The organism is Rhodanobacter sp. OK091 (assembly GCF_900142825.1).
Classification (GTDB): domain Bacteria; phylum Pseudomonadota; class Gammaproteobacteria; order Xanthomonadales; family Rhodanobacteraceae; genus Rhodanobacter.
The window spans coordinates 57,672-115,342 of record NZ_FRCH01000002.1 but is presented as its reverse complement, the minus strand read 5'-3'; the positions used below and the strand labels follow the sequence as shown (position 1 = coordinate 115,342).

General features: G+C 64.9%; 46 protein-coding genes (1 of these 46 only partly in view). 29 read left to right on the top strand and 17 right to left on the bottom strand.

Features of this window, described 5'->3' with window-relative positions; translation table 11 throughout:
* The first annotated feature begins 91 nt into the window (after positions 1-91).
* Positions 92-544, top strand: coding sequence for a DUF4442 domain-containing protein (locus tag BUA26_RS10045; protein WP_072760410.1), 453 nt, complete (start codon positions 92-94; stop codon positions 542-544).
* A gap of 93 nt (positions 545-637) precedes the next feature.
* On the opposite strand, the gene BUA26_RS10040 is transcribed toward BUA26_RS10045, so the two are convergent.
* A complete protein-coding gene (locus BUA26_RS10040; RefSeq protein WP_143154251.1) occupies positions 638-1,294 on the bottom strand; it encodes a serine/threonine protein kinase in 657 nt (218 codons plus the stop codon).
* Positions 1,291-1,818 (bottom strand): RNA polymerase sigma factor, encoded by a 528-nt coding sequence (locus BUA26_RS10035; protein WP_072760406.1) that lies wholly within the window; start codon positions 1,816-1,818, stop codon positions 1,291-1,293. The genes BUA26_RS10040 and BUA26_RS10035 overlap by 4 nt, the downstream gene beginning before the upstream one ends.
* A gap of 198 nt (positions 1,819-2,016) precedes the next feature.
* Between BUA26_RS10035 and BUA26_RS10030 the strand changes: the two genes are divergently transcribed.
* From BUA26_RS10030 to rapA, 6 genes are all read left to right on the top strand, one after another.
* Positions 2,017-2,694: a DUF502 domain-containing protein gene (locus BUA26_RS10030; RefSeq protein WP_072760404.1), complete on the top strand. Its 678-nt coding sequence runs from the start codon at positions 2,017-2,019 to the stop codon at positions 2,692-2,694.
* Between the two features lie 2 nt (positions 2,695-2,696).
* A complete protein-coding gene (locus tag BUA26_RS10025; RefSeq protein WP_143154289.1) occupies positions 2,697-4,526 on the top strand; it encodes a M14 family metallopeptidase in 1,830 nt (609 codons plus the stop codon).
* A 137-nt stretch (positions 4,527-4,663) separates the two neighbouring features.
* Positions 4,664-6,805 carry a M13 family metallopeptidase gene (locus tag BUA26_RS10020; RefSeq protein WP_072760400.1) on the top strand — a complete coding sequence of 714 codons (2,142 nt, stop codon included), beginning with the start codon at positions 4,664-4,666 and terminating at the stop codon, positions 6,803-6,805.
* A 319-nt stretch (positions 6,806-7,124) separates the two neighbouring features.
* Entirely contained in the window at positions 7,125-9,458 is a 2,334-nt protein-coding gene (locus BUA26_RS10015) for a catecholate siderophore receptor Fiu (RefSeq protein WP_072760398.1), read from the top strand.
* A gap of 62 nt (positions 9,459-9,520) precedes the next feature.
* Positions 9,521-10,201 carry a Fe2+-dependent dioxygenase gene (locus BUA26_RS10010; RefSeq protein WP_072760396.1) on the top strand — a complete coding sequence of 227 codons (681 nt, stop codon included), beginning with the start codon at positions 9,521-9,523 and terminating at the stop codon, positions 10,199-10,201.
* Between the two features lie 122 nt (positions 10,202-10,323).
* Positions 10,324-13,164 (top strand): RNA polymerase-associated protein RapA, encoded by a 2,841-nt coding sequence (rapA, locus tag BUA26_RS10005; RefSeq protein ID WP_072760394.1) that lies wholly within the window; start codon positions 10,324-10,326, stop codon positions 13,162-13,164.
* A gap of 60 nt (positions 13,165-13,224) precedes the next feature.
* On the opposite strand, the gene BUA26_RS10000 is transcribed toward rapA, so the two are convergent.
* The 5 genes from BUA26_RS10000 to BUA26_RS09980 all read right to left on the bottom strand — a co-directional run bounded on the left by BUA26_RS10000 (position 13,225) and on the right by BUA26_RS09980 (position 18,818).
* On the bottom strand, positions 13,225-14,592 hold the full coding sequence (locus BUA26_RS10000) for an amino acid permease (protein WP_072760392.1): 1,368 nt from the start codon (positions 14,590-14,592) through the stop codon (positions 13,225-13,227).
* Positions 14,593-14,627: 35 nt separating this feature from the next.
* On the bottom strand, positions 14,628-15,293 hold the full coding sequence (locus tag BUA26_RS09995; RefSeq protein ID WP_072760390.1) for a rhomboid family intramembrane serine protease: 666 nt from the start codon (positions 15,291-15,293) through the stop codon (positions 14,628-14,630).
* A gap of 191 nt (positions 15,294-15,484) precedes the next feature.
* A complete protein-coding gene (locus BUA26_RS09990; RefSeq protein ID WP_072761522.1) occupies positions 15,485-16,177 on the bottom strand; it encodes a C40 family peptidase in 693 nt (230 codons plus the stop codon).
* Between the two features lie 462 nt (positions 16,178-16,639).
* Positions 16,640-17,377, bottom strand: coding sequence for a YggS family pyridoxal phosphate-dependent enzyme (locus BUA26_RS09985; protein ID WP_072760388.1), 738 nt, complete (start codon positions 17,375-17,377; stop codon positions 16,640-16,642).
* Between the two features lie 16 nt (positions 17,378-17,393).
* Entirely contained in the window at positions 17,394-18,818 is a 1,425-nt protein-coding gene (locus BUA26_RS09980; RefSeq protein WP_072760386.1) for a M20 family metallopeptidase, read from the bottom strand.
* 205 nt (positions 18,819-19,023) lie between these two features.
* Between BUA26_RS09980 and BUA26_RS09975 the strand changes: the two genes are divergently transcribed.
* The 3 genes from BUA26_RS09975 to BUA26_RS09965 all read left to right on the top strand — a co-directional run bounded on the left by BUA26_RS09975 (position 19,024) and on the right by BUA26_RS09965 (position 20,505).
* Entirely contained in the window at positions 19,024-19,386 is a 363-nt protein-coding gene (locus tag BUA26_RS09975) for a ComEA family DNA-binding protein (RefSeq protein ID WP_072760384.1), read from the top strand.
* 99 nt (positions 19,387-19,485) lie between these two features.
* Positions 19,486-19,959, top strand: a complete 474-nt coding sequence (locus tag BUA26_RS09970) for an SET domain-containing protein-lysine N-methyltransferase (protein WP_072760383.1) — start codon at positions 19,486-19,488, stop codon at positions 19,957-19,959.
* Positions 19,960-19,965: 6 nt separating this feature from the next.
* Positions 19,966-20,505 carry a GNAT family N-acetyltransferase gene (locus tag BUA26_RS09965; RefSeq protein ID WP_072760382.1) on the top strand — a complete coding sequence of 180 codons (540 nt, stop codon included), beginning with the start codon at positions 19,966-19,968 and terminating at the stop codon, positions 20,503-20,505.
* A gap of 49 nt (positions 20,506-20,554) precedes the next feature.
* Here BUA26_RS09965 and BUA26_RS09960 read toward each other — a convergent pair whose 3' ends face one another.
* Entirely contained in the window at positions 20,555-21,475 is a 921-nt protein-coding gene (locus BUA26_RS09960; protein WP_072760381.1) for a hypothetical protein, read from the bottom strand.
* A complete protein-coding gene (locus tag BUA26_RS09955; protein WP_083572970.1) occupies positions 21,475-23,727 on the bottom strand; it encodes a M1 family metallopeptidase in 2,253 nt (750 codons plus the stop codon). The genes BUA26_RS09960 and BUA26_RS09955 overlap by 1 nt, the downstream gene beginning before the upstream one ends.
* A gap of 265 nt (positions 23,728-23,992) precedes the next feature.
* Between BUA26_RS09955 and BUA26_RS09950 the strand changes: the two genes are divergently transcribed.
* The 10 genes from BUA26_RS09950 to BUA26_RS09905 all read left to right on the top strand — a co-directional run bounded on the left by BUA26_RS09950 (position 23,993) and on the right by BUA26_RS09905 (position 33,504).
* Positions 23,993-24,682, top strand: coding sequence for a response regulator (locus tag BUA26_RS09950; protein ID WP_072760379.1), 690 nt, complete (start codon positions 23,993-23,995; stop codon positions 24,680-24,682).
* Positions 24,679-26,082, top strand: coding sequence for a sensor histidine kinase (locus BUA26_RS09945; RefSeq protein ID WP_072760378.1), 1,404 nt, complete (start codon positions 24,679-24,681; stop codon positions 26,080-26,082). Before BUA26_RS09950 ends, BUA26_RS09945 begins: the two co-directional genes overlap by 4 nt.
* Positions 26,083-26,260: 178 nt before the next feature.
* Positions 26,261-27,715 carry an efflux transporter outer membrane subunit gene (locus BUA26_RS09940; RefSeq protein ID WP_072761521.1) on the top strand — a complete coding sequence of 485 codons (1,455 nt, stop codon included), beginning with the start codon at positions 26,261-26,263 and terminating at the stop codon, positions 27,713-27,715.
* The gene (locus tag BUA26_RS09935; RefSeq protein ID WP_072760377.1) at positions 27,715-28,845 is read left to right on the top strand and encodes an ABC transporter permease; all 1,131 of its coding nucleotides are present in this window, start codon (positions 27,715-27,717) and stop codon (positions 28,843-28,845) included. The genes BUA26_RS09940 and BUA26_RS09935 overlap by 1 nt, the downstream gene beginning before the upstream one ends.
* A 2-nt stretch (positions 28,846-28,847) precedes the next feature.
* Positions 28,848-29,603 carry an ABC transporter ATP-binding protein gene (locus BUA26_RS09930; protein ID WP_072760376.1) on the top strand — a complete coding sequence of 252 codons (756 nt, stop codon included), beginning with the start codon at positions 28,848-28,850 and terminating at the stop codon, positions 29,601-29,603.
* Positions 29,600-30,583, top strand: coding sequence for an efflux RND transporter periplasmic adaptor subunit (locus BUA26_RS09925; protein ID WP_072760375.1), 984 nt, complete (start codon positions 29,600-29,602; stop codon positions 30,581-30,583). The genes BUA26_RS09930 and BUA26_RS09925 overlap by 4 nt, the downstream gene beginning before the upstream one ends.
* A gap of 80 nt (positions 30,584-30,663) precedes the next feature.
* Complete coding sequence (locus BUA26_RS09920) at positions 30,664-31,500, top strand: alpha/beta hydrolase (RefSeq protein WP_072760374.1); 837 nt, start codon at positions 30,664-30,666, stop codon at positions 31,498-31,500.
* Positions 31,500-31,880, top strand: coding sequence for an EamA family transporter (locus BUA26_RS09915; protein ID WP_072760371.1), 381 nt, complete (start codon positions 31,500-31,502; stop codon positions 31,878-31,880). The genes BUA26_RS09920 and BUA26_RS09915 overlap by 1 nt, the downstream gene beginning before the upstream one ends.
* On the top strand, positions 31,877-32,272 hold the full coding sequence (locus BUA26_RS09910; protein ID WP_072760369.1) for a DMT family transporter: 396 nt from the start codon (positions 31,877-31,879) through the stop codon (positions 32,270-32,272). The genes BUA26_RS09915 and BUA26_RS09910 overlap by 4 nt, the downstream gene beginning before the upstream one ends.
* Positions 32,273-32,292: 20 nt before the next feature.
* On the top strand, positions 32,293-33,504 hold the full coding sequence (locus BUA26_RS09905; RefSeq protein ID WP_072760367.1) for a DegT/DnrJ/EryC1/StrS family aminotransferase: 1,212 nt from the start codon (positions 32,293-32,295) through the stop codon (positions 33,502-33,504).
* Position 33,505: 1 nt separating this feature from the next.
* Here BUA26_RS09905 and BUA26_RS09900 read toward each other — a convergent pair whose 3' ends face one another.
* A complete protein-coding gene (locus BUA26_RS09900; protein WP_072760365.1) occupies positions 33,506-34,387 on the bottom strand; it encodes a hypothetical protein in 882 nt (293 codons plus the stop codon).
* Positions 34,380-35,450 (bottom strand): peptidogalycan biosysnthesis protein, encoded by a 1,071-nt coding sequence (locus tag BUA26_RS09895; protein WP_072760363.1) that lies wholly within the window; start codon positions 35,448-35,450, stop codon positions 34,380-34,382. The genes BUA26_RS09900 and BUA26_RS09895 overlap by 8 nt, the downstream gene beginning before the upstream one ends.
* 68 nt (positions 35,451-35,518) lie before the next feature.
* On the opposite strand from BUA26_RS09895, the gene BUA26_RS09890 reads away from it, so the two are divergent.
* Positions 35,519-35,791 carry an acyl carrier protein gene (locus tag BUA26_RS09890; RefSeq protein ID WP_072760362.1) on the top strand — a complete coding sequence of 91 codons (273 nt, stop codon included), beginning with the start codon at positions 35,519-35,521 and terminating at the stop codon, positions 35,789-35,791.
* Positions 35,791-37,026, top strand: a complete 1,236-nt coding sequence (locus BUA26_RS09885) for a beta-ketoacyl-[acyl-carrier-protein] synthase family protein (RefSeq protein ID WP_072760360.1) — start codon at positions 35,791-35,793, stop codon at positions 37,024-37,026. Before BUA26_RS09890 ends, BUA26_RS09885 begins: the two co-directional genes overlap by 1 nt.
* A gap of 98 nt (positions 37,027-37,124) precedes the next feature.
* On the opposite strand, the gene BUA26_RS09880 is transcribed toward BUA26_RS09885, so the two are convergent.
* Both BUA26_RS09880 and BUA26_RS09875 read right to left on the bottom strand, forming a co-directional pair.
* The gene (locus BUA26_RS09880) at positions 37,125-38,525 is read right to left on the bottom strand and encodes an aspartate aminotransferase family protein (protein WP_072760358.1); all 1,401 of its coding nucleotides are present in this window, start codon (positions 38,523-38,525) and stop codon (positions 37,125-37,127) included.
* Between the two features lie 63 nt (positions 38,526-38,588).
* The gene (locus BUA26_RS09875) at positions 38,589-39,290 is read right to left on the bottom strand and encodes an MtnX-like HAD-IB family phosphatase (RefSeq protein WP_072760357.1); all 702 of its coding nucleotides are present in this window, start codon (positions 39,288-39,290) and stop codon (positions 38,589-38,591) included.
* 191 nt (positions 39,291-39,481) lie between these two features.
* Between BUA26_RS09875 and BUA26_RS09870 the strand changes: the two genes are divergently transcribed.
* From BUA26_RS09870 to BUA26_RS09850, 5 genes are all read left to right on the top strand, one after another.
* Positions 39,482-40,105, top strand: coding sequence for a phosphatase PAP2 family protein (locus BUA26_RS09870; RefSeq protein WP_072760356.1), 624 nt, complete (start codon positions 39,482-39,484; stop codon positions 40,103-40,105).
* A gap of 165 nt (positions 40,106-40,270) precedes the next feature.
* Positions 40,271-41,629, top strand: coding sequence for a TolC family protein (locus BUA26_RS09865; RefSeq protein ID WP_255368372.1), 1,359 nt, complete (start codon positions 40,271-40,273; stop codon positions 41,627-41,629).
* On the top strand, positions 41,626-42,690 hold the full coding sequence (locus tag BUA26_RS09860) for an efflux RND transporter periplasmic adaptor subunit (protein ID WP_072760354.1): 1,065 nt from the start codon (positions 41,626-41,628) through the stop codon (positions 42,688-42,690). Before BUA26_RS09865 ends, BUA26_RS09860 begins: the two co-directional genes overlap by 4 nt.
* Positions 42,687-45,737: an efflux RND transporter permease subunit gene (locus BUA26_RS09855; protein WP_072760353.1), complete on the top strand. Its 3,051-nt coding sequence runs from the start codon at positions 42,687-42,689 to the stop codon at positions 45,735-45,737. The genes BUA26_RS09860 and BUA26_RS09855 overlap by 4 nt, the downstream gene beginning before the upstream one ends.
* Positions 45,738-45,809: 72 nt before the next feature.
* Positions 45,810-46,850: a YncE family protein gene (locus BUA26_RS09850; protein WP_072760352.1), complete on the top strand. Its 1,041-nt coding sequence runs from the start codon at positions 45,810-45,812 to the stop codon at positions 46,848-46,850.
* A gap of 37 nt (positions 46,851-46,887) precedes the next feature.
* On the opposite strand, the gene BUA26_RS09845 is transcribed toward BUA26_RS09850, so the two are convergent.
* The 4 genes from BUA26_RS09845 to BUA26_RS09830 form a co-directional block, all read right to left on the bottom strand.
* On the bottom strand, positions 46,888-48,282 hold the full coding sequence (locus BUA26_RS09845) for a sensor histidine kinase (RefSeq protein WP_072760351.1): 1,395 nt from the start codon (positions 48,280-48,282) through the stop codon (positions 46,888-46,890).
* Positions 48,279-48,944 (bottom strand): response regulator, encoded by a 666-nt coding sequence (locus BUA26_RS09840; protein WP_072760350.1) that lies wholly within the window; start codon positions 48,942-48,944, stop codon positions 48,279-48,281. Before BUA26_RS09840 ends, BUA26_RS09845 begins: the two co-directional genes overlap by 4 nt.
* A 108-nt stretch (positions 48,945-49,052) precedes the next feature.
* On the bottom strand, positions 49,053-52,310 hold the full coding sequence (locus BUA26_RS09835) for a WD40/YVTN/BNR-like repeat-containing protein (RefSeq protein ID WP_072760349.1): 3,258 nt from the start codon (positions 52,308-52,310) through the stop codon (positions 49,053-49,055).
* 113 nt (positions 52,311-52,423) lie between these two features.
* Positions 52,424-54,559 (bottom strand): TonB-dependent receptor family protein, encoded by a 2,136-nt coding sequence (locus BUA26_RS09830; protein ID WP_143154249.1) that lies wholly within the window; start codon positions 54,557-54,559, stop codon positions 52,424-52,426.
* Positions 54,560-54,840: 281 nt separating this feature from the next.
* Here BUA26_RS09830 and BUA26_RS09825 point away from each other — a divergent pair, with 281 nt between their 5' ends.
* Both BUA26_RS09825 and BUA26_RS09820 read left to right on the top strand, forming a co-directional pair.
* A complete protein-coding gene (locus tag BUA26_RS09825) occupies positions 54,841-55,608 on the top strand; it encodes a LolA-like protein (RefSeq protein ID WP_143154248.1) in 768 nt (255 codons plus the stop codon).
* A protein-coding gene (locus tag BUA26_RS09820) for a WD40/YVTN/BNR-like repeat-containing protein (RefSeq protein ID WP_072760345.1) crosses the window boundary here: on the top strand, positions 55,605-57,671 show its 5' portion. Its footprint extends 1,161 nt past the window's final position; 2,067 of the gene's 3,228 nt are visible here — the first part of the coding sequence; the start codon lies at positions 55,605-55,607; its stop codon lies off the right edge, out of view. Before BUA26_RS09825 ends, BUA26_RS09820 begins: the two co-directional genes overlap by 4 nt.

The following is a 57,671-nucleotide window of genomic DNA, read 5'->3' as shown; positions in this document are numbered from 1 at the left end:
ATGTAGGAGCGACTTCAGTCGCGATGCTTTCAAGGCTGGAAAAGCATCGCGACCGAAGTCGCTCCCACAGTCACTGCCCGGATTCCGACACATGCGCGCATCCACTTTCCGCCGCCTGCTCAACCTGTGGCCGCCGTTCCTGTGCAACTCCATCCGTGTACAGGCGCTCAGCGACGACTATGGCGAGGCGCGGGTGGTACTGCGGCTGCGCCCGTGGAACCGGAATTACGTGCGCAGCCAGTTCGGCGGCAACCTGTTCTCGATGACCGATCCGTTCTGGATGCTGCTGGTGATGCATCAGCTCGGCAACGATTACTACGTGTGGGACAAGGCCGGTGCGATCGATTTCATCGCGCCGGGGCGCGAGGATGTCTACGCCCATTTCAAACTGGAACCCGTCGTGGTCGACGAGCTTCGTGCAGCGGCCGCGGGCGGCGAGAAAGTGCTGCGCTGGTTCGAGACCGAAGTGAAGACCGCCTCCGGCGAGGTCATCGCCATCGTGCGCAAGCAAATCTACGTGCGGCTGAAGCCGAAAGCGCGCTGATCCTGAGTTTGCCCCCTCCTTCAAACGGCAAAGCTGTCGGTAGGGGACACCGCATACCTCAGGTTCTTCGCGCCTTGTCTTCTACAAGGCGTGTCATTCCTGCTCGAATCGCGCGACCTCGTCCAGCGCCGCCTGCGCACGGCGGATGCTGCCACCGGAGTTGGCATCGTCGAGCTTGCGTGCCAGCACTGCACGTTCCGGCCGACGCGACCAGCGATGGAACCTCCACGTCGCAAACAAGCCAACCGCGCCGATCGCCAGCTGGGCCCAGATCGCCAGTGGCGCATTGGTCATGATCGCACCGCGACTCAATACCACCAGCAACGGCGCTGTCAGAAACCACCATGGCAAACCGACCGCTACCGCACCCCAGAATGCATAGGTTCGCCGCAATCGCAGCAACTGGCGCTGGATCGCCAGCACCGGCGCGCCATAGTCGATGCGGGCGACCTGCGTCTGCACCGCCGCACCCACGATGATCAGACCCACGCAATAAGCATGCATCACCACACCGGCAATCAGCACGGCGGGATCGCGCCAGTGAGCGATCCAGATCGGCGCCAGCACCAACAAGCCGAGTACGCCGATCGCCATCTGGATCGCCTGTCCCCATGCCAGCGGCCGTAATCCGCGCCGCAGCTTGTCCAGGCGGCCATCGCGAAATAGTTGCAGGCTCAATGTGTGCTGCTGTTCCAGCCGGCGATCCAGCGCCTGCCAGGCGATTTTCATCTCGTCCAATTCCATGCTCATGCTCCGGTAGTCTCCGCGGCGGTCATCTGCCCGCGCAGTTTCTGTTTGATGCGGCCGATCTTGGTCGCTACATTGGTTTCGCTGATGCCGAGGATCTCGGCTATATCGGCGTAGCCGCGGTCTTCCAGGTACAGCAGGATCAGCGCGCGGTTGAGCGGATCGAGCTGGCCGATGAACGCGTACAGCGCCTGCAGCCGCTCGTCCTGTTCGGCAATCGGCTCGCCCCCGCTGATGGTTTCTAGGTGGTGCGCCTCCAGCGGCTCGAAGCGGCTGGCCTCCGACCAGTGTTCACGCCGCGCCTGCGAAATCGCCACGTTCAACGCAATGCGGTACATCCAGGTGGAGAACTTCGCCCGGGCCTGGTCGTAGCCGCCAAACGAGCGCCACAACTGCGCGCTTATCTCCTGCACCAGGTCTTCGCGATCGGCGGCGCTGCGGCTGTACAGACAGGCCACCTTGAAGACTATCCTGCGATGTTCGCGCAACAGCGATTCGAAGCGTTGCTGATGTTGTCTGGCGGTCATGGACGTCGATGTTCCCTGCGATTCACCACATGATTCGCACGGCCGCGAAAAAAATCACAGCGACCTGCAGCAGCAGCTGCGATTGATGATCCCACCTGCCCCGTCATCGTCGCCAACTGTGCCGGCAGGCAGCTATGCCGCTACCTTAGCGCCGTCCTCTAGAATGAATGACTCTCCCCCTCTCCAGCTGAATCCGCCATGCGCCCCCTGCGCCTCAAACGCTACCTGCTCACCGGCCTGCTCACCTTCATTCCGTTGTGGGTGACCTGGCTGGTGTTCAAGTTCGTGCTGGGCATGCTGGCCGGCATCGGCGCACCACTGGTCAACGCACTGCTGGGCGCGCTGGCGCTGGTGGCGCCGCGTGCGGCCGATACGCTCAACACGCAATGGCTGACCTTCATCATCGCGCTGCTGATTACGCTGCTGGCGCTGTACCTGCTCGGCTGGCTGGCTAACCGGGTGATCGGCCAGCGTTTCATCAACGCGTTCGACGGCCTGCTCGCGCGCATCCCGGTGGTGCAGACGATCTACGGCGGTACCAAGAAGTTGATGGCGGTATTGCAGAACAAGCCGTCCGGCGTACAGCGCGTGGTGCTGGTGGAATTCCCGCGCCGCGGCATGAAAGTGGTGGGCTTCGTCACCCGAGTGATGGTCGAGGACGGCACCGGCCGCGAGATGGCCGCCGTGTTCGTTCCGACTACACCGAATCCCACCGGCGGTTATCTCGTCGTGCTGCCGCTGGGCGAACTGACGCCCACCGATTGGACGATGGATCAAGCCATGGCCTTCATCATTTCCGGAGGTGCGGTAGCGCCCGATACGCTGCCCGCTTCGCCCGCAGCGTTGCATCATGACGCCGCGGAAGATCAGGCATGAGTCTGCGTCACGTCCTGCTGTCCGCTTTGCTTGGAGTTGCCGCCATGACCACGCATGCCGCCGATTCGAACGCCATCGACTGGACCACGCCGGCGGAGGCTGCGCAATTCCGTACGACACCCAGCTATGCCGATACGCTGGCCTATCTGGAACGCCTGCAGCTGGCGGCGCCGAACGTGATCCGCGTGGCTACGTTCGGCACCACGCCGCAAGGCCGGCCGATGACGGTGGTGATCGCCAGCGGTGACGGCACGTTCGATCCCGCCGCCGCACGCAAGGCCGGCAAGCCGGTGGTGCTGTTGCAGGCCGGCATCCATCCGGGCGAGATCGAGGGCAAGGATGCTGGGCTGATGCTGTTGCGCGATATCGCGGTCACCGGCAAGTACCCGCACCTGCTCGATCATCTGGTGCTGGTGTATATCCCAGTGTTCAGCGTGGACGGCCACGAGAACTCGTCGCCGTACCACCGCATCAACCAGAACGGCCCGGACAGCATGGGCTTCCGCGGCCAGTCGCAATACCTCAACCTCAACCGCGACTACGTCAAGGCCGATGCGCCGGAGATGCGCGCGTGGCTGAAGCTGTGGCAGCGCTGGCTGCCGGATTTCCTGATCGACGTGCACACCACCGACGGTGCCGACTATCAATACGACCTGACCTGGTATACCGAGGATCCGCACAAGCTCAATCCGGCCGTGAACGAGTGGCAGCACGACGCGATCTTCAACCACGCGATACCCGCGTATGAGAAGCGCGGCCACCTCGCCTCGATCTATCTGGAGTTCAAGGACGGCCGCGATCCGCGCAAGGGGATAGCGAATTTCGGCTCCGGCACGCGTTTCTCCACCGGCTACGCGGCGTTGCAGAACCGCCCCGCGCTGCTTATCGAAACGCACATGCTGAAGCCATACGCGAACCGCGTGCATGCCACCTATGACCTGGTCGAATTGATGCTGGAGCAAATCAACCAGCACCCGGTGGCGCTGCTGGCCACTACCGCCAGGGCCGATGCCGACACCGTCGCCCGTGCCCATCATCCGCACTCGTCGGTACCGCTGACATTCAAGCCGGATCCGCAATCGACGCCTTACGAACTCAAGGGCTACGCGTTCACGATCAGCCACAGCGACATCTCCGGCAGCCACTGGATCCAGTACGACCCGAGTCGACCGCAGAGCTACACCATCGACAACTGGAACGGCTTGTTGCCGGACCTGTCGATCACCCCGCCGGCCGCCTACGCGGTGCCGGCGCAATGGACCGCAATCATCGACAAGCTCGACGCGCATGGCATCCGCTACCAGCGCATCGACCGGCCGGTGACGATCCACGCGGAGGGCTACCAGCTCGATGATCCGAGCTGGGCGGGCAAGCCGTTCGAAGGCCACTTGATGCTGCGCGACTTCACCCAGCGTACGGCGCCGCGTGAAGTCACCCTGCCGGCCGGTTCGGTGATCGTGCCGCTGGACCAGCGCACCGCCAACGTGGCGATCAACCTGCTCGAGCCGCAGGCGCCCGACTCCCTGCTGCACTGGGGCTTTCTCAATGCGGTCTTCGAGATCAAGGAATACGGCGAGCCCCGCGTGGTGGAGCAGCTGGCGCGCGAGATGCTGGCGAAAGACCCGGCGCTGCACGCCGGGTTCCAGCACAAACTGCACGACGACCCCGCCTTCGCCGCCAACAGCAGCGCCCGTCTGCAGTTCTTCTTCGAGCGCTCGCCGTGGTACACCGCCCAGCACGTCGGCGCCTATCCCGTACTGCGGCTGGATGCCGGGCAACTGCATCATTTGCCGGCGAATCGCGCCCCGACTGGGAGTGACGGCAACCCCTGACCTATGACACTGTCTGACCCATGACGTTTGACCTAGCGTGAACAGGTATGGCCGCGATTCGGGGGGACACGACATCGCGCTCCATCCAGCATCACCGTAACCGCCCGACGGGCAACATCACTCACAGAGGGATATCCATGAGCAAGCAATATCTGAAGCCCCTGGCGTTGGCACTGGCCGTGAGCCTGGGCCTGGCGCTGACTGCCTGCGGCAAACAGGAGCCGGCTGCCAACGCGCCGGCAAGCAGTCCCGGCGCTGCCAGTACCGCCCCGGCTGCCGCCAGCACCACGGCGGCAGCCGACATCGGCAAGAGCATCTTCGACGTCAGCGAGCTCGACCCGAAGATCAACGTCTGCCAGGACTTCAACGGCTTCGTCAATGCCAAGTGGGTGGCTGCCAATCCGATCCCGAACGATCAGACCAGCTGGGGCGCCTTCAATATGCTCAACGAAGCGAGCCTGAAGACTCAGCACGACATCGTCGACGAAGCCAGCAAGAACGCGGACAGCGCCAAAGCCGGCTCGATCGAGCAGAAGATCGGCTGGCTCTATCACTCGGGCATGGACGAGGCGACCATCGAGAAGAATGGCTTCGACCCGCTCAAGCCCAAGCTCGACGCCATCGCCGGCTTGAAGAGCAGCAGCGATGTAGCCGACTTCATCACCCAGCGCTACACCGAAGGCGACGGCCAGGTGTTCCAGTTCGGCTCCGGCGCCGACTTCCAGCATGCCGACATGCAGATCGCATATGCCAATGAAGCCGGTCTGGGTCTGCCGACCAAGGACTACTACACCAAGCCGGACTACAAGGCGATCCGCGATGCCTATGTCGCCTATATCGCCAAGTCGCTCGAACTGACGGGTGTCGCCGAGGCCGATGCGAAGAAGCAGGCCGATGACGTGCTGAAATTTGAAACCCAGCTCGCCGCTGCTTCGCTGACGCCGGTGGAAGAACGCGATCCGAAGAACCAGTACCACTTCGTCAGCGTCAAGGACGCCGGCAAGGTCACTCCGCACTTCCACTGGGACAAGTTCTTTGCCGCCCAGGGCGTGACCGTCGACAAGGGCTTCTCGCTGTCGCAGCCGAAGTTCTTCGCCGAGTTCGACAAGATGCTGACAAGCACCCCGGTCAGCCAGTGGCAGGCTTATCTGCGCTTCCACGCGATCGACGATGCCTCACCGTATCTCAGCAAGAATTTCCAGGACAACAAGTTCGCGTTCTACGGCACCACGCTGGCTGGACAACCGCAACAGAAACCACGCTGGAAGCGCGTGCTGGGCGCCGTCAACCAGGGCATGGGCCAGGCCCTGGGCCAGTTGTACGTAGCCAAGGAGTTCACCCCGGAAGCCAAGCAGCGCGCCGAGGAGCTGGTCACCAACGTGCGCAATGCGCTGAAGGCCCGCATCGAGAACCTCGATTGGATGAGCGCCGACACCAAGGCCAAGGCGGTCGACAAGTGGAACAAGTTCCTGCCGAAGATCGGCTACCCCGACAAGTGGCGCGACTGGTCCGGTCTGGACATCAAGCCGGATAACTACTACGCCAACGTCGAAGCCGCCGGCAAGTTCAACTATCAGTACGACACCGCCAAGATCGGCAAGCCGACCGACCGCAAGGAATGGGGCATGACCCCGCAGACGGTCAATGCGTATTACAACCCGACCGACAACACGATCAACTTCCCGGCCGCGATCCTGCAGCCGCCGTTCTTCGATGCCAAGGCCGACGATGCGATCAACTACGGCGGCATCGGCGCCGTGATCGGCCACGAGGCCAGCCATGGCTTCGACGACGAAGGGAGCCAGTTCGATGGCGACGGCAACCAGAAAGACTGGTGGACCAAGGATGACAAGACCCAGTTCAATGCCCGCACCGGCAAGCTGGTGGACCAGTTCAATGCCTACGCGCCGATCAAGGACAAGCCCGACCTGCACGTCAACGGCAAGCTGACCCTGGGCGAGAACATCGCCGACCTGGGCGGCCTCAACGTGGCCTATGACGCTCTGCAGACCGCGCTGAAAACGGATCCGGCCACAGCCGGCAAGCAGATCGACGGCTATACCGAAGACCAGCGCTTCTTCCTCAACTGGGCGCGCGTCTGGCGCGGCAGCACGCGCGAGAAGCAGATGGAGCTGCGGCTCAACACCGACCCGCACGCACCGATATCGATCCGCGCCATGGCCGCACCGACAAACATGGAAGCGTTCGCCACCGCGTTCCAGTGCAAGCCCGGCGATGCGATGGTGCGTTCGGCCGACACGCAAGTGAAGATCTGGTAAGCCGCTGCCTCTAAGTGCCGCAGATCATCGCGGCACGAATACCAAGGCCCCGCATGTGAATGCGGGGCCTTTTTCGTGGGCCGTGCCACCAGCCTCCGACGGTTTTGCGCTGCCGGCATGCCTCTCTGATATTTCGGTATTGCAAATCATTCTCATTAAAATTATCGTACATGCACGCCCTGGCCGATTCGCGCAGCGACATCGCCGGCACGTTTCATAAAGCTCAGCTTCCCGCCCGCCGTGGCACGCAATCGCCCACACAGCCACCCCGCTGTGCGTGCTTTCTGCTGGCCCGAAAAAGCCACTCATCAGGATCCCCATGGCCTTCATCAACAGCTGCAAGCACCCGATCGCTCCTCGCAAGTCCTCTTCGGCATCCGGTTTGGCGAGCGCCGCCACCTTGCTCACCGGTCTGGCATTGGCCCTTCCTGCAGCCGCCATGGACACGCCTGCATCCACACCGTCCAGCGACGCCCAGGTCGCCAATGCGAAGAACCTGCCTGGCGTGAAAGTGGAAGCCACCAGCAACGACTATCGCGTCGACCGCCTCTCCTCCCCGAAATTCACCCAGCCACTGCTCGACACCACGCAGACAGTCAACGTGATCACCAAGGAGCTGATCCAGCAGCAAGGCGCCACCACGCTGACCGAAGCGCTGCGCAACAGCCCGGGCGTGGGTACTTTTTTTGTCGGTGAAAACGGCGCCACCACCACCGGCGACGGCATCTATATGCGCGGCTTCGACACCTCGGGCAGCATCTTCGTCGATGGTGTGCGTGACCTCGGCTCGATCTCACGCGACATATTCAATATCGAGCAGGTCGAGGTCACCAAAGGGCCAGCCGGCACCGACAACGGCCGCACCGCGCCCACCGGTTCGGTGAACCTGGTCAGCAAGCAACCGCAGCTGGGCGATGGCGTTTCAGGCTCGGTAGCCTACGGCAGCGCCCAGCATAAGCGCGCCACCGCCGACTGGAACCAGACGCTGGGCAGCCACTCCGCCTTCCGCCTCAACGTGATGGGCCAGGACAGCGGCGTACCGGGACGCGACAAGGTCGAGAACAACCGCTGGGGCATCGCTCCCTCCCTGGCCTTCGGCCTGCAGACACCTACGCGCGTGTACCTCGACTTCCTGCATGTGAAGCAGAGCAATGTTCCCGACGGCGGCGTGCCGACCATCGGCCTGCCCGGCTACAGCAGCCCGGACTCGAACCGCCGGTTCCTTACCAGCGCCGCCAGGGTCGATCCCGAGAACTTCTACGGCACCGACAGCGATCACGACGATGTGCAGGCGGACATGTTCACCGCCATCGTCGAACACGACTTCTCGCCCAACATCACCTTGCACAACACCACGCGCTGGGGCCGCACACGGCAGAACTACCTGCTGACTTCGTTCATGGGCAGCTCTGCCAATCTGCTCACACCGAACCCAGCCGATCCGTCGACCTGGACGATTGCGCGCAGCAATCCGACCTTCAAGCAGCAGGTCAACCGCATCCTGACCAATCAGACCAATATCACGGCAACGATAGCCACCGGCAGCTTCACGCACAGCCTCAGTGCCGGTGTCGAGCTGAGCCAGGAGAAGGCGGGCACGGTGGGTCTTGGTACGCGAAGCGCGTGGCCGGCTGCCAACCTGTATGACCCGAGCTCCGATGTCGGCGGCCTGATCTACGGCCCAACCGGCGCCGGCAGCCAGGGCAAGACGAACACTATGGCGGCCTACCTGTTCGATACGCTGAAGTTCAACGAACAATGGCAGGTCAACGCCGGCGTACGGCTGGATCACTACACCACCGACTTCAACAGCCTGGTGGTCTGCGGTGCCCGCAACGGCCCGGCCTGCGGCGCGTTGCCGGCCGGCAGCGTGCTGCCCGGCGTGGACGCCAGCAAATCCGGCAACCTGCCCAACTACAAGCTCGGTGTGTTGTACAAGCCGGCCGCCATCGGCAGCATCTATGCGAACTTCGCCGTATCGCAGGAGCCGCCGGGCGGCAATACGCTGACCTTCAGCGCCGCCGCCAACAGTGCCGACAACCCCAACCTCGATCCGCAGAAGGCACGCACGATCGAGTTCGGCACCAAATGGGACTTGCTCGATGAAAAGCTGCTGCTGACCGGCGCGCTGTACCGCACCACCGTCAGCAACGACCTGGTGCAGGATCCGGTCGACCTGCAGTACTACCAGGTCGGCAAAAAGCGCGTGCAAGGCATCGAGCTGAGCGCAGTCGGCAAGCTCACCGACAACTGGGCGGTCAGCGCCGGCTACACCACGATGGATGCCAAGGTGATCAACGGCAGCGCGGTGGCCAACGATGGCTCCAGCGATCTGGCCTATACGCCGAAAAGCGCGTTCACCGCCTGGACCACCTGGCGCCTGCCGTTCAACCTCACTATCGGCGGCGGTGCCCGCTATGCCGGCGAGATGAAGCGCGGCACCGACAGCGCGATCGGCACGCCGGCCTTCACCGAGGCGTACTGGGTGTTCGATGCGATGGCCAGCTATCCGCTCAACAAGCAGCTCGATCTGCAGTTGAACCTGTACAACCTGTTCGACAAGGACTACGTCGCGGCGATCAACAAGAGCGGCTACCGTTACACCCCCGGCACGCCACGTTCGGCGATGCTCACCGTCAACTTCCGCTTCTGACGTTTGCTTTCGAGCCCTTCTCCGCTTGGGAGAAGGGGAATTTTCATGTTGGAACTCTCCTCATGCTGTTGCACATCCCCGACGTCATCGACCGCGAACAAGTCATCCAGATGCGTGCCGCGCTCGACGGCGCCAACTGGACCGATGGCCGCCAAACCGTCGGTACACAAGGCGCCCGGGTGAAACGCAATCAGCAGCTGCCGGATACGTCGCCACTGCGCCAGCAGTTGGGCCAGACCGTGCTGTCGGCGCTGGCGAAACATCCGCTCTATCACGCGGCAACGTTGCCGCTGCGTACCCTGCCGCCGCGCTTCAACCGCTACGAGGGCGGCGGCCACTACGGCTTCCATGTCGACGGCGCGGTCATGGCACTCCCCGTCGACGCCGGCCAGCTGCGCAGCGACATCTCCTGCACGCTGTTCCTCAGCGAACCGGACGACTACGACGGCGGCGAGCTGATCGTCAGCGACACCTACGGCGAGCATGAGGTGAAACTGCCGGCCGGCGACTTGATCGTCTATCCCTCCAGCAGTCTGCATCGGGTGCAACCGGTGACGCGCGGGGCGCGGCTGGCCGCATTCTTCTGGGTGCAAAGCCTGATCCGCGACGACAGCCGGCGCCGGCTGTTGTTCGAGCTGGATACGTCGATCCAGGCCCTGACCCAATCCGGCGCCGATGCCGCTGCGGTGCTGCAGCTGACCGGCGTCTATCACAACCTGCTGCGCCAGTGGGCCGAAACCTGAGCACTTAGGGCACCCTTATAGCAGCGATTGCCTCCACCGCCACTGACTCTGCGTCGCCAGCTGTTCCCACCACGCGCCGTGGGGCGGATAATCGTCGGCCCTTGATGCAACGCGGCTGAATAATGTTCGTACCTGGTCAACGCTGGATCTCCTCTGCCGAACCCGAGCTCGGCCTCGGCACCGTATTGCGCGTCGAAGGACGCGGCGTGCAGGTGCTGTTCGCCAAGGCCGGCGTGCTGCGCCCTTACGCCATCGACTCGGCACCGCTGCTGCGCGCCGAGTTCCGCGCCGGCCAGCGCGTGGCCGGCAAGGGCATCGCGTTCCTGGTCGAGCGGGTGGAAATTCGCGACGAGCTGCTGATCTACCGCGGCGAAGGCCGTGAGCTGGAAGAAGGCCAGCTCGACGACGAGCAGAGCGTGAGCCAGGCCGACGACCGGCTGATCGGCGGCCGCACGGATGCCGTCGCGCAGTTCGAACTGCGCCTGGAAGGCCTCAAGCGGCGTGCGGAAGCACGCCGTTCGCCGATGTGGGGCCTCGGCGCCGCGCGGATCGGGCTGGTGCCGCACCAGCTGCGCGTGGCCGGCATTGCCTCCGCGCGCCGGCCACCACGGGTACTGCTGGCCGACGAAGTCGGCTTGGGCAAGACCATCGAGGCCGGCATGATCATCGCCCGCCAGCTCGCCACCGGTCGCGCTTCGCGTGTGCTGCTGCTGTTGCCCGACACGTTGGTATACCAGTGGTTCGTCGAGCTGCTGCGCCGCTTCAATCTCAGTTTCGCGATCTATGACGAGGAGCGTTGCGAGGCGCTGGAACAATCCGGCGACGACAGCAACCCGTTCGAGGACGAGCAGCTGGTAATCGCCGACTTCGGCTTTCTCGAAAATTCGCCGAAACACGCGCAGCAATTACTGGATGCACCGTGGGATCTGCTGGTGGTCGACGAGGCGCACCATCTGGCGTGGTCGCCCGAGACCGCCAGCCCGCGCTACACGATGGTGGAACGGCTCGCTGCCGCCGTCCCCGGCGTGATTCTGCTCACCGCCACACCGGAACAGCTCGGCCGCAGCGGCCACTTCGCCCGCCTTCGCCTGCTCGACCCACAGCGTTATTACGACCTGGACGGCTATCTGGCCGAAGCCGACGCCTATCAGGCACTGTCGAAGATCGCCGATCGGCTGCTCGACGGCAACGCGCTCGACGACGCCCAGCGCGCTACCCTCGCCGAAGCCTTCCACGGCGACGAGTCGCTCATCGCGCAGCTGGCCGAATCGACCAAACCGGCGAACGCGCGCGACCTGCTCGCCGCGCTGATCGACCGCCATGGCACCGGTCGTGCGATGTTCCGCAACAACCGCGCCGGCGTCGGCGGCTTTCCCAAGCGCCAACCCGAATGGCACCTGCTCGATGCCGAAACGCTGCAGGAGAACACTCGCCAGTCGCTGCTGGCCGAATTCCACGCCGACATCCAGCAGCCATCGCCGCTGATCGAGGTCGACTACAGCACCGACCCGCGCATCGACACCTTGATCGCGTTGCTCGATCAGCACCCGCAGGACAAATTCCTGCTGATCTGCCGCAGCCACGCCAAGGTGCTGGCATTGGAAGACGTACTGCGCACACGCAGCGGTGTCGCCGTGGCCCGCTTCCACGAAGGCCTCGGCATCGTGCAGCGCGACCGCAATGCCGCGTATTTCGCCCAGCCTGACGGCGCGCGCCTGCTGCTGTGTTCGGAGATCGGCTCGGAAGGACGCAACTTCCAGTTCGCGCACCGGCTGATCCTGTGGGATCTGCCACTGGATCCGGACCTGCTCGAACAGCGCATAGGCCGCCTCGACCGGATCGGCCAGAAACACGACATCAACATCCATATCCTGGTCGTCGCCGACAGCGCACAGCACGTGCTGGCGCGCTGGTACGACGAAGGGATCGACGCGTTCCGCGTCAGTCCGGCCGACGGCCGCGAGCTGTTGCGCCGCTATGGCGAACCGCTGGCCCGGCTGGCCGACGAACATGCGCGCGGCGACGACAACCGCGACCAGGAACTGGACGTGCTGCTGGCCGAAACCCGTGCCAGTCACGAACAGATGGCCGAACTGATACGCGGCGGCCGCGATCATCTGCTGGAGCTGGCCGCCAGCCGCGACCTGCATGCCGACGAACTGCAGCAGGCGTTCGCCCGCGAGGATGTCGATCCGGGCCGCGACGCGTTCGTGCAGCGCCTGCTCGAAGCCTTCGGCATCCACGCCGAGGAGCTCGGCGGCCAGGTGCTGCTGCTCGATCCGCAATACCTTTCCACCGACGCCCTGCCCGGCTTCGCGGAGGGCCCGCAATCGGTGACGTTCGCCCGCGACGTGGCCCTGGCGCGCGAAGAGTTGCCGCTGCTGCGGCTGGATCACCCGTTGGTCGCCGGCGCGATGGATCTGGCGCTGTCCGGTGAACAAGGCAATGCGGCTTTCATGGTCGACGATGTATTGCCGGCGCGCACTGCCTTGCTGCAGGCCATCTATGTACTCGAATGCGTGGCCGATCGCCGACTCGACGCCGAGCGCTTCCTGCCGACCCTGCCTATCGTGGTCACCGTCGATACCCGATTGGCCGAGCGCGCCGATTTCGTCCCCAGCGACATTGCCTTGCGCAAGGCCGCCGATCGGAATATCGAAGTCGTGCGCTACCGCAAGTTCCTCGGCAAGCTGGTGCCGCCGATGCTGGCCCGCGCCGAGACACTCGCCACGGCGCGGGGACAGGCCAGCATCGACGAAGCGGTGAGCCTTGCCACCGAGACGCTGGATGCCGAACTATCACGCCTGCTTGCATTGCACGCAGTGAACCCGTCGGTCAGCGAAACGGAAATCACCGCCGTGGCCGACGAACGCACCCGCTTGCTGGCTGCGTTGCCGCTATCCCGCCTGCGTCTGGACGCGGTGCGTTTCGTGGTCAGCCCGGATTTCCTCGCGCTGCGCTGAGCCGGCGGCGCTGCGGCGACCGCCGGTCGCAAACCCCGTTGCTGTGCTGCTGCCTAGTGATCAGCCGACGGGTACGTTCTGTACCGCCAGCAAGCGGCGGTCGACGCCAAACACCTTGTACGCAAGCGTCAGCAACAGTACCCACGCCACACCCACATACAGCGCCACCCGGGTATCCGGGCTGTAGCCGAGCATCACCAGCACAAACGCGAGAAACGCGAGGCACACCACGCTGCTCAGCGGCCACCAGCGCAGCTGGAACGCCAGTGCGCCCGTCTGCTGCCGGCGGAAACGCCAGTGCGCGATCAGCACCATGCCCCACGTCCACACGGTATTGAAGGCGAGGATCGACATCATCATGCCGAAGATGCGCTCGGGCACTAGATAGTTCAGCAGCACGCCCACCATCAGGCAGGCCATGGTCACCAGCACGCCGCGCACCGGTACGCCGTGCTTGCTCAAACGCTGCAACGCAATGGGCGCCTGCCGCTTGGTCGACAGGCTGTACAGCATGCGGCTGCCGCTGAAGGTGGTGGAGTTGAAGCTCGACAGTGCCGCGGTGATGACCACGAAATTGATCAGCCCGGCCGCCTGCGGGATGCCGAGCTTGGCGAAGGTCACCACGAACGGGCTGCCTTGCGTGCCCAGCTCGTCCCACGGATAGATCGCCATGATCACGAACAATGCGCCGACATAGAAAATCAGGATGCGCCAGATCACCGAGTTCACCGCACGCGGGATCGTGCGCTCCGGCTGCGCCGCCTCGGCCGCCGCCATGCCGATCGTCTCGATGCCGCCGAACGAGAACACCAGCACCGGCAGCGCCAGCACCATGCCGGTCACTCCGTTCGGAAACCAGCCGCCGTGCGTCCACAGATTGGACAGACCCACCGGATGGCCCCCATTGCCCCAGCCGAGCCAGATGATGGTGGCGCCGCCGAGAATCATCAGCACCACCGTGAGCACCTTGACCAGCGCGAACCAGAACTCCAGCTCGCCATAGACCTTCACCGCCATCAGGTTCAGTCCACCGATCATCGCCACGCTGCCGAAGGTCCAGATCCACTGCGGCAGATCGGGATACCACTGCTTCATGTAGATGCCGACCGCCGTGCTCTCCGCGATGCCCACACCCATCATCAGGATCCAGTAGTTCCAGCCGGTGAGATAGCCGGCGAACGGCCCGAGATACTTGTGCGCATACGTGCTGAACGAGCCGGCCACCGGATCTTGCACCGCCATTTCGCCGAGCGCGCGCATGATGATGAAGATCATCGCGCCACCGAACAGGTAGGCGAACAGCACCGACGGGCCGGCCAGCTTGATCGTGCTGGCCGAGCCGAGGAACAGGCCGGCGCCGATCGCCATGCCCAGCGCCATGAAAGTGATGTGGCGCGGGGTCAGCCGGCGTTGCAGGGATTCAGACATGGTTTCCGCTCATGGATGGGTACGATGGGCATCGGTCAACGCATCAGGCGCCGCTTTGGCTTGAACGGCAGCCGTCCGCGCCAGTACTCGATCAGCACGTAGCCGCCGAGCATACCGCCCAGATGGGCGAAATGGGCGATGCCGGCCTGGGTGCCGGTAACGCCTTGCACCAGTTCGACCACGGCGTAACCCGTCACGAACAACCATGCCGGCATCGGCACCGGCAGAAAGATCAGCATCATCTTTTCCTGCGGATACAGCATGCCGAAGGCAAGCAGTATGCCGAACAGCGCACCCGACGCACCCAGCGTGGGGTAGAAGCCGTGAGTGAACCAGTGCACCACGATCAGCTGGGCAATGGCCGCCACGATCGCGCAGACAAAGTAATAGATCAGGAAATGACGCGCACCGAAGGTGCGCTCGATCGTCCCGCCGAACATGTACAGGCCGAACATGTTGAACAGGATATGCGTGAAGCTGCCATGCATGAAGGCGTACGTCACCACCTGCCAGACGCGGAAACCCGCAGTGATGACATTGCCGTCGGGCGTCTCGCCGGAGATATCCGGGCCGAGCGGCCATAACGCGAAATGCTGCGTCAGCGCCAGGCTCGTCTGGTCGCGCAGCATTAGTTGCAGCAGGAATACGACAACATTGGCAATCAGCAGATTGCGCGTGACAGGGGGCAAATCAAAAGGCATCGGATGGTTTCCGGAAGGTCAACGGCCAGCGTAGCGACGGCGGCGAGAAGCCGCCAGCGATGACATCCCGATGCTGACTGTGCCTGGCGGAAATCGTTCCTCCAGGACCGGCGCAACGCGGCACGATGTGAGCGCAGTAAACGCAAAAGCCGCCCTGCGGCGGCTTCCGACGTGGATAGTAGCGGGTTTGCTCAACCCTTGTTCGCCACCATGGCTATCGCTTCCGGCCGCTTGGCACCGGCAAAGCGCTTGGCCCAGTAGCCCTCGTCGAGACTGGAAATCTCCACCGACTTGCCGGTGTTGGGCGAATGAATGAAGCGGCCATTCGAAATGTAGATCCCCACGTGCGAAATGTTCCGCTTGCCATGGGTACGGAAGAACACCAGGTCGCCCGGCTTCATGTCGGCACGCTTGACCTTGAGACCGGCCAGGAACTGCGAGGCCGAGTTGTTCGGCAACTGCATGCCGATCGCATGGGCAAACACGTAGCGGACGAAGCCGCTGCAATCGAAGCCGGTGGAGGGATCATGGCCACCGCGCACGTAACGGATATCGCGCAATTTCATCGCCATCGCGATCAGCGACTTGCGCAGATCGGTAGCGCTTTCGGTACCGTCGAGAGCCGTCGCCAGCTCGTCACCTTCAACCTGGGTGGTAGCGGCGGTGTTGTCGACTTCCGTATCGCCGTTCCCGACCGCTTCACTGCTGCGCAGCAAGGTCTGCGGACGGGCGGAAACGAGGCCCTGGCCCAGCAGCATCGGTGCGGGGCTGAAGGTCGGCGCCTGGTTCAGCCATGACGGCATGGCTTTGGCGGCGGCCTGGGCGCCATCCAGCGCGAAGGGGCTGGGCTGTAACGAAGCGAAAACCGGCAGCGCCGGCTTCATCTCAAAGACCACTGCGACATTCGTGGTGGCGGGGCTGGAGGTGTCTGCAACGCTGGCGACGGATGCCGTCGACTTGGAATGAATGGATTTGTGCGTCGCTGTGTGTCGGGTCTGCGTCTGCTTGTGATGAACCAGCTTGCCTTGCGTGTGCTTCCCCTGCTGCACGTGTTTCGCCGGGACCGACTTGCCGTGCGTCTTGCTGGTCGTTGCCTGTACGGGTGCCATCACGAACAAGGCTGCAGCGAGCACGGAAAAGGCGGTCAATCGGTTGATCGGCATGCGGGGGAAATCCCTTGCTAATGTCGCTGCATTCGGCCGCCTGCAGAAGCTGACGACGTGACGAAGTAGTGAACTTAACAAGAAGACGGCGTGTGGATGTTGGATTGAGGTTAACTGAACTCTGGCGTTTCAAAAAACGGCGACAGAGCGCACATTTCGCCCAACTCATTGATTCAACGTCATTTATGCCTTTGACGGCGTTTCCGGCCAGTCATGCGAATCCGGATAGGACCGGCTGCCGAAGATCGCGGTGCCGATGCGCACTTCGGTCGCGCCCTCGGCGATGGCGAGCGGAAAATCGCCGCTCATGCCCATGGAAAGCCGAGGGATGTCATGGCCTTGCGCGATAGCTCGATCACGCAGCTCGCGCAGCAGCCGGAAGCAGCCACGCACTTCAGCCGGGTCGGTGGATTGGATCGCCAAGGTCATCAGGCCGCGCACGCGCAAAGTGTCGTAGCCGCGCAAGGTATCCAGGAAACCGCCTAGCTGTTCGGGCGGCAACCCGTATTTGCTGGGTTCGGACGAGGTCTTCACCTGCACCAGGACGTCGATCGCACGCCCCTCGTGCTGCAGCCGCCGATCCAGCGCCTCGGCCAGTTCCAGCCGGTCCAGCGATTGCACTTCGCTGGCCAGCCGCGCCACGTCTTTGACCTTGTTGGTCTGCAGGTGGCCGATCATCACCCAAGCTATGCCGCAGTCGGCCAGCGGCGGCGCCTTGTCGCGGATCTCCTGCACCTTGTTCTCGCCGAAGCGGTGCAGGCCCAGCCCGACCGCGGCCCGGATCAGCTCCGGGCCGAAGGTTTTGCTGACCGGCAGGATGTTCACCTCGCCCGGGTCGCGGCCCGCTTCGCGGCAGGCATCATCGACGCGCCTACGGATTTGCGCCCAGTTCGCGGCCAGATAGGCGGTATCCGTGCTCATGCGCCGACCATCGGGCTCAGGCCTTGGCACTCTGTTCGTGGTGCCGCGCCACTACCTCGGCCACCACCATGGTCACTTTCTTGCCGGTGGGGATGTGCAGGAACTCGTTCGGGCCATGCGCGTTGGAATGCGGGCCGAGCACGCCGGTGATCAGGAATTGCGCCTTCGGGAACTTCTCGCCCAGCATGCCCATGAACGGAATGCTGCCGCCCTCGCCCATGTAGGTCGCCGGCGCGCCGAAGTAGTGCTGCGAGGCATCGCCAACCGCCTGCTCCAGCCACGGCGACAGCTGCGGCGCATTCCAACCGCTGCCATCTTTCTCCAGCGCGAAGGTGACTTTCGCGCCGTACGGCGGATCCTTTTCCAGCAGTTGCTTGAGGAACTCACCGGCCTTGGCGCCGTTGAGCGTGGGCGGTACGCGCAGGCTCAGCTTCACCGAGGTCTGCGGCCGCAACACGTTGCCGGCGCTGTCCAGCGGCGGCATGCCGCCGATCCCGGTCACTGCCAGCTGCGGGCGCCAAGTGCGGTTGAGCACGAGTTCCGCCAGATCGTGGGTGACCGGCTGGGTGTCTCCAGCCCACGGAAATTTGTCGTAGATATCGGAGCCCAGCACGCCGGCCGAGAGCTTGGCCTGCTCGACCCGCTGCGCCGGGATCTCGACGTACAGCTCCTTCGGCTTGATCTGGCCGGTAACCGGATCTTCCAATCGCGACAGCAGCTCGCGCAGGATGCGGAAGCTCGACGGCACCACGCCGGAAGCGTCACCCGAATGCACGCCCTCTTCCAGCACTTGAACGGTGAGGTTGCCGCCGGTCATGCCGCGCAGCGAAGTGGTCAGCCACAACTGGTCGTAGTTGCCGCAGCCGGAATCCAGGCACACCACCAGGGACGGGCTGCCGATGCGCGCGGCCAGATGATCGACGTAGTACGGAAGGTCGTAGCTGCCGGATTCTTCGCAGGCCTCGATCATCACCACGCAACGCGCATGCGGGACGCCTTGCTCGTGCAGCGCCAGCAGCGCGGCCAGCGAGCCGAAGATCGCATAGCCATCGTCGGCGCCGCCGCGGCCGTACAGCTTGTCGCCCTTGATCACCGGCGTCCACGGCCCCAGCCCCTCCGCCCAGCCGGTCATCTCCGGCTGCTTGTCCAAGTGGCCGTACAGCATGACGGTATCGTCGCCCTGGCCCGGCACTTCGATATAGATGAGTGGCGTGCGCCCTTCCAGCCGCACCACTTCCAGTGTCGCACCCGGCAACGCGGCCAGCTTGGAACGTGCCCAGGTCTCCATCAGCTTGACCGCGGCGTCCATGTAGCCATGCTCGACCCACTTGGCATCGAACATCGGCGACTTGTTCGGAATACGGATGTACTCGACCAGCTGCGGCACGATTTCGTCGTCCCACAGGCCGCTGACGAAGCGGGAGAGGCGAGCAGTATCCATAGTCAAACTCCATCAGGCGGTCAGATTCGCATTGTAGCAGTGCGGTCCATCGGCACTGACACGGCATCAGGAAGTCCCCACAGGCGCCGACGCGCATGCCGCACGCCGTCATTGCGGCACACCCGACTGCGCGCTTCGCCACGGCCACGCACAGTGAAGTCGCGGTATCTCGCCGCCTCATTATTCGCGCTCAAGGAGAAAGGCCATGTTCAACAAGCTTGCCGCACTCGCCTTTGCACTGACCCTCGCCGCACCGGGGCTCTTGCTGGCCGCCACACCGGTCAACATCAACCAGGCCGACGCAGCCACCATCGCCAAGTCGCTGGATGGCATCGGCCAGTCCAGAGCCCAAGCCATCGTGGATTGGCGCACAGCGCACGGGCCGTTCAAGAAGGCCGATGACCTGCGCCGCGTCAAAGGCATCGGCAAGGCCACGATCGAGCGCAATCGCGACGCGATCCTGCTGGGTGACGACACGCCGGGCACCGTCGCCAAAACGGACGCCCCGGCCAAGGCTGCGTACAAGAGCAAGAAGGCTGTCGTCGAAGAAGCCACGGCTGAAGAGTAGGCAGGACCTCCCGCCATGGACGGGAAGCCGGCGGCGCGATCCATGGCGGGCCGCGCCGCTTGCGTTACACTCGCGCGCCCATCCAGCCGTCGTCCCTCCATGATCCTGCCGCGTTACCACATCGCCGCTTCCACTATCCACGGCGCCGGTAACGGCCTGTTTCTCGATGAAACCGTGGCAGCGGGACGCATCATCACCGCCCCGGACGGCATCGAGCAGACCTTTCGGCACGCCGACATCATCGCCTCACCCGAGCTCAGCGCGCAGTTCCACGCCAGCGCGCGCTGGTTCGAGGATCGCTACACGCTGTCGCCCGACTGGCCGGACGAGTGCTACATCAACCACAGCTTCACGCCGAACGGGCTGTGGCACCTGGGCTTCGTGTTTGCGCTGTCCGAGCTGCCGCCCGGCACCGAGATCACCGTGGACTACCGGCACCTGCTGCCGCCGGGTCAGGCCGAGGATTTTGTCGATTCGGTCACAGGTGAGATAATCGCCGGCTTGTCCTGGCAAGAGAGTCTCGCCAGCAGTACCCGTGCACTGGCCGAACTGCTGGGTGCCACCTACCGTTGATCGTAAATGTTTGATATCCCTACTCTTGAAACGGCGCGCCTGCGCCTTACCGCGCTGACCGAACAGCATTTCAACGACTACGCCGCGATGCTCGCCGACCCGGACAGCACGCGCTGGATCGGCGATGGCCAGCCGCTGGACCGCACCAATGCCTGGCGCTCACTGGCGATGCTGCTGGGTCACTGGCAGTTGCGCGGGTTCGGCATGTGGGCGCTGGAACTGAAATCCACGGGCGAATTCATCGGCCGTGCCGGCCTGATGTACCCCGATGGCTGGCCCGATCTGGAGCTGGGCTGGATGCTGAAACCGGAACATCGCCATCAAGGCTATGCCACCGAAGCAGGCAATGCCGTACTCGAATTCGCCTGGAAGCATCTGCATGCCCCGCGGGTGATCAGCCTGGTGCGGATCGGCAACGAGGCTTCCGACCGGGTGGCCGAGCGCCTCGGCGGCGAGCACATCGAAGACATGGATTTCTACGGCAGCCACAGCCACGTGTTCGCCTACTACCCGCCGCACCGCGAGCACCGCCGAGCCTACGGCTAGTACGACCAGACGGTCGCCCTGCCGGCTGCGCCGGCAGGGACCGCATTCATCACAAGGCGGGCGGCAACCCGCTGCCGCGGCGCGATGACGACAGCGAACGCGCCACCTCGGCCAGCGCAAACAACCGGGCCACTCGAACCCAGCCGAGTACCAGTACCACCAGCTGCGCCAGCAACACGGCCAGCACCAGGCCCCCCACGCCAATCGCCGTGGTATGCACACGGCCCACGCCGAGCGCCAGCGCGATCGCATAACCGACCAGGCTGATCAGCAGGTAGCACAGCAAGGTGCTGAACGGCCGGCGCAGCAGCTGCATGAAGCCGCGGCCGAACGCACGCGTGGCCGAGCGCAAACCATTGTCCGCGATGAACGCGGCACGGCCCGACTCCACGATGGCCTGCGCCAGCACGAACAGCAGCACAGCCACCCCGATGGCGATATGCGACACGTTGTCCACCTTCGATTCCAGCACCGCCTTGCTTTCGATCCCGTCCACCGCATGGAACACGACACCGATCAGCGCCGCCGCCACCGCATACGGCAGGATCGACCACAGCATCAGGCGGAACATGCGGCCATATTCGACGATGCCGCACTGAAGCAGGTGACTGAAGCCCAGCACGCGTCCGGCGCGCCCGCTGCCGATCACCATACCGTTGAGGAACGGCGACAGCAGCACGGTCAACAGCAGGCCTAACAACGCTACGCCATTGAACCAGCCGGCGCTGTCGCTCAGCGCCGACATGGTGTCGCCAAACATCAACGGGCTGAACTGTGCAGCCCACGCCTGCGCGTGTACCGAGTGATCGAGCAAACCGCTCAGTGCGCGCCATAGCGGCATGCTGACCACCGCCGTCGGCAGCAGCAAAAACAGTATCCACAGCAACAGCAGGCGCCATTGCATCGCCATCAACGGCGCGCGCGCGGCGGCACCGAAATCCACCCGGCGGGAAGCATGTTTACTGATCATCAGAGTGACCCCACCAAGGCATAGAAAGTCTGCAGCAAAGAGGCGACATCCGCGCTCCAGCGACGCGAGGCGGTGCCGTCGGCCTTGGTGGTCAGGCTGTCGTTGAGCTTGTTCGAATCCAGATAAACCTTCTGCTCGGGATCGAGGGCAGCCGAAATCACCTTGGCCGGCTTGGTGAAGACGAAGCGGGCCCAGCGCCGGTCGTCATTCCACTTCACGTCCTCGCTGCTGCCATCGGCAAATTTCACACGCAACAGCTGCGGCACCTGAGCGCCGTCGCGCGACACGGTCACCGTGCTGGTCCACGGAAATGGCCCGCTGCCCGGCTTCGCTTTCGGATGAGCCTTGGCCCAATCCTCACGCTGCTTGTCGATCTGCTTGTCGAGCTCGCTGCTGTTGAACTCGGTGCGCTTGCCATCCTTCAGCACGCTGCCGATCTGTGGCAGCACTTCGACTGTGTCGATGCTGGCGACACGGTCATCGATGCGCGCGGTGCCATACACATACTGGCCGAAGATCTCGTTGACCGCCTTCGCGTTGCCGGAGACATCGATCAGGGTGGTCCGCAGATCGGCCGCGGATGGATGCCGGAAGTGCCAGCGTTTGTAGTACTCGTGGAAGGCACGCTCCGTCACCTCTTTACCCAGGCGCTCTTCCAGATCGTGCATCGCCGTGGCGGTGCGCGAATACACCGTGCCATAGCTGCTGCTGGAAAAACGATCCCATGCATTCTCGCCGAGCGGATCGGCCGGCTGCTTCAGGCCTGAAGCCATGCGCTCCATCGCAAAGCCGGGGAACGATGGCGAAAAACCCAGCCGGCGCAGCATCGGTGTGGTGAGATCGATGTTCTGCCCGCGCTCGCGCAGCATGCGCTGGTCCCAGTATTCGTTGAGGCCTTCATCGAGCATCGGCTCCTCGAATTCGTTCGAGGCGAGAATGCCGTAGAAGTAACCGTGGCCGAACTCGTGGATGGTGACAAAGTCGGAACCGAACTGATCAAGCGTGCCCGGCTCGACCTTGGTGTAGCCCTCGGTGGTGTAGAACGTCGGATATTCCATGCCACCCGCCTCGCTGGCGTTGTACGGCGGTACCACCACGGTGAGCGTGCGGTACGGGTACGCGCCCAGCGTCTTCGAGAAGTAGTCCAGCGAATCGATGCTGGCCTTGAGCTGGGGCTGCGCGCTACCGACGTACTCGGGCGGATACAGCACCTTCAACGCCACCTTCGGGCTACCCGGCCCCTGCCAGCTACCGTCCAGCGTCTGGTAACCCTTGGCCGCCACCCAGGCGAAATCGTGCACGTCGCCTTGCACGAAGTGATACGTGGTCTTGCCGTTCGCCACCTGCGGTTGCTCCTGCAACTGGCCGACCGCGCCGACGGTGTAATCGCTGGGCACCGTCAGGCTCACGTCGTACAGGCCGAAGTCAGCGTAGAACTCGCTGTTGAAATGGAACTCGTGCACGTTCCAGCGCGGCGCGGTGGCGCCACGCTCACCCGCCAGTTCCAGCACGCCGATCTTGGGGAACCATTGCCCGACCAGGTTGAAATCGCCGAACCAGCCGGTGCGCTCGACCACCCGCGGCAACTGGCTGAGGAAGTCGATATCCAGCGTCAAGGTGGCGCCGGCCGCAACCGGTTCGGCCAGATCGATGCGCACCACGGTCTGGTCGGTGGCCGGACCGCCATCGGGCTGCACGAAGGTCCACTTCAGCGCCGCATCACCTTGCTTGACCTGCTGCAGATCGATCCAACCCCATTCGCCTTTCTTCAGCGCGGCCGCACCGCGCGAACGGCCGTGCGCCGTCAGCACTTTGCGTTCGGTGAACCAGGTGCTGCCCTCGTTCTGGAATCCGTTGAGGTACAGATGGAAATAAACGCGACTGACCGGGCGATCGCTGCGATTGCGCCAGGTCATGCGCTCTTTGCCGGTCACCGCATGCTTCGCGGCATCCAGCTCGGCGTCGATCCGGTAGCTCACCACGCGATCGGACAAGGTTGCTTCGTTGCCCGTACGCTCGCCACCCCACGCATCTGCAGTGCTGGGCGCCGATGGGGCGGCCGCGTTGGCGGCGGCAAACGGGATGTCGGGGAGGACGGCTGTACTGGAGCTGGCCGGCGCCGAAGCCGCACTGGGCGGCGTGCTGGCAGCCTTGGTTGGGAGGCTCGACTGCGCCATCAACGTCAACGGACACACCGCAACCGACATGGTCACGGCACACAGATAACCCCATTTGCGTACAACTGGCCGCATGCTTGCTACTCCCCCCGGGCAATTCACGGAGAGTGCACGCAACCGGCTCATGCAGCATAGGCCAGAGGTCATGCCGTCGGCGCGTAAATACCCGATCGTGGGAACTGCAGCCGCCATGAATGGTCAGGAGGGGCGCAGGGCCGCAGATTCCGACGACGCTGACCGCGCCCATCAAGCACCCACTAGAATCTAGAAACCATTCCGGCCAAAGCCTTGTTGTCGGCGGCATCGGCCACCTCAATCCATACGGAGCCCATAATCCACGATGCGCATTTTGCTGGCCGAAGACGACCCTTCCATCGCCGGTGCGATTTGCGCATCGCTGCGGCACGGTGGGCATGCCGTGGACCATGTGACCAGTGGCAGTCTGGCTGACGCAGCCCTGCGCGATCACGACTACGACCTGCTGGTACTGGACCTTGGCCTGCCCTCGCTCGATGGCAGCGAGGTGCTGCGCCGCCTGCGCAGTCGCGGCACGGTGATGCCGGTGCTGGTAGTAACCGCCCGCGACGGCCTGCCCGAACGCATCCGCGTGCTCGACCTGGGCGCCGATGATTATCTGGTGAAGCCCTTCGCGCTGGCCGAGTTCGAGGCACGTGTGCGTGCCCTGCTGCGCCGGGCCAGCAGTCAGGGCAAGCCGGAGCTGGAGTTGGGCCGGCTGCGGCTGGATCTGCCTGGACACCGCGCGTGGATCGACCGGTCGCCACTGGAATTGACTGCGCGCGAATTCAGCCTGTTGGAAGCGCTGGCATTGCGTGCCGATCGCGTCACCAGTCGTGCCCAGCTGATCGAGGCGCTGTGCGACTGGGATCAAGAGTTGACCGACAACGGCCTGGACATCGCGATCCACCGCTTGCGCCGCAAGCTGCAAGGCAGCGGCACCGGCGTGCGCACGATCCGCGGCCTCGGCTATTTGCTGGAAGAAGTGGCGGAATCCGCGGGCAGTTCCGCATGAGTCGCCTGCGTCCCAGCTTGCGTCGCCGCCTGCTGATTTTCCTGCTGATTCCGATGGCTGCCCTGCTGTTGCTGGACGCGCTGCTGACCTATGGCGTGGCGCTGACCTATGCCAACCGGGTGCACGACCGTGACCTGAGCGACGATGCGCTGACCGTGGCGAAGATGCTCGGTAACGACCAGCTGGGCAGCGAGCTGACACCGCAAGCGCGGTTCCTGCTCGAATACGATCCGGGAGGTCGCAGCTACTTCAGCATAATCAGCATGCGACACGGCCTGCTGGCCGGCAACGGGCAGCTGCCGCAGCTCGCGCAGGCGCCTCCACTCGGCGCCGCACCGAGGCTGTACGACAGCAGGCTCGACAAACACAGCCTGCGGGTGGCGACGGTCCGCACTGCATCGCCCCGCGACCCCGGTGACAGCCTGATCATCACCGTCGCCGAAACCCTGCGCGATCGACGTGAACAAGCACGGGAAATCTTGCTGCTGGCGATCCTGATGCAGACCTTGCTGATCGTTTGCGTGCTGTCGCTGGTCTGGTTCGGGGTCAGCCGCGGCCTGCGCGTCATCGACCCACTGACAGCCCGATTGGCGGCCCGTTCGCATGAACTGACTCCGATCGACGGCCCCGATGTGCCGCAGGAAATCCAGCCGCTGACACGCACCATCGACGCGTTGTTCGGCCGCCTGCGCGGCATGCTGGCCTTGCATGACCGTTTCATCGCCGATGCCGCCCATCAGCTGCGCACGCCACTGACCGGGTTGAGCCTGCATGTCGACCGCGCGCTGGCCGATCCGCGACCCGAAACGGTGACCGACGCACTCGTCCACATCCAGCGGTTGACCCAGCGCGCCGCGCGTACATCGTCGCAACTGCTGGCGCTGACCCGTGCGCAGGCAGCGCCGTTGGATAACGTAGAGCGCGGCCTGCTCGACCTGGGTCGATTGATTCCCGAAGCAGTAGCGCAGCGCATCCATGAGGCGATCCGCGCCGGGATCGATCTGGGCTACGAGGGCCTCACCCGACCGCTATATATCGATGGCGACGCGGCCAGCGTGCTGGATCTGCTGGACAATCTGATCGACAACGCCATGCGGTACGCCGGTCGTGGCAGTACCGTCACCGTCAATCTGGAGGCCAGCGCCGATGGCGGCGCCAGCCTCCGAGTCGAGGACAACGGGCCCGGCGTGCCACCCGAACTGCTGCCGCGCCTGCACGAGCGCTTTTTCCGCGCTGCCGACAATGGCGAGGAAGGCAGCGGGCTGGGGCTGGCGATCGTCCAGCGGATTGCCGAACGGCATCACGCCGAGGTGATTTATCGGCTAGCCGAGGAACATGGGCTGGTGGTGGAAGTGCGCTTCCCGCCGCCGTCAATCTCCCCCGCGACCCGCCCCGCATGAGCCTGATCGGCGCATGCTTCGCTGTATACCGCCTAGCGCTGACCGGTCCGGTTTTGCGATCTCGCCCGATGCCCTCAGAATAAGCAGGTACCGGACCACGATCATGACGCGCGAGAGCCGTCACCGAGAACCGACGGATATACCGGCGTCAAGGCATCACCATGGAAAAATGCACCCCGTGCCATTTCGACTGAGCAAGGCAACTCCCGGCAACCGGCTGCGCGCATGCATGCTGGGCGCCGCGCTGTGCGGGCTCGCCGGTTGCGCTGCACCGCTGCCCAAGTTGACGCCGCCCGTGCCAGCCCAATGGCAGCACGCGATGGCCTCGGATCCGGCCAAGCCGACCGATCTGCATGGCTGGTGGCATGCCTTCGGCGATTCCGAACTCGATGCTCTGGTCGACCGTGCGTTGGCCAACAATCTCGATGTGGCCCAGGCGGTCGAGCGACTGCGCGCCGTACGTGCGCTGCGCGACCGCTCCCAGGCGCGCTACCTGCCGTCGCTGCGTGCGAGCACCAACGACGTGGTCGAACCGAGCGCAAGTGCTTCCTACCTGCTGCTCGGCTTCGATGCCAGCTGGGAGTTTGGCCTGTTTGGCCGGGCCGAGGGCACCCGGCGGGAAGCCCAGGGAGCACTGGATGCCGGCCTCGCCGACCTGCGCAGCGCGCAGGTCTCGCTGGTCGCCGAAGTCGTGCGTGAGTGGATCGAGCTGCGCAGCGCCCAACAGCAGGAAAAGCTGCTGCTGGGGATCAACCAGGCCCGCGAGCACGAATGGCAGTTGCAGCAGGTACGCCAGCGCCTGCAACTGGTAGCACCCGGGACGGTGGATCAAGCCCAGGCCGCATTCGCGCAATCCACGGCCGCCCTGGCGGCGCCTCGGCAGGCCATTACGGCCAGTGCCCAGCGACTGGCCATGCTGCTCGGCCGGAACCAGCCCGACGCCGCATGGCTGCAACCGGGCATGCAGCCCGAACTGGGCGCATGGCAGCTCGCCAGCGCCCCGGCCGACCTGGTCCGCACGCGGCCGGAGATTGCCCGCGCAGAAGCGGACGTGCTGCAGGCCGCCGGCGCACTGGCGCTGGCGCATGCCGATCTGTTTCCCAGCATCGGCCTGGGCGGTTCGATCGACTGGTCGACCGACATCGACAACAACCACAGATATGCCAATACCCCCAATTCGATCGTCTCGATAGGGCCGGAACTCAATATTCCCTTGTTCGACTGGGGTATCCGGCTGGCTGCCAAGCATGCGAAGGATCACGAGCTGAAAGCCAGCGTGCTGGCTTACCGGCAAGCGGTGCTGCAAGGTGTGACCGAGGTGGAAACCGCACTGGGAGCCGTGCAGCAGCAGCAGCAGCGTGAACAGCACAGCCTGCTCGCATGGCAGGCGCTGCAGCGCGTCGATCAGGCCGCACAAACGCGGGTGAACCTGCGCCTGGGCAGTCCGCTCGATTTTGCCGAGAGCCGCATAGCCGCCGATCAGGCCGCGATCGAATTGACCGATGCCCGGGCCGGGCACAGCCTGGCCTACGTGGCACTGTTCAAGGCCCTCGGCGGCGCACCGTTGCCGACCGTCGCCGAGACGGATACGCAGCAGCAAGATGCATCCACTCCCGACGGAGCGCGCCGCTGATGGTGGCCCTCGCGCGCAAGACACTGATCTACGAATGGCGGCGCTTTCTGCCGGCCATGCTGGCGGTAGGCTTCGCCGGCTTGTTGCAGTTGCTGCAGATCGCTCTGGTGCTGGGCATCTTCGGCAGCACCAGCCTGTACATCACCGGTTCCTCGGCTGACGTATGGGTGGGTTATCCCGGCACCCAGAGCGTGGGTTCGGGCCGCACCATCAGTGCCGACGTGGAATCGCATGTACTGATGGATCCGGCGGTGCAGCGGGTCGAACCGTATATCTGGGTCGACGGCGACTGGCGCGGCGCTGGTGAAACCGGCGGCGTTTCGGTGTTCGTCTCCGGTATCGATCCGAGTGCCAATGGCCTGATGTTCTCCAAGGCATTGCCGGCCGGATTGCGTGCGCGGCTGGCCGAACCGGACGCCGTCGTCGTCGACCGCTCCGTGCTGGACCAGCTCGGCGTCACCATCGGCCAGACCGCCACCATCAACGGCCATCCGGTGCGTGTGGTCGGCATCAGTAGCGGCCTGCGTGCGCTGGGCGGCGTCAACGTGCTGTGCTCGCTGGATACCGCGCGGCGGCTGAACGACGATCCGGCCGACAGTGGCCCGACTTATCTGGTCGCCAAGCTGCGCGATTCGTCCCAGGCCAATGCGGTCGCCGCGCGCCTGCGTGGCGACACAGCGTTCGGCCCGTACACCACCTGGAGCGCCAAAGATTTTGCACGGCGCTCGGTGCTGTACTGGTTGTTCGATACCGGCGCCGGCGCCGGCGTGCTGTTCCTGGCGGGCATCGTGTTCCTGGTCGGTGCGGTGATCACCAGCCAGACCCTGATCGCCGCAGTCAACGGCTCGGTACGCGAATATGCCACCCTCAACGCGCTCGGCGTAGGCGTGGCGGCATTGCGCAGGGTGGTGCTGGAGCAGGCGTTCTGGGTCGGTGCGCTGGGCCTGCTTGGCGCCAGCGCGTTGGGCATCGTGCTGATGATGCTGGCGCGCAGCCAGGACGTGCCGGTGGTGCTGAACGTGCCGGCGGCGCTGGCCTGCATCATTCTGGTCATGGGGCTGGCCGCCGTCTCCGGGCTGGCCGCGATGCGCAGCCTGCGCCGCGCCGATCCCGCCACGTTGCTGAGGTAGTCGTGACACATCCCGCCGCCGCCACCGAACCTGTACGGACGCCTGCTCTGCTGGCGGAAAACATCTGCAAGGCGTTCGTTTCAGGTCAGCAGCGCACCCAGGTGCTGGATGGCCTCACGCTGAGTATCGAAGCCGGCGAACTGACCCTGATCTCCGGCCCGTCCGGCTGCGGCAAAAGCACCTTGCTGGCCATACTCAGCGGGCTGCAGAAGGTCGATAGCGGGCGCGTGCAGGCGCTCGGCAGTGAGCTGGGCCAGCTCGACCTGCGCGCGCTCGAACGCTTCCGCCTGCAGCACACCGGCTTCGTGTTCCAGGGCTTCAATCTGTTCCCCGCACTGAGCGCCTTCGAGCAGGTCGAGTTGCCGCTGAATCACATGGGTTTGTCGCGCAACGAGGCTCGCCGCCGTGCACAGCAATCGCTGGAGGAGGTCGGCCTGGCGCACCGCATGCGTTTGCGGCCATCCGAACTGTCCGGCGGCGAGAAGCAACGCGTGGCGATCGCCCGCGCGCTGGCCAAGGAACCAGAGCTGTTGTTCGCCGACGAACCGACCAGTGCGCTGGACGCAGCCAACGGCCAGATGATCATCGATATCCTGCACCGGATCGCCCATACCCACGGCACCACGGTGCTGTGCGTCAGCCACGATCCGCGTCTGGTCGTCCACGCCGACCGTGTCCTGGCGATGGAAGATGGCCGCATTCTGAGCGACCGGCACACCCATGCACCGCTCGTCGACAACAAGGAAAACAAGTCATGAAGCCGCCCGCATACCCTACGCCGCGATACTCATACGGCCCGCGGCTGATCCGGCTTGGTGGCATCGCGCTGACGCTGACGTGTCTGCTGGTAGGCTGCTCACGATCCGCCGACGAATCGACCAACGCCACCGCGCCGCCCGCCGCCTACGCCGCCGTGGCGCGCGGCAAGGTCGACATCGAAGGGGGCTTGCTGACGCTGTCGATGCCGCGCGAAGGCACCCTTGCCAAGGTCGCCGTGCATGAAGGCGACCACGTCAAGCAGGGTCAGCTGCTCGCCGCGCTGGACACCCAGCCGGCCACGCTGGCCATCGAAGCCGCCCAGGCGCAACTGGAACAGATACAGGCGCAACTGAAGTTGATCGCGGTCAAACAGGTTGGGGCAAAGCAGCGTGCCCAGCGACTGGCCGCTGCCGTCGCCGCGGGTGCCGGCGACGGTCAGAGCGCCGACGACGCTCGCGAAGCGGCCGCCCAACTCGATGCCGAACAGCAAAGCACCCGCGCGGCGCTGAGCATGGCCAGTCAGAAGCTGGACGAAGCCCGCTACGAATTGAAGCAGCGCAGCCTGCTCGCGCCGTTCGACGCCGACGTGGTGCAGGTGTCGGCGCAACCCGGTGCCAGCGTATCGCCCACCTCCGGCCCGCTGTTCACCTTGTTGCCGCAGAAACCGCGGATCGTCCGTGCCGAACTCAACGACAGTTTCGTCGGCGTGATCCAGCCGGGCATGCCTGCCGAGGTGGTGCCGGACAGCGGCCGCGACGATACCCGCTGGAGCGCGCACGTGCTGCGCATCGGCCGGGTGTACGGCCCGGCTACGCTGGAAAACGACCCGCAGGTGCGCGCCAACGCGCGCACGGTGGAATGTGTGCTGGCATTCGACGAACCCACCTCCGATCAAACCAAGAACCTGCGCATCGGCCAGCGTGTGATGGTGCGCTTTGGCGCCGCCACGACACCGCCCCGTACCGCGCCGAAAGGCTGAGGAAACCGCGTTCTGCGATCCTTAGGCCTGAAGAACCGCGGCCAGCGAATCGCCGCGGTTTCACCGCACAGGGCTACCGCGTGATCCAGCAAACTGATTTCTTCTTCGAGGGCGGCCGCAGCGGCGTGCTGCTGATCCATGGCCTGACCGGCACACCGATGGAAATGCGGTTGCTCGGCAAGGGCCTGAACCGTGCCGGCTTCACCGTGCATGGCATGCAGCTGGCCGGTCACTGCGGCAACGTCGAGGATCTGCTCGCCACCGGCTGGCGCGACTGGTACGCCAGCGTCGAGAAAGCCGCCGACGACATGCTGAAAAAGGTCGACCACCTGTTCGTGGGCGGACTGTCGATGGGCGCGCTGCTGGCGCTCAAGCTGGCGGCGGATCGGCCGCAGCAGGTCGCTGGCGTCGGCGTGTATGGCGCTACCTTCCGCTATGACGGCTGGAGCATTCCGTGGGCTGCGCGACTGTCATTCATGCTGCCGCTGCTGAAGAAGCTCGGCATCGGCCGCAACTTCAGTTTCATGGAACAACCGCCGTACGGCATCCGTGACGAGCGCCTGCGCGCGCAGGTCAGCACGGCGATGCTCAGCGGCGACAGTGCCGCTGCCGGCCTGCCCGGCAACCCGTGGTATTCGCTGGCCGAGATGTATCACCTCGCTGCCGAGGTGCGCAGCCAGTTGCCGCAGGTGACCGCGCCCTGCCTGGTCGCGCATGCCAGCGAGGACGACGTCGCCAGCCTGAAAAATGCCGAACTCGTGATGCGCGAAGTCAGTGCGCCGGCCGAGCTACTGCTGCTCAAGGACAGCTACCACATGATCACGATCGACCGGGAGCGCCGCACCTTGATCGATCGCTCGGCCGCGTTCTTCGACGACATCGCCGCGTCGACCGGCACGCAGCGCATCGCTGCCTGATGATGCCGGCGGAGGGTTCCATCTCCAGCCTGGTGGCAGGCCTGTGGCTGCTCAACATCGTGCTCGACACCGGCGGCCAGCTGGCATTCAAGGCGGCCGCCGGCGATGAGGCCGCCGGTGACGGCCTGGCGCGCTGGAAGCACATGGCGTCACGGCCGTGGTTGTGGCTGGGTATCGCCAGCTACGTGATCGAGTTTCTGGTGTGGATCGCGTTCCTGTCGCTGATTCCGCTGTCCGAAGGCGTGCTGCTGGGCTCGATCAATATCGTCGCGATCATGGTCGCCGGCCGTTTCCTGTTCGGCGAGAAACTGACCCGGCTGCGAGTCACCGGCATCCTGCTGGTCACGCTCGGTGTGGTGATCGTGGGAGTCGGCGGATGAAACGCTTCTATCTGTTCGGCTTCCTGTTGCTGATGGGTTTCGACACCCTTGCGCAGATCAGCTTCAAGTATGCCGGCACGCAGGCACTGCCCGTCGCCGCCAGCCTCGAATGGGTGTTGCGCGTGTTCGGTCAGCCATGGGTCTACGGTGCCGTGATCGGCTATATCGGCGCTTTCTTCACCTGGATGGCCTTGCTCAAGCACGCGCCGATCGGCCCCGCCTTCGCCGCTTCGCATCTGGAAGTGGTGTCGGTGATGCTGCTGTCCGTGTGGTTGTTCGACGAACACCTCAACGCCGCCCGTGTGCTGGGTGCGATCGCGATCATCGCCGGCATCGTCTGCCTGGGCATGGCCGAGAGCCGCGAGCACGTGCCGGAACCGGCCGAAGCCTGAGCACCGGCTAAGCTGCGCGCATGCTGTCCCGCCGCCCCCACGAACTGCCACCCACCGCCGGCCTGCCGTTGCGACTGGCCGACCTGCGTCCGGGCGCAGCCACCCTGGCCGCCGACATCGCCGCACAGCTGGGCACGCCGCCGCTACAACTGGAGTGCTCCGGCACTGCGTCACTGCTGATCGCGCTGACGACGCTGCGCGAACTGCAGCCGCAGCGCCGGCGCGTCGTGGTTCCCGCGTTCACCTGTCCGCTGGTGGCGATCGCCGTGCAGCAGGCCGGGCTCGAATTGCAGCTGTGCGATCTGCGCGCCAGCCACTACGACATGGATCCGGCCGCCTTGCGTGCCGCCTGTGACGAACGCACGCTGGCGATCATTCCCACCCATCTGGCCGGCCGCGTCGCCGATGTCGACGATGCGCTCGCCGTGGCGCGCAACGTGGGCGCCTACGTGATCGAGGATGCCGCGCAGGCACTGGGCGCACGCCGCGACCATGTCAGCGTGGGCCTGTCAGGCGATATCGGCTTTTTCAGCCTGGCCGCCGGCAAAGGGTTGTCGATCTACGAAGGCGGGCTGCTGCTGGCGCGCGACCCCGTCATGCGCGAACGCCTCGCCCGCACCGCCGCCCGCATCGTGCCGCACAGCTTCGCCTGGGAATGGAAACGCAGCATCGAACTGCTCGGCTACGCCGCGTTATATCGACCACGCGGTCTGCGTCTGGCATATGGCAATCCGTTGCGTCGCGCCCTGCGCCGCGGCGATCCGGTTGCCGCGGTGGGCGATGACTTTCCGCTGACGATACCGCTGCATCGCGTCGGCCACTGGCGCCAGGCCGTCGGCGCGCATGCCGCGACCCGACTGCCGACGTTTCTCGATCTGCTGTCTGCGCAAGCGCAACAACGATTGCCCCGACTGCGCCGTATCGATGGCGTCGAGGTCCTCGACGATCCTGTCGGCGCGCACGGCACCTGGCCGTTTTTATTGCTGATGCTGCCCGACCAACGACGCCGCGATGCCGCACTGACCGAGTTGTGGCAATCCGGTCTCGGCGTCAGCCGCCTGTTCATCCACGCCCTGCCCGACTATGCCTATCTCGCTGGCGTGGTGCCGCCGCAGGACGTGCCGCATGCGCGCGATTTCGCGGCGCGCAGCCTGAGCATCAGCAACAGCCCGTGGGTGACTGACGAGGATTTCGAGACGGTCTGCCGCACTCTGGAAACCGTCCTTGGCTGAGTCAGCCGGACTTTGCCGCAATCGCCGCCAGCAACTGCAGATTCAACGCATGCTGCTGCGCCTGCCAGCCGGCCAGTTGCGCCGGATCGATCTCGGGCTGCTCGTCCATCGCCGATAGCCGGCGCTTCCACCAGCTCTGGTAGCGGTAGTGCGAAACCTCGCCGTTGATGTCGCTGCCGACCAGGCCGTGACGCAGACTGCCGATCAACGCCAGCGCGTGATCGGTCAGCAGCCGGCCTTGATCCCAGTTGGTATGCGCCACCTCCGGTGAGAACGCATCCTTGTCGATCGACAGGTAGCTCGGCACCGTTTGCGTGCGCTGCGCTTCGACGAACGCATCGACCATCGCTTCGGGCGAGTCGAAACCATGGAATGCATGCGCCAGCCCAAGCCGGCGCGACCAGCCGGTGTCCACGCCGATGCTCCAATAGCTCAGCTTGCCGCGCCGCAACGGGGTCAGATAGTTCTCCCACGCATGACCGCCACCGATATCGCTCGAAGTGATGCCGAGCACATGCACGTGACTGACCTGCGGCAGCATCGCCACGCGACGCACCCACGAACCGCAATGCACGCCGAACGGAAAGCGCATGTTGTCCGGGTGGTTGTCGAGTACCACGACCTGGAACGGCGTGCGCGATGGCAGGCGTGCGATCAATGGCCAGCTCAGGTGATGGAAGTCGCCACTGCCCAGGAATACAGTGCCGTACTCGGCCGGCAGCAATTCGTCGAGCATCAAGCCGAAGCGCCGCATCGTCGCCAGCGACGAGCCGAAGCGGATCGATTCCTGCCAGTGCGCCAGCGGCAGCACCAATCGGTCGGGCAACGGCCCCACCGATTGGTCGATGTCGAGCACGACAGGCCGGTTCGCCAGGTTATTCATTGGTAGCCTCCGTGGCCGCCTGCCAGCTGCGATCACTCTCGAAATGGCTGCCGAGTCGGCGCAGCAGCGCACGCAACAGCGGGTTGCGGGCATATACCGCATGACGGGTAAAAGTCATGCTTGCGCCCAGAAAGGATTTGACTTCGGGGTCGGTCCAGCCGGCTACGTAATGGCTCAGGCCGCGCTGCCGCGCGTAGTCGAGATTGTGCATCCAGCTGACGAAGTACAGGTTGTGCTCACGTGCCTGCGGGTAGGCGAAGCCGACGTATTTGTCGATCAGCTTGCCGCCATGTTCGTAACAGAGATTCCAGCCGATCATCTGCCCGGCATGCCGGTAGACGAACACCACGCCGCCGCTGCCGCCGTCCTGCAGCACCTCCCGAAAGAATGCCGCGCTCAGCCGGTCGAAGTGGATCTCGCTTTGCGCGTACACGTTGTCGAACAGCGCATAGAACGCCGCCAGGGTCGCCGCGTCGCTGAAGCGTGCATCACCGGTGTGCACCATCTCGATCTCGAGGTCGGCGCGGGAACGCAGCTTGCGCCGGATGTTCTTCCGTCGGCCGGACGACAGTCGCGCCAGATACTCGTCGCCCGAGGCGAAATCGATCGGCACCCAAGCCAGCGCCTGACCTTCGAGCAGCACATAGCCCTCGGCTTCGCAGGCGCTGGCGAATGCTTGCGCATAGGCGTTGTCGGCGTCGCTGAGCAGGGGTGAGTCCTGCGCGATGTCCTTGACGATCAGCAACCGGCATTCACGCCCGTACGCGGCCTTCAGGCCCTGCGCCAGTTCGGCTGGCGTCACGCCCGGAGGCAGCGGCGCATACTCGGACACGGTGGTACCGGCAAAGCGCGTGCGCCAGCGCAGCAGGCGCCCCCACCAGCGATACAGCGGCAAGTGCGTCACTCGACGGCGCAGTTCATCGTCCGCGGTGGTCAGCAGGTCGAACGGCGCCACGAAACTCGGCATGCCCTGCGGCGAGAGTTCAACGGCAAACCCGATCGGCGGCTGCGCCATGAAATGCGCGAGCAGTGCGTCCGGTTCCAATTGCGAAATGAAAGGCATGAGTAAGCAAATCTGCCTAGACTGGTTGATATGTAACACTGTCGTGCGCAGCCAGGAGCCTACTCGTCATGACCGATACAACCCAGCAACAGATTTTCGATCTCATTGCCAAGCAGGCCAAGATCGACGTGGCCACGATCAAGCCCGAATCCACCTTGAAGGATCTGGGCATCGCTTCGCTGGAGGCGATCGAATTGATCTTCGACATCGAGGAACACTTCAACATCACCTTCCCGGACCAGCAAGGGGCCAACTTCGACACCGACACGACGCAGAGCCTGGTCGACGCGGTGCAGAAGGCGCTGGATGACAAGGCCGCCGCGGGCGAAGGATCGAACTGATGTCCACGGTTCCACTGATGCGCCGCGTGGTGATCACCGGCATGGGCGCGATCAGCCCGCTCGGCGTCGGTGCCGAGGCGCTGTGGCAAGGCCTGCGCGAAGGCCGCAGTGCGATCGGTCCGCTGAACCATCCGGATGCAGCGCGCCTGCGTGTGAAGATCGCCGCCCAGGTGCCGGCGAGTTTCGACCCTGCAGCGAATATCGACGAACGCATCCTGCCGATGCTCGACCGCACCTCGGAATTCGCGCTGCATGCGGCGCGTGAGGCGATCACGCAATCCGGACTGGAGTTTCGCCAGAACGGTCTCGGCGTGCGCACGGCGTGCGTGGTCGGCACCGGCGTCGGCGGCGAAACCACCCAGGACGAGCAGAGCAAGCGGCTGTACGGGGAGAATTCCCAACGCGCGCATCCGCTCACCATCGTGCGCCTGATGACCAACGCCTCGGCCAGCCAGATCAGCATCGCCTATGGCCTGCGCGGACCCACCTATGCGGTGGCCAGCGCCTGCGCCTCGGCGAACCACGCGATCATCCAGGCCGCCATGATGATCCGCTACGGCATGGTCGATGCAGCCATCACCGGCGGCACCGAAGCGTGCATCACGTATGGCGCCTTGCGAGCGTGGGAGGCGATGCGCGTGCTGGCCGACGACACCTGCCGCCCGTTCAGCATCAACCGGCGCGGCCTGGTGCTCGGCGAGGGCGCCGGCATCTTCGTGCTGGAATCGCTGGAACATGCTCAAGCACGCGGCGCGACCATCCTCGCCGAACTGGCCGGCAGCGGCATGACCGCCGATGCCACCGACATCGTGATGCCCAGCGCGGACGGAGCGGCCAGCGCGATGCGCCAGGCGCTCGCCGATGCCGCTCTCGCTCCGGAGGACGTCGACTACATCAACGCCCATGGCACCGGCACTCTCGCCAACGATGTCACCGAGTCCAAGGCGATCCGTCTTGCGTTCGGCGCGCATGCCGATCGCCTTGCAGTGTCCTCGACCAAGTCGATGCATGGCCATGCGCTGGGCGCGTCCGGCGCGCTGGAGCTGGTGGCGGTGGTTGGCGCCTTGCGTGACAGCGTGGTGCCGCCCACCGCAAACCTGGACAAGGTCGATCCGGCCTGCGATCTGGATTACGTGCCGAATGTCGCCCGGGAGATGCCGGTGCGTGCCGCACTGAGCAACTCGTTCGCGTTCGGCGGACTCAACGCGGTGCTCGCGCTCAAGCGCGCACCGTAACGGCATTCCACCGCGCAACAAACCAAAGAACCCGGCGACATGTCGCCGGGTTCTTTTTGCGCCAGCCCCCATGATGCCTGGCCCACGCACGGCCAGGCTCAACCCTTCTTGGCTTTGGTCAGCAGCTGATCGAGCAAGGCGATCGCCAGGTCGATCTCCTCATGGGTGATCTCCAGCGACGGCGCGAAGGTGATCACGTTCTTGTACCAGCCGCCCACGTCCAGCACGAGGCCGATCTTCTTGCCGTTGTGCTCGAGGTCGCCGGCCAGGCCGATGTCGACCATCTTGTCGAGCAGCGCCTTGTTCGGCGTGAAGCCGTCGTCGGTGCAGATCTCGGCGCGCAGCGCCAGGCCGAGGCCGTCGACGTCGCCGATTTCCTTGTGGCGCTTCTGCAGGTCGCGCAGGCCTTCGAGGAAATGCGCGCCCTTCTTCGGCACGCTGGTCTCGTAGTCCAGCTCGTAACCCATCTTGATCACTTCCAGGCCCAGCGCGGTACCCAGCGGATTGGAGTTGAACGTGGAATGGGTCGAGCCCGGCGGGAAGATGGTCGGATTGATCAGCTCTTCGCGCGCCCACAGGCCGGATAGCGGATTCAAGCCGTTGGTCAACGCCTTGCCGAACACCAAGACATCAGGCGTCACGCCGAAGTGCTCGATCGACCACAGCTTGCCGGTGCGCCAGAAACCCATCTGGATTTCGTCGACCACCATCAGGATACCGTACTGATCCAGCACCTTCTTCAAGTCCTTGAAGAAATTCATCGGCGGGATCACGTAGCCGCCGGTGCCCTGGATCGGCTCGACGTAGAACGCGGCGTATTCGGCCTGGTTCACCTTCGGATCCCACACACCGTTGTATTCGGTTTCGAACAGGCGGGCGAACTGGCGCACGCAAGCGTCCGAATATTCTTCCGGCGTCATGCCCTTCGGGCGGCGGAACGGATACGGGAACGGGATAAACATCGCGCGCTCGCCGAAGTGGCCGAAGCGGCGACGGTAGCGATAGCTCGACGTGATCGACGAGGCGCCCAGGGTGCGGCCGTGGTAGCCGCCCTCGAACGCGAACATCAGGCTCTTGCCGTTGCTGGCGTTGCGCACGATCTTCAGCGAATCCTCGATCGCCTGCGCACCGCCCACGTTGAAGTGCACACGGCCGTCCAGTCCGAACTTCTTCTTCGCATCCAGCGCCACCGTCTTGGCCAGCTCGATGCGGGTCTGGTGCAGGTACTGGCTGGCCACCTGCGGCAGACGGTCGATCTGCTCTTTCAGCACATGGTTGAGGCGCGGGTTGCCGTAGCCGAAATTGACCGCCGAATACCACATCTGCAGGTCGAGGAACGGCGTGCCGGCGGTGTCGTACATGTAGCTGCCTTCGCCGTGGCGAAAGATCTTCGGCGGGTCCACGTAATGCACGGTGTCGCCGAACGAGCTGTACTTGGCTTCGTCGGCGAGCAGCTGCGCGTCGTCGATGAAACCGGCGGCGGTCTTGTCGATTTTCATGGGGAATGATCCGGAATGATTCGGGGAGTACAGATGCAGGAAAAAGTACGGCGTGCGACGCGATCAGGGAAGCGCGTGCGCCGGCTCATGGTGCCAATGGCTGGCCAGGCTGCCGTCGAGCAGCTTAGGCAGGAACTCCAGCGCATCCTCGAAACCGGTGATCGGCACGTAGTCGATGCCGGTGGCGCGGCAATGCTCGATCAGGCGATGCTTGGCGAACACGAAATCGACGCGGTCGGCGGCGCAGAAATCCGAGGCGCCGTCGCCGATCAGCAAGGTTTTCGCACCGGTCTTGCGGGCCTGCGCCACGCAGGCGCACTTGCAGGTGCCGCTGCGGCAGCCGTCGGCCTGGAACGGCGAGGTCAGCTGCCACTGCTTCGGCGGTTCGGCCGGCGACAGGTGGTTCGCCGCCAGCGGCAGCGTGTCCAGGCCGTAACGGCCGAGAATCTTGTGGATCGCATAATCGAGACCGTCGCTGACCACGCGGATCGGCACGTTCAGTTCGCGCGTCTTCGCCACGAAACCCGGAAACGCATGGTCGATCCACAGCTCGCCCAGATGCGCATCGAGTTCCGCGCGGGTCATCTGCAGCAGATCGACCTGGCCCGACATGCACTCGCGCGAGCCGATGCGGCCGGCGCGCCAGTCCTGCTCCAGCACTTCCCAGCCCGGGCGGCCGAAACGGTCGAGCAGCGAGTCGATCACGTCCTCGACGGAAATCGTGCCGTCGAAATCACACAGAATGGTCCAGCCAGATTCGGACATCAGAAACTCACGCCAATCCAATAACGATACCGTGCAGGGTAGAAACCCTGCCTTTCGGTGTCCTTTCCCGTCCTCGGGTCACCAGCCCTTCGATCGCCGCCGATGGCCGCCTTGATAAGGAAACCGAAAGCTGACCGGCGTAGTTTTTCGGTGCGAAGACAGGCCCGTGCCTGCCGTGTGGGAGCCGTGACATGCCCGCATTGCGATCCTGGGTGTTCAGCGTCGCCATTCTGGCTTCGGGGAGTGCCTGTGCCTCCGGTGGCCCGCTCGGCATCGACCACCGCCTCCATTACGACGACAGCGGCATCTGGAAACGCACCAACCAGAACGCGCTGATGTACGGCACCATCTTCACGGTCGCCGGCGGCGCCCTGGCCTTCGGCGATCAGGACAAGCTGGGCGACACGTTCTGGCGGTCCGTGGATGCGCTGGTCATCACCAGCGTCGGTACCGAGGCGATGAAGTACGCTTTTCAGCGCGAACGGCCTTCGCAAACCAGCAACCCCGACCGTTTCTTTGCCGGATCGCACGCGAAGAGTTTTCCGAGTGGCGAAGTGGCGGCCATTTCGGCCGCGGTGACGCCATTCATTGCCAACTACGGCGAGGATCATCCTGCCGTCTATGCGCTGGCCCTGCTGCCGGCCTACGACGCGGTGGCGCGCATGAAGGTTCGCGCCCACTGGCAGAGCGACGTGCTGATCGGTGCCGCCATCGGCACTGGCGTCGGGCTATGGTCGGCCCATCGCAATTCGCCGCTGATCATCGGCTGGCTGCCGGGCGGTTTCCAGGTCGGCTTCATACACCACTTCAAATGACGCCTTCGTATATTTTGCACAGGACGCTGATCGGAAATTCTTAAGAGAAAACTAAGCGGCCTGCCGTCAGAATGGCTCATGCGCCATACTCGTCAGCAGCGACATCCCTGTGCCATGCCGCTTCAACGTCTCTCGCGTTGGTGCCTGCCTCACGCCTCTCTCTGGATGCTGGGTATCGGCGTCGGACTGGCTTTGACCGGTTGTGCCACGTACACGCCTCTTCCGCTCGGTAGCGGTCAAGGCGCACCCAGCGTGATGCACCTGACCGCACCGATAGCAGCGATGCCGGCGCTGGCGCTACCGGATCATCGTTTCGATCCCTCGGACGGGCTCGATGTCACTGAAGTGGCGATGCTGGCCGTGATCAACAGTCCGGCCCTGAAGGTCAAGCGCGACGAACTCGGCATCGCCCGCGCGCAAGCGTTTGCCGCCGGTTTGCTGCCCGATCCGCAGCTGAGTTTCAGCGAGGATTTCCCCGGTCACACCGATGCCGGCACGAGCAGCGCGTACAGCCTCGGCCTCAGCGAGGACATCACCGCGTTGCTGACGCGCTCGTCACGGCGTGCCGCCGCGCGCAGCCAGGCCGAGCAAGTGAATCTCGACCTGTTGTGGGCGGAATGGCAGAGCGTGGCCCAGGCGCGGTTGCTGTTCGATCAGGTGCTGACCCTGCGCGCTCAGCAGGCGCGGCTCACGACCGAGCTGGCCGCGCTGGCCCCGCTCGAACCCTCCATCAGCACGGCCCTGCGTGCCGGCAATCTCACTTACGACAGTGCCAGCGCCGGCCTCAATGCCGGCGCGGATGTGCGCAAACGGCTGGCCGACTCGGCGATCGCGCTGCATCAGGCAGAGACGGATCTGCATGTCCTGCTGGGGCTGGCACCGGACGCGCCGCTTGAATTGGTCGGCACGCCCTATCAGACCAGCCCGACGCCGGAGCAGGCGCAACAGGCGCTGGCCGACCTGCCGCGGCGGCGACCTGATCTGCTCGCGCTGCAAGCCGGCTACCAGTCGCAGGAGGCGAAGCTGCGCGCGGCCGTGCTGGCCCAGTTTCCGGCGTTGAACATCGGCTTCAATACCGCACGCGATACCAGCAACGTCACCACCCACGGCTTCAGCATCGGCATCACGCTGCCGCTGTTCGACCGCAATCGCGGCAATATCGCGATCGAGAAGGCCACGCGACAACAGCTGAAGGACGACTACGAGGCGCGCGTGCTGGATACCCGCAGCGACATGCAGCGGCTGGTCGCCGATCTCGCCACGCTGACCCAGCAGCGCGCGGCGCTGGCCGCTCATGCGCAGCAACTGGATACAGCCCGTCATGCCGCCGAGGCAGCGTGGCAGCAACGCCTGCTGGATTGGCCGACGTACCTGGCCATCCGCAGCAATGCGCTGAGCGCCGACCTCGATCTGCTCGACCTGCAACAGCAGCAGGCCACCCAGGCGATTGCGCTGGAAGCCCTGCTCGGCAACACCGACCTCGCCACCGCCCATCCCGTCTCCGTCAAAGCAGCCACGCCATGAATCGTTCAACTCTTTTGCCGAATCTGTGCGCGCTGTTGCTGGCCGGGTTGCTGGCCGGCTGCAGCCATGGCGCCGCGGACGACGAAGACGCCGCCGCCCCGCCCGGCCAGGTCGCGGTAACCACCGCGACGCCGGTGCAGCAAACTTTCCACGACACCGTCGAAGCCTGGGGCAGCGCCACCGGCGATCCGCAGCATGCGCGCACGATCAGTCTCGCGCATGGTGGCCAGGTGATCGCCGTGAGCGTAGCCGCTGGACAAACCGTCAAGCGAGGCCAGCCACTGCTGACGGTCACGCCCGATCCCGCGGCGCGGAATACTTATCAGCAGGCGCAGAGTGCGCTGACTCTGGCCGAAGGCGAGCTCCAGCGCACCGAACAACTGGCCGCACAACAGCTGGCCACGCAGTCGCAACTGGCCACCGCGCGCAAGGCGCTGGCCGATGCCCGGACGGCTCTCGACGCACAGCACGCGCTGGGCGGCGGCACGGCCCAGGAAGCCGTCACGGCGCCTGCCGATGGCGTCGTCACGACGCTCAGCGTGGGACTGGGCGATCGCTTTGCGGCGAATGCGCCGCTGCTCGGCTTCACCCCTGCGCATGCTCTGGTCGCCCAGCTCGGCGTGCAGCCGGAGGATGCGGCGAAACTGCATGCGGGCATGCCGGTACAACTGCGCAATGTGTATGGCGCGGCCGGGTTTACCGGTACGCTGCGGATGATCGGACAATCGGTGGATTCGCAGAGCCATCTGCTGAGTGCCCAGGTCGAGCTTCCCGCCGAAGCCAGCGCGACGCTGGTGGCCGGCACCGCCGTCGACGCGCAGATCCGCACGGCCGATTTCAGCGCATGGGCCGTCCCGCGCGCCGCGGTGCTGCATGACGAACACGGCGACTACTTGTTCCAGGTCGAACGCGGTCACGCCAAACGCGTCGGCGTGACGCTACGCAGCCCCGACGGCGATGTCGTCGGCGTGCAAGGCGCCCTCGGTGCGCAGGCCAAGGTGATCGTGCTCGGTGCCTACGAGCTGGCTGATGGCGATGCGGTGCGGGAGTCTGCCAAGTGAGCATCACCGCATGGATGCAACGACATCGTCGCTCGTTGTTGTTTCTCGCCTTGATGCTGACCATCGGCGGCATCGCCAGCGCGCTGTGGATGCCGGTGGCGCTGTTTCCGAACGTGGCGTTCCCCCGCGTGCAGGTGACCCTGGATGCGGGCGACCGCCCGGCCGACCAGATGGCGATCGAGGTGACCACCCCGGTGGAAGAGGCCATCCGTCGCGTGCGTGGCGTGCGCGACGTGCGTTCCACCACCAGTCGCGGCAGCGCCGATGTCGCGGTGACGTTCGACTGGGGCGCGGACATGGCCGCGGCGCTGCAGGAGGTGAACGGGGCGGCCGGACAGATCCTGCCGCAGCTGCCTGCCGGCACCCAGTTGTCCACCCGGCGCATGGACCCGACCACGTTTCCGGTGCTGGCCTACAGCCTGCGTTCGCACACGCAGTCGCCGGGTGCGCTGCATGATCTGGCCGAATACCAGCTGCGCCCGCTGCTGAGCGGCATCAGCGGCGTCGCCCAGGTCCAGGTGCAAGGTGGCGAGGTGGCCGAGTTCCATGCCGACGTCGATCCTGGCAGGTTGCGTGCATCGAACCTGAGCCTGAGCGACGTCGCCGCCGCGGTAAGCCATGCGGCGACGATCCAGGCGATGGGCCGCGTTTCCGACCACTACAAGCTGTATCTGCTGCTGGCGAACAACCAGCCCACTACCGTTGCCGCGCTGCGCGCCATCGTGGTTCGCGCCGGCGCGGCCGGCATCGTGCATCTCGGCGACGTCGCGACGGTCAGCCTCGATCATGTGCCGCAGTGGATCCGCGTCAATGCGGACGGCCAGAACGCCGTGCTGCTGCAGGTCTATCAGCAGCCCGACGGCAACAGTGTGCAGATCGCCAGCGAAGTGAAACAGCGCCTGGCCGACTACGCGCCGCAGATGCCGGCCGGCGTACAGATCGCCAACTGGTACGACCAGACCCAGCTGGTGACCGGCGCGGCCGCCAGCGTGCGCGACGCGATCCTGATCGGCATCATGCTGGCCGGTCTGGTGCTGTTCGTGTTCCTGCGCAATACGCGGGTGATCCTGGTCGCGCTGATCGTGGTGCCGGCGGTGCTGGCGATCACCGTGCTGCTGCTGTCCGTGCTGGGCATGAGCTTCAACATGATGACGCTCGGCGGCATGGCCGCGGCGGTCGGCTTGATCATCGACGACGTCATCGTGATGCTCGAACACATCATGCGCCGGCTCAATCAGGGCGAAGGCGAAGTGCACGAGCGCATCGCCGGCGCGGCATGGGAGTTCACCCGGCCGTTGACCGGTTCCAGCGCCGCTACCGTGGTGATCTTCCTGCCGCTGGCGTTCCTGACCGGCGTCACCGGTGCGTTCTTCAAGGCGCTGTCGCTGACCATGGCCAGCGCGCTGATCATTTCCTATCTGCTGACCTGGATCGCGGTGCCGCTGCTGGCCGAACGCTTCCTGGACAAGCGTCATTCGGCCGAACACCCGCAAGGCCGCTTTACCAAAGGCATGATGGAGCGCTATCAAAACGTGCTGCAGCGCTGGCTGAAACGGCCGGTGCTGGTGTTGCTGCTGATCGTGCCATTGCTGGTGCTGGGCGGCGTGGCCTATACGCAGGTCGGCACCGGTTTCATGCCGAAAATGGATGAGGGCGGCTTCATCCTCGACTACCTGTCCAAGCCCGGCACCTCGCTGGAGGAGACCGACCGCTTGCTGCGGCAGGTGGAGACGATCATCCGCGCGAACCCGTCCGTAGACACCTACTCGCGACGCACCGGCCTGCAGCTGGGCGGCGGCCTCACCGAAGCGAATCAGGGCGACTTCTTCGTGCGCCTGAAAAACGGCTCGCGCCCCTCGACCGAAGAGGTGATGACGCAAGTACGTACCGAAGTCGAGCAGAAAGTGCCGGGACTGGATATCGAGTTGTCGCAGCTGATGGAGGATCTGATCGGCGATCTGGTGGCGGTGCCGCAGCCGATCGAGGTTCAACTCTACAGCGACGATCCGGTGGAGTTGAATGCCGCCGCCGGCAAGGTCGCCGACGCGATCGGCAAGGTCACGGGCGTGGTCGGCGTGCGCAACGGCATCAATCCCGCCGGCGACGCGCTGACCGTGCAAGTCGATCCGGCCAAGGCCGCACTGGAGGGACTCGATCCGACCAGCGTCATCGATCAGGTCGACGCGGCGATCGATGGCACGGTGGCCGCCCAACTGCCGGAGGGCAACAAGCTGGTCGGCGTGCGCGTGCGCCTGCCGGAGAATTCGCATCAGCAGTTGGAACAGGTCGCTGCGCTGCCGATACGCGCAGGCGACGGCCATCTGCTGCCGCTATCGCGGGTGGCCACGCTGTTGCAGGTGCAGGGCCAGCCGGAAATCACCCGCGACAATCTCAAGCGAATGGTCGCCGTTACCGGCCTGATCAGCGGACGCAGCCTCGGTTCCACCATCGGCGACATCAAGAAAGTACTGGCCAAGCCGGGCTTGCTGCCGAAAGGCATGTTCGTCCAGCTCGGCGGCCTGTATCAGCAGCAGCAGCAGGCGTTCCGCGGCCTCACCATCGTGATGCTGGCGGCGATCGCGCTGGTATTCACCCTGCTGCTGTTCCTGTATGAGAGTTTTCGCGTAGCGCTGACCATTCTGGCCATGCCGCTGCTGGCGCTCCCGGCAGTGTTCGCCGGCCTGTGGCTGACCGGCATCGAGCTGAACATCTCCTCGATGATGGGCATGACGATGATCGTCGGCATCGTCACCGAAGTGGCGATCTTCTACTTCTCCGAACTGCAGGACGCGGAGAACAGCATGGCGCTGCACGACGCGTTGCATGAAGCCGGGCAGCACCGCACGCGACCGATCGTGATGTCCACGCTGGCCGCGATCCTCACCTTGCTGCCGCTGGCGCTGGCGCTCGGCCAGGGTTCGCAGATGCAGCAACCCCTGGCGGTGGCCATCATCGCCGGCATGCTGGTGCAGCTGCCGCTGGTGCTGCTGGTGATGCCGGTGCTGTATTCGCTGTTGCGGCGCAATGGCGCGAAAAAGAGCAGCTAAGGACGGCGTAAGCCTGCGCCTGCATCCTGCTGCAGCGATACCCGCCCTTCCCTGCTTATTCGAGGTGTCACCATGCAATTACGGCCAAGCAGTTTCCTTCCGGCGCTGCTCGCGCTGGCTTGCCTTCCGCAAGTGGCTGCAGCCGCCACGGCAACGGCGCCAGGCACGGCCTATCAGGTGCTTTCGCGACTGCCGCTGGCCGGCGCCGGTGGCTGGGATTACCTGAGTTTCGATGCGCAGCACCGCCATCTCTTCGTCAGCCGCGGCGACCGCGTGCTGGTGATCGACGTCGACCAACACAAGCAGATCGGCACGATTGCCGACACCCAGGGCGTGCATGGCATCGCGATCGCGCCGGACCTGCAGCGCGGCTACACCAGCGACGGCAAGAACGCCTCGGTGACCGTGTTCGACCTGGGCTCGCTGAAAACCGTCGCGACCATTACCGGCACCGGCGAGAAGCCCGATGCGATCGTCTACGACAGCGCTTCGCACCACGTGTTTACCCTCAACGGCAAGAGCGGCAACGCCAGCGTGATCGATCCGGCAAAAAATGCCGTGATCGGCACGATTGCGCTGCCCGGCAAGCCGGAGTTCGCGGTCTCCGATGGCGCGGGACATGTCTACGTGAACATCGAGGACAAGTCCGAACTGGTGCAGATCGACTCGGCCAGCAGCAAGGTGCTGCAGACCTGGCCGCTGGCGCCGTGCGAATCGCCCAGCGGTCTGGCCATCGACGCGGCGCATCACCGGCTGTTCTCGGTCTGCGACAACCGCACGATGGCGGTCACCGATGCCACAAACGGTCATCAGGTGGCTACCGTCGCGATCGGCGACGGCCCGGATGCGGTGGTGTTCGACGATGCCACTTCCATGGTCTACAGCTCCAATGGCGAGAGCGGCACGATCACCGCGGTGCACGAGAACGATCCGGACCACTACACGGTGGCGGCGACCATCCCCACCCAGACCAGCGCGCGCACGCTCGCGCTCGATCCGAAGCTGCACCGGCTGTATCTCTCGGCAGCACGCTTCGGTACCGCCAAACAGGCCAATGGCCGGCCGACGATCGAACCGGACAGCTTCAGCGTCCTCACCGTCGGGCATCACTGAGCCGGCGTCACGCGAGTGCTGTCGTCGCGGACTTCGTTCACGACGACAGCGGGATCACCACACGCACCCGCAGGCCCTGGCCGTAAGGTGAATCGAGCAGCTCGATCGTGGCGCCATGCAATTGCGCCGCACGCTGCACGATCGACAAGCCCAGTCCGAAACCATCGCCGCGGCTGCCGGCTTCGCGATGGAAGCGCGCGAACACGCTGGCCCGGCGTTCCGCCGGAATGCCGGGACCATCGTCGACGACATCCACCAGCGCGTCATGCTCACCTTGTTCGATGGACAGTTGTACCTGTCCGCCGGCAGGGACGTGGCGCAAGGCATTTTCCAGCAGGTTGCGCAACAACGCCGCGATCGCCGCTTCGTAGCCATGGATGATCACCTGCGGCGCCAGCGGCGCCACGCTCAACTCCACGCCGCTCTCGGCAATCACCGGCGCCAGTTCCTCGACTACATCCATGGCGACGGCAATCAGATCGACAGCCGTGCGCTGGCCCGATGCCGCGCCCGATTCCAGCCGGGCCAATGCCAGCAGCTGCTCGATGCGCCGTGCCAGTGCGGCGACACCGTGCTGGGCGTTGGTCAGGGTCGCGTTCACTTCGGCCGGATCGGTCGTCGTCATCGCGCTCTCGAGATTGATCATGACCGCGGCCAACGGTGTGCGCAGCTCGTGCGCAACGTCCGCGCTGAAACGGCGTTCGCGCTCCAGCGCATCCTCCAGGCTCACCAGCTGCCCATTCAATGCCGTCAGCACCGGCTGCAATTCCAGCGGCGCGTCAGGCAGCAGCACGGGTTCGTGGCTTCCTGGTTTCCTGATGGACAAAGTCCGGGTCAGCGATTCCAGCGGACGCAGTCCGCGCCGTATCGCCCAACCCACCAGCACGGCAAGCAGCGGCAGGATGATCAGCAGCGGCAGGCCGTGCTCCACCCACAAGGCACGCGTGATGTCGTGGCGGCTGTCGTAGCGCTCACCAGTGCGGATCACGATGCCATCGGCGGGGTCTTGCAGCGTGAATACGCGCCAGGTGTAGCCGTCCTGCTGCACATCGCGGAAAGGGGCGTCGTCCGCTGCCGGCGGCGGCAGCGACGCCAGATTGGCGGTTGCCAGCGTCATGTGTCCCGAGCGGCCGAAGATCTGGAAACCGACCTCGGATTCATAGGTATGGTCGCGAGCGTTGTGCGAGCGCGCAACGCCGGTCTCGATCGGCACCAGTATCCCTTCGGCAGCCTGGCCGCGAAGCGCGCTGGTGCCGGCATGCTCGACCAGCACCTGCAGCGTCCGCGCCGACTGCGCCAGCCGGCCGTCGGACAGCTCGTCCACTTCGTGGATGGTCCGGTGATAGCTGTACAGCCCGAGCGGCAGCAGCACCGCGGCGATCACCAGGATGATCAGCCAGCGCAGCCTCGCATGCAGGCTGTCCAGTTTCACTTCGGCTCACGCGGAATCATGTAGCCGAATCCCCGCACGGTCTGGATCGTGTCGAAACTCAGCTTGCGGCGCAGCGTGTGCACCAGTACCTCCAGCGCACTGCTGCCCACCATGTTGTCGATACCGTACAGCGAATTCTCCAGGCTCTCGCGGCGCACCAGCCGGCCGGCGCGCTCCATCAGAATCTGCAACAAGGAGAATTCGCGCCGGGTCAGTTCGATGCGCTCGCCGCGAAAGGCCACTTCGGACGTGCCCAGGTCGATGCTCAGTGCGCCGACTTCGATGCGGTTCGCGGCCAGACCGTGGGCGCGCCGGGTCAGCGAGCGGATGCGCGCACCCAGCTCGTCGAGATGGAACGGCTTGATCAGGTAATCGTCGGCGCCGGCGTCCAGGCCATGGACGCGGGCTTCCAGGCCGTCGCGCGCCGTCATCACGATCACCGGTGTCTTCACGTGGGCGCGCCGCGCCTCGATCAGCACGTCCAGTCCATCCTTGCCGGGCAGGCCCAGATCGAGCAGCACCAGGTCGGCGGTCTCGTCGCGCAACGCCAGCAACGCCTCGCGGCCATCGCGCAGCCAGCTCACCGTATAGGCGAGACGCTCCAGCGCACGCTGGATGGCGGCGCCGAGCTGAGGATCATCTTCCACCAGGATGATGTGCACGAACGGACTCCTGCGGCCGCGTCACGCGATGACCGGCGTGACGACATCGCGTCTATGTGGCGGATTATCCGGTGATCCGCTTATGAAGCGCTTAAGAAGCCCTCCGACTCATGGCATGTCTTGCGACTCGCCGGGTTCATCGGCGTGTACCTGGCCCGGTGCCTGCAGCACGATCGTGGCGATGCCCGCATCGTGCAGTTGCCCGTTGAGCTTCGGCAGATCGGTGGTGCGCAACGTCTGCCACTGCGCCAGCGCCTTGTCGAGATTGGACTCGTACTCGGCAAGCGCCTGCTGCTGGCCGGTGGTCGGTGCGCTGTCCGCGCCTTCCACATCGGTGGCGATCGCGGTGAGTGCGTCGCTCATCGCGTGCAGGTTGGACGAGGTTTCGCCGCTGCCGCTGACCAGCGGCTGGGTTTTCGCGCGCAGCGCGTCCACACCGGTCAGCAACGGCTGCCGTGCGCTGTCCTTGCCCAACTTCTCATGCAACGCATCCAGCTGCTTGCGCACGGACTGCACGTCGCCGTAGTTCTGCCACACCTGTTGCAACGTTTGGCCGATATGCTGCGAGAACGCGAGTCCGGCGGCGAGCTCGCTTTCGCTGACATGCCCGCGCGGGTCCGCGGTGACCTGCAGCGGCACACGGTACGTCTTGCCGTCGACTTTCAGCACCACTTGATAGGTGCCGGGCAGCGCAAGCGCACCGCCAGGCGTGAGTGGTGTGTCCGAATCCCAAGTGGCGGCGATGCTGTAGCCGTATTCGATCGCCGGCGGCCGCGGATAATGCAGGTCCCACACGAAACGATGCGTGCCGGCCGCGGCCGACAACGGCGCGCCCGGGCGCAACCAGCCCTCCTCGAAATAGCGATCGGCATCGAGCTTCTCGGGTTTGTCGTTGCTGGCGTAATGGCGCACCAGCTGGCCCTTGCTGTCGAGGATGTCCAGCGTCACCGGTCCCTTCGCGGCAGCCGCGAGCCGGTAATCGATCACCGCGCCACTGGGTGGGTTCTGACCCAGCGCGGTCTCCGGCGGCAGCGGCGTGTCCTTGTTCTCGTTGGCGCGCACACGCACGGCGGGTGCTGGCGTGTACAAGTGGGCGGGCTCGCGCATGATCGCAGCGCTGGTCTGGCGCAGCGACGACACATCGTCGAGGACCCAGATCGCGCGGCCCTGGGTGGCGGCGATCAAGTCGTTGCCGTGCACCAGCAGATCGCGCACCCAGGCGGTCGGCAGGTTTTTCTGCAGCGCCTGCCAGTGCGCGCCGTCGTCGAGCGAGACGAACACCCCCGTCTCGGTGCCGGCGTAAAGCAGGCCTGCCTTGACCGGATCGGCGCGCACCACATCGACGAAACTGGAGGGCGGCAGGCCGGCAGCGATGTCCGTCCAGTTCGCGCCATAGTCATGAGTGCGCCACACGTGGGGGCGGAAATCATCCTGGCGATGATTGTTCACCGCGGCATAAGCGGTTCCCGCCTGCAGTGCGGAAACATCGAGCGTGCTGATCATGGCCCACGCGGGCAAGCCTTTGGGGGTGACGTTGTGCCAGCTCTTGCCGCCATCTCGGGTGAGCTGGACCAGCCCATCGTCGGTGCCGATCCAGATCTCGTCGTTGCTGCGTGGCGACGGCGCGATGCTGTAGATCACGCCGTAACCGCAATCGCGCGCCTGCGCCGGGGTGGGGTTGCCGTCGCAATGCGTAGCGCCGGCGACCTTGCCGTTCAATTCGGGGCTGATGACATCCCAGTGCTGGCCTTGGTCGGTGCTGCGGAACAGCACCTGCGCCCCCAGGTACAACGCATACGGCGGCTTGGCCGCGAATGCGATCGGGGTGATCCAGGTGTAGTGGTATTTGTATTCGGTGGGACGCTGGCCGTAACTGTTGACCGGCCACGGCGTGACGTTCTGCACCACGCCGGTGGTGCGGTTCCAGCGCGACACGCGGCCGCCCAGACCCGAGCCGTACACGATGTTCGGATCGGCCGGATCAGGCAGGTCGTAATCGCGCTCGTCACCGCCGACCGGACGCCAGTCGCGGTACGAGATCGAGCCGTAGTCGCTGCGGCTGGCGATACCGACGGTGCCGGAGTCCTGCTGGCCGGAATAGATCCAGTACGGAAACTGGTTGTCGGCGCCGAGGTGATAGAACTGGCCGGTCGGCTGGTTGTACCAGCTGCTCCAGCTCCGGCCACCGTTGACGCTGACCACCGCACCCTGGTCGCTGGCGGTAATCATCCGCTGCGTGTTTTTCGGGTTGATCCACAGGAAATGGTAGTCGTCGCCACCGGGCGCGCCCTTGAAGATGGTCCAGTGCTGGCCGCCATCGTCGGAACGGCGGATCGACTGGCCCGCCGAATAGATGCGGTCGCGGTCGCTGGGGTCGGTCGTGATGCGGCTGAAGTAGTCGTTTTCCAGCCAGCCTTCCTGGCTGACCAGCTGCCACGTCGCACCGCTGTCGTCCGAACGGTACAAGCCACCCTGATTCTTCGACGCGGCATGCGGAACGTTGCCGCTGTTCGGCGCGGCATTGATCACCGCATAGACGCGGCCGCCACTGGCCGTGGCCAGACCGATGCGACCGAGCGAGCCGGTCGGCCAGCCGTGGCCGCTGATGCGCGACCAGGTCGCACCGCCATCGCTGGAGCGATACAGCCCGCTGCCAGGTCCCGCGTTCGGTTGAAAGTACGACAGCCACGGATAGTTGCGCACCTGCCAGGCAGCCGCGTAGATGATGGAGGGGTTGGCCGGATCGGCGGCCAGATCCACCACGCCGGTGTCGGCATCGATGAACAGCGTCTGCTGCCAACTCTTGCCGCCGTCGGTGGAGCGGAACACACCGCGCTCGTGGTTCGGCCCGTAGTAGTGGCCGAGCGCGCCGACCAGCAAGGTATCGGGGTGCTGCGGATCGACCAGGATCCTGCCGATGTGGCGGGTCTGCTCCAGGCCCACATGCTGCCAGTGCTGGCCACCATCGCTCGAGCGGTATACGCCATTGCCGGCGGCCACGTCGTAGCGCGCGGCGACCTGGCCGGTGCCCACGTACATGATGTCGGGATTCGAGGGTGCTACCGCCAGCGCGCCGACCGGTGCGGCCGGCTGCTTGTCGAACAGCGACTGCCAGGTACGTCCGGCATCGGCGGTCTTCCACACGCCACCGCCGGCCGCACCGATATAGAACGTGTCGGGCCGATCCGGAACGCCTGCCGCCATGGTCGCCCAGCCGCCGCGGAACGGTCCGACCAGTCGCCATTCGAGCGCGTCGGACACACTGCCGGGCTGCGGCGGCTCTGCTGCACGAAGCGTCGGCGCCGCACCAAGCAGCAACAGCCCGCCGAGTACGACCGTGGAGTGGAAAGCATGACGGACCGACATGATGCAGCTCCCGCGGTGGATTCGTGATGGATGTCCATGGCGGCACGCGACATGGCAGTGGGTGAAGATACTGCAGTGGCGGGTATGGGTGTGCCCGAGCGGGTATGGATCGATCACAACGTCAGTGCGATCCCGGTGTACCAGGCGCGTCCGATCGCCGGTTCCAGCCCGGTCTGCCAGACGCGATCGTAGTAATGCCTGTCGGCGAGGTTGCTGATGCCGGCGAGCAACCGCAGGTTGCGATTGAGCTGCCAGTCACCGGCCACGTCGATCACCGTGTAAGCCGGGATGCGCGCCGGCAGATAGCTGGTACCGCTGCCGAACGCCTGGTCGGAATCCTGCCAATACTGCGCCGCTGCCGACACCGCGGTGAGGCTGAGCTTCACCCGCTGCTCGACGCGCCAGGTCACCCCCGCCTTGGCCAGATAGCGCGGTGCATAGGCCGGCACCTTGCCGACCTGCCCTGGGATGGTGCTGGCGGTGAAGCGCGCATCGAGCAGGCTGATATTGGCAAACGCCTCCAGATGCTCGCCGCGATCGGACAGCGCGGTGGCTGCCAAGAAGTCGTAGTTGAGCTGACCTTCCAGGCCGCGATGGCGGGTGTCGCCGGTATTCACCTCGATCACATCGGTGGCATTGATGTGCTGCGCCTCGATGCGATTCTTGAAGTCGATCCAGAACAGGCTGACGTCGTAGTACAAACCAGTGACCGGCACGCCGTGCACACCCGCCTCCCATGACAGCGCCTTCGACGGATCCGGTGCACGGCCCGGCACGATATTGGCGAAGGGCGAAGCCATGTCGAAATAGCGCAGCGGCCGCCAGCCCTGCGACACGTTGAAGTAGGTCTCGTTGCCGTGACCGAAGTCGTTGCCGATGCCCAGCCCCAGCAGCGGCACCGTGCGCGCATCCGCTTCATCGATCAATGGGCGGCTCAGGAACGGCGGCTTGACCGCGTCATCCACCGCCACCCGCTCGCGCTCCAGCCTGACCGACGGCACGATATGGATTTCATGCGGCAGACGGAACACGTTCTCGGCAAATATCGAGGCATAGTCGGATGACCGCGCCTGCACCAGCCGCGGCTTGCCATTACGGTCGAAACGATCGACGTAGAGATCCGGGCTGGTCCATTGCCGGAACGGATCGTCGCCGTGGAACAGCACGGTACCGATGGTGAAGGCGTTGCCGCGTCCCCATTTCTTGCGCAGCCGGACATCCACTCCGCTGGTACGGAACTGTTCGTCCTGCAGCGTGGTGCTGGTCGGCAATCGCTGCGGAGCCAGTGAACCGCCGGCGGAACGGCTGGCCAGATCCTGCCAGGCGAACCACAACTTGCCCTCGAGCAGCCAGCCATCGCCGAACTCGCGAGTGTGGCCGAGCACCAGTTGATAGCGGTTGACCCAGTCGCGGTTGTACGGGGTCGGTGTGGCGTTGGGGTCGGCCCGCCATTGCGGGTAGCTCAGCCGGCCGGGATCGCCAGAAGCGGCGTCGATCGCGTGCAGGTCAATCCACCAGAGCTGTTGCGCGGTCGGCCGGTAGGCGACGTACAGGTCGCCCTGGCGCCTCTGCGAGCCGGCGTTGGCGCGCGTGCCGTCACTGCGCACATAAGCCATGCCGGCGCGGAAGCTCCATGCCCCACTGCTGCCTTCGAGCGTGTTGTAAGTGGAGTACAAACCATGGTTACCGACCACTTGCTCGGTGGTGAACGACAACGGCGCATCGGCTGCAGGCCGGCGCGACACCAGGTTGATCACCGGCGCCGGCTGCGGCCCATACAGCAGGCTGGAGCCGCCGCGGATCAGCTCCACGTCGGAAAGACTCTGCGCCAACGGCATCGCATACAAGGTGGGAAAGCCGATCCAGTCGCTCTCCAGCGGAATGCCGTCCTGCATCACCAGCACGTATTCGGATTCCTGCGGATTGCCCAGGCCGCGATAGCTCAGGTTGAACTGCGTCGGCGTGGGCTGCTGCGACACCAGCACACCGGGCGAGCGGGCCAGCATTTGGTCGAGATTGTTGTCGATCACCGTCGGCTGCAGGTCGAGGTGCGTGACCGTGGCCTTCTTGGTCACCGTGATCCGGCTGCCGTCGACCTCGGAAAGCTGATGCACGAGCTTGGCCTTGAGGTATCTGCGCCAGTCGTCGGCATTCACCTGGACTCTCGGCAAGTCGGTAGCTGTCCGCTGGACTGGCCTGGCGTGATCGATTGGCGGCGCGGCAGCCGCGGCGAGGGAGGCCTGCGACATGGCCAAGGCCAGCGGTAGAACGGCATGATGCGGAAACGGCACGGACAACCCCGGTGCGATGCAAACGTCCTTTATCGTGCATCGGGATGCGCACCGCCATAGGCCAAGCGTTTAGTTGCATGACTTCTGTCCCATCGTGCGGCGGTTGCCACGGTAGTAGTGTCGGGGTTTGTGTCGCGCGCGAGGCAAGGGGCTGTTCGGCGTTGCGTGCGCCATCTCGGCTGGCCGCCATGCGGTCGGATGCGTCCCGTTGCGGCGGGCTCCTCCAGCGGAAGGGCTTCATGCGTATACAACTATGGTTTTCGGTGGCTGCGTTGCTTCTGGTCAGCGCATCCGCGCATGCATTGACGACCGATGAGCTGGTGGCAAAAAACCTCGATGCCCGTGGCGGGCTGGCCAAGATCCATGCGATCAAGACGCTCAAGCTTGAGGGCAAGCTGCGCATGGGCGGCCAGTTCGAGCTGACCCTGGTGGAATACAAGAAGGCGCCCGAGTCCGTGCGCATGGAGGCCACCCTTCAAGGCCTGACCCAGATTCAAGCATGGGATGGCAGGAACGCCTGGCAGATCTCGCCCTTCCAGGGGCGCCGGGATCCCGAGAAAATGTCCGATGACGATGCCAAGGCTCTGGCCGATGACGCAACCATCGGCGGCCAGCTGGCCGACTGGCAGGCGCAGGGCAGCAAGCTCGAATATCTCGGCACCGAGGATATCGACGGCACGGAAGCGCACAAGCTCAAGGTCACCCGCAAGAACGGCGACATCGACTACGTCTATCTCGATCCGGACCATTTCCTCGAGATACGCACGATCACCGATCAGGTCGTGCGCGGCACCCATGTGCAGACAGTGACCGATTACGGCGATTACGAACAAGTCGACGGCGTCTATTTCCCGCTGTCGATGTCCTCCTATACCAAGGGCGCCGGCCCGTTCAACAAACAGCAGATCACGATCGAGAAAGCCACCGCCAATGTGGCGGTGGACGACACCTTGTTCGCCTTCCCCGCCACGGCTAGCGCTGGGCATGCAGCAGGAGCGAAGCCATGAAGCATCTCGCTCGCAAGCAGGCGGCATGGCCCGCCATCGTGTTCGCCCTGTCGCTTGCACTCGGCAGCAGCGCGCAGGCGGCAACCGCCGGCACAGCGCCGGGGCAAGCCAGGTTCGACGCCGGCGTGATCTCCGGCCTCGACGCGCGCAACATCGGTTCGGCAACGATGAGCGGACGCATTTCGGCGCTCGCGGCGATGCCCGAGAAAGACGGCAAGCTGACGATTTACGTCGGTGCGGCCAGCGGTGGCGTGTGGAAATCCAACGACGGCGGTACGACTTACAAGCCGGTGTTCGACAAGCAGGCGGTGCAGTCGATCGGTGACATCCAGATCGATCCGTCCCACCACGACACGGTGTGGGTCGGTACCGGCGAGTCGTGGACACGCAATTCGGTCTCGATCGGCGACGGCGTCTACAAGTCCACCGATGGCGGCGAAACCTGGACCAACATGGGCTTGAAGGGTTCCGAACGCATCGCCAAGATCGTTATCGATCCCAGGGACGGCAACACGGTGTACGCCTGCTCGCCGGGCAAGCTGTGGAGCGACTCGGCCGATCGCGGCCTGTACAAGACCAGCGACGGCGGCAAGACCTGGAGCATGGTGCTGAAGGGCGGCAACCTGTCCACCGGCTGCGCCTCGGTGTCGATGGATCCGAAAGATCCGAACGTGATCTTCGCCGGCATGTGGGATTTTCGCCGCAAGGGCTGGGGCTTCCGCTCCGGTGGCGAATCGCCGAGCGCGCCATCTGCCAGCGGCCTTTACCGTTCCGCTGACGGTGGACACTCGTGGACTGAAGTCACCGCCGAGGCCAACCAGGGATTTCCCAAAAAGCCTTTCGGCCGTATCGCCGTGACGGTGGCGCCGTCGAATCCGGCAGTCGTCTATGCCATGGTCGAATCGTCAGCTTCGGCGCTGTACCGTTCCGATGATGGCGGCAAGACCTGGCAGCGGCGCGACAAGAGCCAGCTGATGGTCTGGCGGCCGTTCTACTTCGCCAGCCTGATCGTCGATCCGAAAAACCCGGAGCGCCTGTTCAAGCCCGACCTCGGCCTGATCCAGAGCCTCGACGGCGGCAAGAGTTTCTCCAATGTCGGCGGAGGCACCCACGGCGATTCGCATGTGGTGTGGATCGACCCGCGCAATACCCAGAGCGTCATCGTCGGCGACGACGGTGGCCTGTGGTATTCGAAGGATGGCGGCGACAAGTGGTGGAAAGGCAACAACCTGCCGGTGTCGCAGTTCTACCATGTGAGTCTGGACAACGCCGATCCGTATCGCGTCTACGGCGGCATCCAGGACAATGCCTGCTGGGTCGGCGACTCGGCCTATCCCGGCGGCATCGCCAACGCGCAGTGGACGAATTATTGCGGCGGCGACGGCTTCTGGATGTTCGACGATCCGGCGGATACCGATTACATCTACATGGAGACGCAAGGCGGCAGCATCACCCGCGTCAACCGGCGCACCCACGAGGCGCGCGACATCCAGCCCAGGCCGAACTACGACGAGAAGCTGCGCTGGAACTGGAATACGCCGATCGCCCTGAGCCCGAACGAGAAGGGCACGATCTACATGGGTGCGCAGTTCCTGTTCCGTTCGCGCGATCACGGACAGAGCTGGGCCCGCATCTCGCCCGACCTGACCACCAACGATCCGAAGAAGCAGGAGCAGGAGAAATCCGGCGGCGTCACCGTGGACAACTCCGCGGCCGAGACCTACACCACGATTTATTCGATCAGCGAATCGCCGAAGCAGGCGGGCCTGATCTGGGCGGGCACGGATGACGGCAACCTGCAGCTCACCCGCGACGGCGGCAAGAGCTGGACCAACGTCGTGGGCAATATCAAAGGCCTTCCCGCCGGTGAATGGGTGTCGTGGGTGCAAGCGAGCCAGTTCGACGCCGGCACGGCCTTCGTCGCGTTCGATCGCCACAGCTTCGGCGACATGCATCCCTACATCTACAAGACCACCGACTACGGCAAGTCGTGGACCGCTTTGGTGACGCCCGCCGACAGCAAGGGCCTGCGCGGCTACGTGCACGTGATCCGGCAGGACATC

What these genes read in the sequence shown, in the direction of transcription:
- BUA26_RS10045 (WP_072760410.1), top strand. Translation starts at nt 92, where the DNA reads ATGCGCGCATCCACTTTCCGCCGCCTGCTCAACCTGTGGCCGCCGTTC.
- BUA26_RS10040 (WP_143154251.1), bottom strand. Translation starts at nt 1,294, where the DNA reads ATGAGCATGGAATTGGACGAGATGAAAATCGCCTGGCAGGCGCTGGAT.
- BUA26_RS10035 (WP_072760406.1), bottom strand. Translation starts at nt 1,818, where the DNA reads ATGACCGCCAGACAACATCAGCAACGCTTCGAATCGCTGTTGCGCGAA.
- BUA26_RS10030 (WP_072760404.1), top strand. Translation starts at nt 2,017, where the DNA reads ATGCGCCCCCTGCGCCTCAAACGCTACCTGCTCACCGGCCTGCTCACC.
- BUA26_RS10020 (WP_072760400.1), top strand. Translation starts at nt 4,664, where the DNA reads ATGAGCAAGCAATATCTGAAGCCCCTGGCGTTGGCACTGGCCGTGAGC.
- BUA26_RS10015 (WP_072760398.1), top strand. Translation starts at nt 7,125, where the DNA reads ATGGCCTTCATCAACAGCTGCAAGCACCCGATCGCTCCTCGCAAGTCC.
- BUA26_RS10010 (WP_072760396.1), top strand. Translation starts at nt 9,521, where the DNA reads ATGCTGTTGCACATCCCCGACGTCATCGACCGCGAACAAGTCATCCAG.
- rapA (WP_072760394.1), top strand. Translation starts at nt 10,324, where the DNA reads ATGTTCGTACCTGGTCAACGCTGGATCTCCTCTGCCGAACCCGAGCTC.
- BUA26_RS10000 (WP_072760392.1), bottom strand. Translation starts at nt 14,592, where the DNA reads ATGTCTGAATCCCTGCAACGCCGGCTGACCCCGCGCCACATCACTTTC.
- BUA26_RS09995 (WP_072760390.1), bottom strand. Translation starts at nt 15,293, where the DNA reads ATGCCTTTTGATTTGCCCCCTGTCACGCGCAATCTGCTGATTGCCAAT.
- BUA26_RS09990 (WP_072761522.1), bottom strand. Translation starts at nt 16,177, where the DNA reads ATGAAGCCGGCGCTGCCGGTTTTCGCTTCGTTACAGCCCAGCCCCTTC.
- BUA26_RS09985 (WP_072760388.1), bottom strand. Translation starts at nt 17,377, where the DNA reads ATGAGCACGGATACCGCCTATCTGGCCGCGAACTGGGCGCAAATCCGT.
- BUA26_RS09980 (WP_072760386.1), bottom strand. Translation starts at nt 18,818, where the DNA reads ATGGATACTGCTCGCCTCTCCCGCTTCGTCAGCGGCCTGTGGGACGAC.
- BUA26_RS09975 (WP_072760384.1), top strand. Translation starts at nt 19,024, where the DNA reads ATGTTCAACAAGCTTGCCGCACTCGCCTTTGCACTGACCCTCGCCGCA.
- BUA26_RS09970 (WP_072760383.1), top strand. Translation starts at nt 19,486, where the DNA reads ATGATCCTGCCGCGTTACCACATCGCCGCTTCCACTATCCACGGCGCC.
- BUA26_RS09965 (WP_072760382.1), top strand. Translation starts at nt 19,966, where the DNA reads ATGTTTGATATCCCTACTCTTGAAACGGCGCGCCTGCGCCTTACCGCG.
- BUA26_RS09960 (WP_072760381.1), bottom strand. Translation starts at nt 21,475, where the DNA reads ATGATCAGTAAACATGCTTCCCGCCGGGTGGATTTCGGTGCCGCCGCG.
- BUA26_RS09955 (WP_083572970.1), bottom strand. Translation starts at nt 23,727, where the DNA reads ATGCGGCCAGTTGTACGCAAATGGGGTTATCTGTGTGCCGTGACCATG.
- BUA26_RS09950 (WP_072760379.1), top strand. Translation starts at nt 23,993, where the DNA reads ATGCGCATTTTGCTGGCCGAAGACGACCCTTCCATCGCCGGTGCGATT.
- BUA26_RS09945 (WP_072760378.1), top strand. Translation starts at nt 24,679, where the DNA reads ATGAGTCGCCTGCGTCCCAGCTTGCGTCGCCGCCTGCTGATTTTCCTG.
- BUA26_RS09935 (WP_072760377.1), top strand. Translation starts at nt 27,715, where the DNA reads ATGGTGGCCCTCGCGCGCAAGACACTGATCTACGAATGGCGGCGCTTT.
- BUA26_RS09925 (WP_072760375.1), top strand. Translation starts at nt 29,600, where the DNA reads ATGAAGCCGCCCGCATACCCTACGCCGCGATACTCATACGGCCCGCGG.
- BUA26_RS09915 (WP_072760371.1), top strand. Translation starts at nt 31,500, where the DNA reads ATGATGCCGGCGGAGGGTTCCATCTCCAGCCTGGTGGCAGGCCTGTGG.
- BUA26_RS09910 (WP_072760369.1), top strand. Translation starts at nt 31,877, where the DNA reads ATGAAACGCTTCTATCTGTTCGGCTTCCTGTTGCTGATGGGTTTCGAC.
- BUA26_RS09905 (WP_072760367.1), top strand. Translation starts at nt 32,293, where the DNA reads ATGCTGTCCCGCCGCCCCCACGAACTGCCACCCACCGCCGGCCTGCCG.
- BUA26_RS09900 (WP_072760365.1), bottom strand. Translation starts at nt 34,387, where the DNA reads ATGAATAACCTGGCGAACCGGCCTGTCGTGCTCGACATCGACCAATCG.
- BUA26_RS09895 (WP_072760363.1), bottom strand. Translation starts at nt 35,450, where the DNA reads ATGCCTTTCATTTCGCAATTGGAACCGGACGCACTGCTCGCGCATTTC.
- BUA26_RS09890 (WP_072760362.1), top strand. Translation starts at nt 35,519, where the DNA reads ATGACCGATACAACCCAGCAACAGATTTTCGATCTCATTGCCAAGCAG.
- BUA26_RS09885 (WP_072760360.1), top strand. Translation starts at nt 35,791, where the DNA reads ATGTCCACGGTTCCACTGATGCGCCGCGTGGTGATCACCGGCATGGGC.
- BUA26_RS09880 (WP_072760358.1), bottom strand. Translation starts at nt 38,525, where the DNA reads ATGAAAATCGACAAGACCGCCGCCGGTTTCATCGACGACGCGCAGCTG.
- BUA26_RS09875 (WP_072760357.1), bottom strand. Translation starts at nt 39,290, where the DNA reads ATGTCCGAATCTGGCTGGACCATTCTGTGTGATTTCGACGGCACGATT.
- BUA26_RS09870 (WP_072760356.1), top strand. Translation starts at nt 39,482, where the DNA reads ATGCCCGCATTGCGATCCTGGGTGTTCAGCGTCGCCATTCTGGCTTCG.
- BUA26_RS09865 (WP_255368372.1), top strand. Translation starts at nt 40,271, where the DNA reads ATGCTGGGTATCGGCGTCGGACTGGCTTTGACCGGTTGTGCCACGTAC.
- BUA26_RS09860 (WP_072760354.1), top strand. Translation starts at nt 41,626, where the DNA reads ATGAATCGTTCAACTCTTTTGCCGAATCTGTGCGCGCTGTTGCTGGCC.
- BUA26_RS09850 (WP_072760352.1), top strand. Translation starts at nt 45,810, where the DNA reads ATGCAATTACGGCCAAGCAGTTTCCTTCCGGCGCTGCTCGCGCTGGCT.
- BUA26_RS09835 (WP_072760349.1), bottom strand. Translation starts at nt 52,310, where the DNA reads ATGTCGGTCCGTCATGCTTTCCACTCCACGGTCGTACTCGGCGGGCTG.
- BUA26_RS09830 (WP_143154249.1), bottom strand. Translation starts at nt 54,559, where the DNA reads ATGTCGCAGGCCTCCCTCGCCGCGGCTGCCGCGCCGCCAATCGATCAC.
- BUA26_RS09825 (WP_143154248.1), top strand. Translation starts at nt 54,841, where the DNA reads ATGCGTATACAACTATGGTTTTCGGTGGCTGCGTTGCTTCTGGTCAGC.